This is a genomic window from Streptomyces sp. ITFR-21 (assembly GCF_031844685.1).
Classification (GTDB): domain Bacteria; phylum Actinomycetota; class Actinomycetes; order Streptomycetales; family Streptomycetaceae; genus Actinacidiphila.
On record NZ_CP134605.1, the window covers coordinates 1,948,498 to 2,006,168 of the forward strand.

Genomic DNA, 57,671 nt, shown 5'->3' on the forward strand with positions numbered 1-57,671 from the left:
TACCGGGCTTCCAGGAGAGATTATGGTCGCCATTCCCGAGTCCGCGCACGCGCTGCTCAGCTCCGACGCGCTCGCCCACGTCGTCACCCTCAACCCCGACGGCAGCCCCCAGGCCACCTGCGTATGGGTCGGACTGGACGAGGGTGACATCGTCTTCGGCTCGCTCAGCCCCTGGCAGAAGATCAAGAACCTGCGCCGCGACCCACGGGTCGCACTGACCATCGAATCGGCCGGCATCGACCCCAGCGGGCTGCGCGAGTACCTGACGGTCACCGGGGAGGCCACCGTCACCGAGGGCGACGGCATCAAGCTGGTCCGCCTCCTCGCGCAGACGTACATCGGCCCCGAGGCCAATTACCCGCCGGAGTCCGAGACCCGCACCGGGTACGTCGTACGGATCAAGGCCCGCAAGATCGGCGGCATCGGTCCCTGGGGGTCGGCCGCGTAGAACACCGCCCCGCAACCGTTTTCCCGACCGCCTCCCGGAAATCCACAGCGCCTTTCCCGAACCCTTTCCCGAAGCTTTCCCCGTTTGGAACCCGGTTGTCCGGAGCCTGTCACGGCTGCGCAGCACTATGCCCGCGGATGCAGCCAACGGCCTCCAACACGGTGTTGTAACGGTCGAAGGGCATCCGGCTGGGGGACGGCGATGAAGTGCACGGTCGGCGGGCGGATCCGCCAAAGAGGGCGCCGGTATCTGGCCGGGAAACTTGGCCGGAGCGGCCGGAGCCGTGGTCTGGCGGGTGGCCGGCGGGAGCGAGGACCTCAGCGGGCCGCTGATCGCCATGGGCCTGGCCGGCCTGATCTGCGCACAGGGACTGATCGAGTTCGCCCGGAGCCGCCGACCGTTCCGGCTGGTCGTGGACGCGTCCGGACTGACCTTTCACGACGTGGTCCTGAGCTGGGGTCAGGTCGACGCGGTCGTGTCGCGCCACCCCGCGGAGTACGGAAGCGACGACGGCTACGGACGCCGGCATGCCGAAGCCGCGGCTCGTCTGCCGACCCGCTCCCGGCGTGTCGTTGCCCCCGCAAGCCCGACCGCACCGTCGACGGCGGCCTCCAGTACGCGCTGGTCGACGGCGAGGACCTCGACCAGCGCGTCAGCGAACCCGCCGGGGCGCTGGCCCGCTACGCGGGTGCCCGCTTCGAGACCGCCCCGCGGTCCTTGCGGGGGCCGACTCCCGTCACGGTGTCCGGCCCCGAGTTGTGCGTCCCCCGGGGGGGCGAGCGCGTGGTCCACGCGGGGCGGGGACCGGCTATCGGCTGCTGCGCTGGCCGCTCGTAGCCCCAGCGCTCAGCCTGCCGGTCGTGTACGTCGTCACGGACGGCCGTAGGCCGGTCCCGGCGCGGTTCACGGGCCTCTGTCTGCTCGCCGCGGGCATCGCGTGGTGGCGCGCGGGCCGTGGCCTTCCGGCGCTGGCGCCGACCGTTGCGGCTGCGGATCGGGCCCGACGGCATCGCGCTGCGCGACTTCGTCGGCCCGGAGATCCGGTTCGACCGGCGGCAGATCGCGGCCGTCACCGTCGGACCCGAGCCGCACCGCACGGGCCCCCGCCGCCGGCTGACCGTCTGGCCGCTGCCGGGCAGCAGCCCCAACGCCCCGCGCACCCACCTCGTCGACGGACACGGGGCCTACGCCCCGGTCCGCCTGGACCGGCTGCCCGGCGCGGAGAGCGCGGTCCTGCCGGTGGTACGTGCCTACGCGGGAGAACGCTACAGCGAGACTCGTGACCGGCGCCGGAGCCCGAGACGGGAAGCCGACGCCGGGGCCCGAGGGCGGACCCGGAAGCTGCGGCTAGAGCGGCGTGACGTAGGCGCCGGAGATGCCGCCGTCCACCAGGAACTGGGAAGCGGTGATGAAGGAGGAGTCGTCGCTGGCCAGGAAGGCGACCGCGCCGGCGATCTCCTCGGGCTCGGCGAAGCGGCCCAACGGGATGTGCACCAGGCGGCGGGCTGCGCGCTCGGGGTCCTTGGCGAACAGTTCCTGCAGCAGCGGGGTGTTGACCGGGCCCGGACACAGGGCGTTGACCCGGATGCCCTCGCGGGCGAACTGAACGCCCAGTTCGCGGGACATCGCCAGGACGCCGCCCTTGGACGCGGTATAGGAGATCTGCGAGGTCGCCGCGCCCATCACCGCGACAAAGGACGCGGTGTTGATGATCGAGCCCTTGCCCTGCCGCAGCATGTGCGGGATGGCGTACTTGCAGCACAGGTAGACCGAGGTGAGGTTGACCTCCTGGACGCGGCGCCAGGCGTCCAGGCCGGTGGTGAGGATCGAGTCGTCCTCCGGCGGCGAGATGCCCGCGTTGTTGAAGGCGATGTCCACACTCCCGTACGCGGCCACGGCCGCCTCGTACAGCGCTTCGATCTCGGCTTCGGCGGCCACGTCGACCCGTACGAACAGCCCGCCGACCTCCTCGGCGGCGGCCCCGCCCGCCTTCTCGTCGATGTCGGCGCAGACGACCCTGGCCCCCTCTGCGGCCATCCGTCGGGCGGTTGCCAGGCCGATGCCGCTGCCGGCCCCGGTGATGACGGCGACGCGGTCGTGAAGTCGTTCGGGCATGGGGTGCTCCTCCAGCGGGGTCGGTACGAGGGCGGTGCGGCGGGACAAGGCCACGGCGGGTGATACGGGGGACGGGTGTCGGGGCTGTGCACGGACTCAGGTGGCAGGAGCGGTGTCACAGGACCCGGGCGCTACAGGCTCGGCCGGCGGTCCTGGCGGCTGCCGCCACGGGCTCGCGCGGCCGGTCCGCCGCGACGGCCCGTCAGTCGGTGGCGATGAAGACGTTCTTGACCTCGGTGAAGGCGTCCAGCGCGTCAGGGCCCAACTCGCGCCCCAGCCCCGACTGCTTGAAACCACCGAAAGGAGTGGAGTAGCGCACCGAGGAGTGCGAGTTGACCGACAGGTTGCCGCTCTCCACGGCGCGGGCGACCCGGAGCGCGCGTCCGAGGTTCTGCGTCCAGATCGAACCGGACAGCCCGTACGCGGTGTCGTTGGCGATCCGTACGGCGTCCGCCTCGTCCTCGAACGGCACCACCGTCACCACCGGGCCGAAGATCTCCTCCCGGAAGGCGGGAGCGTCCACCGCGACCGGGGCCAGCACGGTCGGTGGGAACCAGAAGCCCGGCCCGTCCGGGGCGCTGCCGCGGAAGGCCACCGGAGCGTCGTCGGGCACATAGGAGGCGACTTTCGCCCGGTGCGCGGCGGAGATCAGCGGGCCCATGTCGCTTGCCGGGTCCTGCGGATCACCGACGCGCCAGCCCAGGACGGCCGGCTCGAACAGCTCCATGAACCGGTCGAGGACCCGGCGCTCGACCAGAACCCGGCTGCGGGCGCAACAGTCCTGCCCGGCGTTGTCGAAGACGGCGGCGGGCGCGGAGGCGGCGGCCCGTTCCAGGTCGGCGTCGGCGAAGATGATGTTGGCGGACTTGCCGCCCAATTCCAGTGTGACCGGCTTCACCTGGGCCGCGCATCCGGCCATGATCTGCTTGCCGATCCGGGTGGACCCGGTGAACACCACCTTGTCGACCTGCGGGTTGTCCACGAAGCGCTGCCCGACGACCGGTCCGGCACCGGGCAGGATCTGCAGCACACCCTCCGGGATACCGGCTTGGAGGGCCAACTCGCCGAGCCGGAGCGCGGTCAGCGGGGTGAGTTCGGCGGGCTTGACGAGGACGGTGTTGCCGGCCGCCAGCGCGGGGGCGATCGCCCAGCCCGCGATGGGCATCGGGAAGTTCCACGGCACGATCACCCCCACCACGCCGAGCGGCTCCTTGAAGGTGACGTCGATGCCGCCCGCGACCGGGATCTGCCGCCCGAACAGCCGTTCCGGGGCGGCGGCGAAGTACTCCAGCACGTCCCGTACGTTGCCCGCCTCCCAGCGCGCGTTGCCGATGGTGTGCCCGGAGTTGCGCACCTCCAGTCGTGCCAGGTTCTCCAGATCGGCGTCGACCGCCGCGGCGAAGGCCCGCAGCAGCCGGGCTCGGTCCGCAGGGGCCAGCGCCCGCCACGCGGGATACGCCTTGGCCGCCCGTGCGATCGCCGCGTCCGCCTGGCCGGCGTCCAGCATCATCACCTTCTCGATGCCGGCCCCGGTCGCCGGGTCGACGACCTCGTACACGTCTGCGCTCATGGGTGTCCTCGCCGTCTGGGGATACGCGACCTGGCCCGCTTCCCCATGGTGGCGCAGACAACGATCTTCGCGCCGCTGAAATCATACGAAGGGGTGGCGGATTCCGCCGGCGGCTCAAGTCGGGGACACCCGGGCCGCGCCGGTCCGCGCCGGCGGATCGGCCGCCACCCGCAGGTCGGCGACCAGCCCGGCGTACGCGCTCCGCCGGTCGTCCGAGCGCAGGACCGAGGACGGGTGAAGGGTGGCGACGGCCCGTGCCTTCTCGTAGCCGGGCAGGTGCAGCGGCCTCCCGCGTTCCTTGGTGACGCGGAACGAGGTGCCGAACAGGGCGCGGCCCGCGGTGGCACCCAGGGCCACCACCACTTCCGGGCGTAGCAGGCGCATTTCCGCGGCGAGCCGGGGTTGGCAGGCGGTCTCCTTCCGCAGACTCGGTGCCTCGTGGATGCGTCGCTTGCCGCGTTCGACAAACCTGAAGTGCTTCACCGCGTTGATGAGGTACACCGGTTCACCGGCGAGCCCCGTTTCCTCCACCGCCTTGCGCAGCAGCCGCCCGGCCGGGCCGACGAACGGCGCCACCTGCCGGTCCCCCTGATCCTCCGGCTGCTCCCCGACCAGCACGATCCGCGCGGTGGCGGGCCCATCGCCGAAGACGGCCCGCGTGGCGGGTCCGAAGAGGGGGCATCCCCGGCAGTCGGTGACAGTTTTCCGGTGTGCGGGCAGTCCGCCGCGCGGGGGCAGGTACGGCGTGGCGTCGTAGCCGGTGTCGAGGCCGGCCCCGGCGGCCTCGGCCTCGTCAGCATCGGACCCCGGAGTGGTGGTCATGCGCTGTCCCCACGGCAAGCTCGTATCACCGGTCGGATACCCGGGCCGGGCACGCCGCACCGGACGGATCCGCCGGACGCCGGGCGGTCGGACCCTGACAACCACCTCGGACCTGCGGCCGGGCTGACGCGCGGATACCTTCGATGACCAGTCGTCGCAGAACGGATACGCGCGTGCCGGGCGGCCGCCCGGACGCCCCGGCCCGACTGTCGGGCGGCGCGGCCGGTTCCGCCGCGCGGGACCGGGCGGCGCGGCCGAGGCGAGGAAACGGGGCTGCGGCGGACGGCTCATACAAGCCGCCGAAGTGTTCTCAGTGCTGGGTGCGGCCGGAGCCGTGTTGCCGGCCGGACGTGGGCGGTAGCCAGCGGCGCTCAGCGGAGCTGCGCTGCTCGCCGCCTCGGCATGCGCGCGTTGCGGAGTATTCGAGGCGGGACTGGCCTCGGTGCGGGATCCGAAATACACGGTGGTGCCGCAGCGCGAAAGGCTGGAGGCGGCGGGTCCGTAATGTGGGCAGTGATGGATTGCTGGTCCCACGGAGATATCCCGGTGGGCCTGGATGAAATCATCCCGGATCCGCCAAGCGCGCCATACCGCCGAATGGGTGGCAATTTTGACGGACCCCGGACAACGCAACCGTTCGCGGCTTTTGTCCCGCTACCGCGCCACCCCTCGGGCCGGCGTGGAGGGTCGCCCACGAGCACCCACTGTGGTCATCAACTCCCCTCACCAGCATACGAGTTGACGCCAGGATGGGCCCTGCCGGCAGCCAACCCCGGCTCTCGGCCCGAGACCTTCCCGGCCACGAACTTCACCGTCAAGACACCCGCGCCGTCCCGGTGCGGCGCTCGCACGGCACACGCCGCCGACCCCACCGGTACCATCGGCATCGGTTCGGCCGCGCTCGCGGTAGCCGCCCCCTTCGCCGCAGCTGACGCGGCGCCGCCAAGTGCTCCTCCCTGGCGGCGACTTCCCCGGAAGCGTCGCCGTCCACGACGACCTGGCGCATATCGTCCAGACACTCGGCGGCGGTTCGATCCGGGCAACCGGCTCCAGGTCATCATGTCGGGACCGAGCCCGGTCGCCTCCTTTCTCCCTCCCCGAGCAGGTTTGTATACACACACGGACCCGCGCGGTAGGCGTGGTGGACGTGCTCCGGGTGGGCCGCGATGGGCCGTCGGCCACGTCCCGATCGACGACGGTGCCGGGTGCGGCCGGCGGTGAAGGGCGATGCCCACGCTGAAGGGACCGGGAAAGCAAGCCCAGGAGTCCCTTTGGTGCCTCTTCTTTCACAGCTGTTTCACCCTTCCACTCCCCTCCGCCTCCTCCGACCTCTCCGCAGGCCGAAGGGAGCGAAACGTTTCCCTGAAGTCTTCGAGTTGAAAGGAGCGCTGTGAGAAGGTATGCGCTTGAGCCACCCCCCGGATGGCTGGTTATTCGGATCAACCGGCCGCCCGTATCGTGACCGCCGCCAAGGGCCGTGCGGCGTTCATGTGTGGCCGATCTCGGCGAGCGAGCGATACGAGGATCGTTGCGTATGGATTCCACACTGCCCGGGGCCGCACCGGCATCGAAATCGGCGGCATCTCCGGCACCCGCGGCGTCCACCGCGCGGCGCCGCAGACGGCTGACCACCCGAATAAAGGACGGTCTGCGCGATCTCAGCGTCCAACTCTCCCTATTGACCCATCAGGTGGGCGCCCACCTCGACCTCCGGGACGCCGATCTGGAGTGTCTGGACCTGATCAGCCGTTACGGGCCGATCGGGCCGACCGCACTGGCCAGACGCGCGGGACTGCATCCCGCCACCCTCACCGGCGTACTCGACCGTCTCGAACGAGGCGGCTGGGTCGTCCGCACCCCCAACCCCAGCGACCGCCGGGCCATCCTGGTCCAAGCGGTCAAGGGCAAGGAAGCCGAAGTCGACTACCTCTACTCCGGTCTGAGCCACGCCATGGACGACATCTGCTCCGACTACGAGGACGCCGACCTGGTCATGATCACCGACTTCCTGCTGCGCACCGCCAAGGCCGCCCGCGTCGTGACCGACGACCTCGCCGACAGCTGATCTTCTCCCCCACCCGCCGGACACCTCGAACCCTCCGGACCGCCTGTGCGTCGTACCCGCGGTCCGGAGGCGGCGTACGGCGGCTCCCGGCGTGGCGGCTCGGCCGCCTTCCTCGCACCCTCCTCCCCCGTCTCCCACTCGTTCTCCCCCGACGGGACCCGAGCGGCCAGCCTGTTGCATGTTTCTGTTCATTTGGAGCCATCTGCAAGCAGGAACAGTCATCTACACTGGCGAAGTCACCACCGCGGCGCCCGGATGCCGTGCCCTGGCCGACCCCGTCGTGAGGAGTACCGATGCCCGCGTCGTCCCTGACCACCGCCGAGATCGCCACCCAGCCGGAATGCTGGCAGCGGGCGGCCGAGACCGCCGGCGCCGAGGGCGGAAAACTGCCCCGGCCCGGTGAACGCGTCGCAGTGATCGGCTGCGGCACCTCCTGGTTCATGGCCCAGTCCTACGCGGCGTTGCGCGAGCGGAGCGGGCAGGGGGAGACGGACGCCTTCGCCGCCTCCGAGTTCCCCTTCGGACGCCGCTACGACCGGGTGGTGGCCATCACCCGCTCCGGCACCACCACCGAAGTGATTCGGGCCTGTGAACAGCTTCGTGGCTCGACACCGGTCACCGCGGTCACCGCCGATCCGAACACCCCCGTCATGGCCGCGGCCGACGAGGTCGTCGTCCTTGGCTTCGCCGACGAACAGTCCGTCGTCCAGACCCGGTTCGCCACGACCGTGCTGATCCTGCTGCGCGCGCATCTGGGCGAGGATCCGACCTCGGCGATCACCGACGCCCGCACGGCGGTCAAGGACGAACTCCCCGCCGGACTCACCGACGCCGATCAGTTCACCTTTCTCGGCACCGGTTGGACCTACGGTCTCGCCCAGGAGGCAGCCCTCAAGATGCGGGAAGCGGCGGGTGCCTGGACCGAGTCCTACCCGGCTATGGAGTACCGCCACGGCCCGGTCAGCATCACCGGCCCCGGTCGCGCCGTCTGGTCCTTCGGCCCGCTCCCGGACGGTCTGGCCGACGACGTCGCCGGCGCCGGCGGCCGCCTTGAAGCCCGCCCTGCCATCGACCCGCTCGCCGACCTCATCCGTGCCCAACGCCTCGCGGTGGCCATCGCCGAAGCCAAGGGCGACGACCCGGACCGGCCCCGCAACCTGACCCGCTCCGTCATCCTCTCCTGAACTTTCTGCGCACCCCTCCGACGCCCCGCCCGCACGACCCGAGGGACCCGCCCCATGCCCGCCGCCACCGTAGCCGAACTGCTCCGCTCCGCCCGCGCCTCGGGCCGCGGCCTGGCCGCCTTCAACGTCATCACGCTGGAGCACGCCGAGGCGATCACCGCCGCCGCCGAGCAGACCGGCCTCCCGGTCGTCCTGCAGATCAGCGAGAACGCGGTGCAGTTCCACGGTGGCCGCCCCGAACCCGCCATCGCCGCGACCGCCGTGATCGCCCGTGCAGCCGCTGTCCCCGTCGCCCTCCACCTCGACCACATCGAGGACGAGGCCCTGCTGCGCGCGGGCGTCGCGGCCGGCGTGACCTCGGTGATGTTCGACGCCTCCCGACTGCCCTACGAGGAGAACGTCCGGGCCACCGCCCGTATCACCACGTGGGCCCACAGCCGCGGCGTCTGGGTCGAGGCCGAACTCGGTGAGGTCGGCGGCAAGAACGGTGCCCACGCCCCGGGCGCCCGCACCGACCCGGCCGAGGCCGTCTCCTTCGTCGCAGACACGGGCGTGGACGCGCTCGCCGTCGCGGTCGGCAGTTCCCACGCGATGACCGAGCGCACAGCCGGCCTCGACCTCGCCCTGATCGCCCGGCTGAGTACCGCCGTCAATGTGCCGCTGGTCCTGCACGGTTCCTCCGGCGTGCCCGACGCCGAAATCGCCCGTGCCGTCGCTGCCGGCATAACCAAGGTCAACATCGGCACCGCGCTCAATGCCGCCTTCACCAGCGCCGTTCGTGACCGCCTCGCCACCGATGCCGCGGTGGTGGACCCCCGGCGCTACCTGCGCCCGGCCCGCGACGCGATGACCGCCACGGCCGCGCACTTCCTCCGCGTTGTCGCCGGCTGAACCAGCCCGCTGTCCGAGGCACGGGGGCCCTTCCGGGTTAGCGCGGGTTCCGCCCCTCGGCGAACCGCTCCTGTCCCTCCGCGAGCGACACGATCGGCTCGGGGTAGTCATATCGCGCCCGATCCCGTTCATGCAGCTTCCACGGCTCGTGGACCGACCGGCCCGCCAGCCCGCCGAGCTCCGGCACCCACCTGCGCACGTACTTTCCCTCCGGATCGAACCGAATTCCCTGCCGCACCGGGTTGAGCACCCGGTTGGGCCGGGTGTCGGTGCCGGTGCCCGCGACCCACTGCCAGTTCAGTTGGTTGTTCACCAGGTCCCCGTCCACCAGCAGGTCGAGGAAGTGGCGGGCGCCGATGCGCCAGTCGATGTACAGCGTCTTGGCCAGAAAGCTCGCCGCCAGCAGCCGGGCCCTGTTGTGCATCCACCCCTCGTGTCGCAGCTGCCGCATCGCCGCGTCCACCACGGGGTAGCCCGTACGGCCCTCCTTCCACGCGGCGACCTCCTCAGGGGCGGTGCGCCATCGGTCGTTCCTCTTCCGGTAGTCGTGCCATGCCGCGTCCGGTCGGGCGGCGAGCACTTGGTGGTGGAAGTCGCGCCAGGCCAGTTGCCGGACGAAGTCCTCCGTCCCGGAACCCTTCCCCGGGGCTTTCTCCGGCCAACTGCCGGGATGCTCGCCGGATCCCCTGGCCCGGCGGACGAGTTCGGTCGCCGAAAGGCATCCGAAGTGCAGATAGGGCGACAGGTGGGAGGTGGCGTCGCCCGCCAGATCGTCGTGCCGCTCCCCGTACGCGTCGAGCCCGTCACGCCGCCACCCGCCCGACAACGCGCGGCCTGCCCTCTCTCCGCCCCGCGGCCGCCCCGGCGACAGCTCGCCGTCCCCGGGGCCGGTCAGGTCGGACGCCGTCGGCAGCGGGTGCCCGTCCACTGCCTCGGGCACCGCCACCCGCCGCGGCGCCGCTCGCAGCGGCCGGAGTGGTTCCGCCTGCCAACGCCGCCAGTAGGGCGTGAACACTGCGAAGTGGTCACGGTCCGCCGGGGTGATCACGCCGGGCGGCACCGCCGTGATCACCGCGTCGTGTGCGACCAGTCCGCAGCGCAGCCCAACCAGTTCCGTGCGGAGCCGCTCCTCACGTCCGGTCGCGTAGCCGCTCACCCCGCCGGCGATGTGCACCTCGCTGGCGCCGGTCTCGCGTACCACCCGGCAGACCTGCTCGACCGTATCGCCGTACCGCACGACGAGCCGTCCGCCACGCGACCGCAGTCCCTCGTCCAAGTCGGCCAGGCACTCGGCGAGGAAAGCCGCCCTGTTCGGCGCGGCGAACCCGGCACGGGCGATACCCGGGTCCACGACGAAGAACGGCACCGTCCGGTCGGCCGTCGCAGCTTCGGCCAGTACCGGATTGTCGTACAACCGGAGGTCCGCCGTGAACAGGGCGACGGACACGGACTCACTCATGAGTGGTGGGGGTCATGAGCGTTGCTGGGGTCGTCATGTGTTCGAAGTCTGCCGCAGAACAACCAATCCGAAACGGCAGAACACCCCGAAAGCCACGAAAGAGTGATCGAACAACAGATCACGGTCAAAGTTACCCGCTTGCCACTTTGTCACCGTTACGCGGGTTCCACGTCACAGAAGATCAACAAGCCCATGCGGCCGTCCTCATCAGTCGTTGACGAGGCGAAGGTACTGATCGACATCCCCACCGCATGGAGGTGCATCATGACCGACCGGACCTTGTGGTCGTACGCGGACATTGCCGCGCACATCCGCGTACAGGTCGACACCGTGCGTTCGTACCGCAAGCACGGGCACCTGCCCGAGCCCGATGTCGTGGAGGGCGGAAAGCCGTTCTGGTACGCCGACACCATCAGGGCGTGGAGCGCCCGGCGGCCCGGGAACCGGGGCCGCCGGGATCCCGGCTGACCTTCGGGCCTCAGCTACCGGTGGGCAGGCTCGGGGTCCCGCCGCTCCTCGGAGCGCGGGGCCCCCGCGCCGTCCCGAGCGGGATCGCCGCCCTCAAAAATGCCGAACCGGTTGTGGAACCTGCGCAGCGGCGGCGGCGCCCACCAGCTGAACCGCCCGGTCAGGCGCATCACCGCGGGAACCAGCAGGGTCCGTACCACCATCGCGTCCATGAGGACGGCCAGCGCGATCCCGAGACCGAGCATCTTGGTATTGGCCACCCGCGAGGTGCCGATCGCCACCATCACCACCGCGAGGATCACCGCAGCCGCCGTGATCAGTCCTCCGGTCCGCTTCAGTCCGAAGACAATGGACGCCTGATGGTCGCCGGTCCGGTCGTACTCCTCTTTGATCCGGGACAGCAGGAACACGCCGTAGTCCATGGACAGTCCGAAGGCCACGCAGAACATCAGCACCGGCAGAGTCGTCTCGATGGTGCCGGTCGCAGTGAAGTCCAGCAGTCCGGAGAGGTGACCGTCCTGGAAGACCCATACCACCGCCCCGAACATCGCCGTCAGGCTGAGGGCGTTGAGCAGCACCGCCTGAAGCGGGATGACCACGCTCCCCGTGAGCAGGAAGACGAGCAGCAGCGTGACCAGCGCGATGATCCCGGCCGCCCACGGCAGCTTCTGGGCTATGGCGTCCTTGCTGTCCACCAGGATTGCCGCCTGCCCGGTGACCGAGGCGTGGAAGCCGGCGGGCACTGCCCGTATCTCCTTCACCAGGTTCTGGGTGGCGGTGTCCACCGCCTCGCCCCTGGGGAGGACCGTCACATAGGCCGTGTCCGAACCGGTGGTGGTGAACGGCCCGTCGACCCGTACCACGCCGGGCAACGCTGCCACCCGGTGGTCGTAATCGGTCAGCCGGCCCACGTCGGCGCCTTCGGCGAGCACGGTGATCGCCCCGTCCGGACTGCCGGGGAACTCCTGTCGGATGTGCTGCTGGACCACGTGGGACTCGGCGGCAGCCGGCAGCTGCCGGTCGTCCGCGCTGCCGAACCTGACCTGGAGGAACGGCAGTCCGAGCAGCAGCAGCCCGGCGACCGCGCCGATCGCGAACAGCGGGGCCCGGCGCATCACCAGCCGCGCCAGCCGTGCGTACCCGGCCCCGGGATCTCCGGACGGCTTCAGCCGCAGGGCCTTCCGCAGGTCCAGCGCGTTGACCCGGTTGCCGAGCAGCACCAGCGAGGCGGGCAGCACGATCAGCGCGGCCGCCGCGGCCAGCAGCACCACGGCGATGCCCGCGTAGGCGAACGAGCGGAGGAAGTACTGCGGGAAGACCAGCATCGCGGAGAGCGAGGCGGCGACCGTCAGCGCGGAGAACAGCACCGTCCGACCGGCAGTACGCAGCGTTCTGCCCGCCGCGGACTGCGGCGTGGCTCCGGCGGCCAGCTCCTCGCGGAATCTGCGCACGATGAAGAGCGCGTAGTCGATCGCCAGTCCCAGACCGAGGGCCGTGGTGAGGTTCTCCGCGAAGACCGAGACATCGGTGAACTCGGTGACAGCGCGCAGAACCGCGCTGGTGCCAAGGATCGCCATGATGCCGATCACCAGCGGAAGCAGTGCCGCTACGGCGCTGCCGAAGACCATGACGAGCAGCAGGAGGGTGACAGGCAGGGCGATCACCTCGGCGCGCACCAAGTCGTCCTTGATGGTGGTCTGCAACTCGTCTCGCACCGCGGCGGATCCGCCGATCGTCACCTTCACAGGTCCGTGATCGCCGCGGTAGGCGGGCGCTATCCGCTTGACCTCATCGGCCACCGCGTCGTCGTCACCCCGGAGCCGGGCGGTGATCAACGCGGAACCGCCGTCCCTGGCACGCAGAGCCGGTGCGTGCGTACTCCAGTAGGAGGTCACTCCGCTCACCGCGCGGTCGGCGGCGAGCTCTCGGGTCAGTTCGCCCGCCTGGGCGACCACCGCCGGGCTGTCCACACCGGCGCCGCGGGCGTCGACGAGCAGCACCAGGTTGGGCTGTGAGGCGGGGAAGTGCTGAGCCAGGGCGTCAGTGGCGTAGGAGGACTGGGATTCCGGAGCCTCCCAGCCGCCGCTGGCGAGTCGGTCGGCCACTCCGCTGCCCGCGGCCACCGCGAGTGCGGTGAGGAGCAGCGCCAGCAGCAGTGTCAGTCGCGGTCTCGCGGTGACGACCCGCGTCCAGCCGTGGACCGCACCCTCGCGGTTGACTTCGGACATGACAGAGGTGTCCCCTCCCCCGTAGAACAGCATGACGGCATGACCCGCATACGCGGCATACAATCGAAACACGAACGATCGCTCGCATTTCCTAGAATGCGAGCGACCCCTCGTGTTTGTCAATCCTCCCTGGGAGTCGACGTGTCCGAGGCGGACGAAAGACCGCGCCGCCGTCAGGCCCGCGGTGAGCGGCGGGTCGCACAGTTGCTGCACGCCGCGGCCAGCGTGTTCTGCGCGGTGGGCTACACCGCGTCCAGTACGAACGCCATCGCCCGCGAGGCGGGCGTGTCACCGGGCACGCTGTACCAGTTCTTCCCGAACAAAGAAGCCATCGCCGTCGAGCTGAGCGCGCAGTTGATCAAGGAGATGGAGGCCGCCCATGGCCGGGTCTTCACTTCCGAGATCGCCCGGTTGCCGCTGGACCGGCTGATCGACGAGGTGACGGACCCCTTCATCGAGTTCAACACGGCCAATCCCGCGCTCCTGGCGTTGATCAAGGGCCCGGACGCGCCCGGCAGGGTCACCGACGACCACGGCGTGCTGCACGACTCACTGCTGGAAGGGGTCACGGAACTTCTGGCGGTCCGCAAGCCGTCCCTGTCCCGTATGGAGCGTGCGCTCATCGCGGAGGTGTCGTTCGCGATGTTCAAGACCGGCCTCAACCTCGTCATGCAGCACGAGGACGGGGAGAAGGACGTCTACGTACGGGAGCTGAAGACCATGCTCCACCGCTATCTCGCACCCTACGTGGGCATCGGGGCCGTACCGGCGCCATGAGGATCGGGCTCAGACCGCCCTTGAGCGCCCCAACAGGACGAAGCGACGGCCAGGACCCGGGGCGCCGTCCACACGCCGCTTGCCCGGGCTACTTCCCGCGCCCGGCGAAACCGCGGGAGCAAGGACATCTGTCTTTGCTCCCTTTCCCTTCCGGGGACGCGGATGGCGGCCCGATCTTCGGGCCGCCATCGGGCGGCACACTCGCCACCGTCGCTCCGTTGGACGCGGGAGGAGTGGGCATCGGCACCGCCACCGTGCCGCTCTCCCCGGCGAGGGAGGCCGCCACCACCGCGGAGGGCCGGACGAAGCCTCCTGGTCCTCGGAGCAGCCGCCGTTCGCGGGCCCGGGAGGTCCACTGGGCCACCGTGCCCGCAGCCCCCACCAGCACCGATACGCCGACGCCGAGAGAGAGTGCGTAGAAGTCGTTGGAGGCCGCGCGCCCGCTGAAGTAGCCGGCGCCGACCGAGTACGAGGCCCAGACGGCCTCCGCGACGCCCGCACCGACCGCGTATCGGCGGGCCGGGTACCGGACGATACCGGCCGCGAGCCCGCCGATCACCCGTCCACTGGGCAGGAAGCGGATGCCGATGACGAAGGGCACCCCATGTCGCTGTATGCGCACCGCCGCCCACCTGAGCAGGGCGGCCTGGCGCGGCCGGCGCTTCATCCGGCGCAGCACCCGGCCGCTCACCGCGTGGCCCGCGCGGTGGATGAGCAGATCACCCATAACGGCGCTGCCGGCCACCACAAGCAGGACGAGCGCCAGATTGAGCCTGCCCTCGGCCGCCATCACCCCACCGGTGACGAGCAGCACCGCGTTGGGCACGAGCGGCGGGGCCGTCGTCACGGCCAGCAGCGCGTACGCCCAGTAGACGTGTCCACCCCGCAGGTACTCGGCGAGTCCGGAGGTGAAGTCCAGTGACGACACGTTCAGTGCAACGTCCATCCTCCCGCCCCTCTTCCCCTCCGCCTTCCCGTACTTCCACGCTGTCAGCGATCGATGGGGGCGGCAAGCCGGTTTTCCGGAGATCAGGGAACTCCCCGGGACTTCTCAGGGCAGGGGTCCGGCCGTGATACGGCTCCACGGCGACCCTGCTCAGCGGCCGAGCAGCTCCCCGCCGTTGCACTGCAGGATCTCGCCGGTGATGAAGCCCGCCTCCGGCGAGGCGAGGAAGAGCACGGCCGCCGCCACGTCTGCGGGCCGTCCGACCCGGCCGACCAGAGTGCGCCCGGCCCGGCGGGTCACCTCTGCCGCGTTGAGCCGCGAGCCGAAGAACTCGGTGCCGGCGACCGTGCCGGGCGCCACGATGTTGCAGGTCACGCCCTGCGGCCCCAGCTGGGCGGCCAGCGAGTGGTTCCAGGCGTGCAGGGCCGCCTTGGATGCCCCGTACGAGCCGCCGCCGCGCAGAGCAGCCACCGAGGTCACCGTCACCACCCGGCCGCCGTCGGTGGTGAACCGGTCACGCAGCGACTCGGTCAACAGGACCGCGGTCAGCACATTGCGCTCGAAATCGCCGCGCCAGCGGGCCAGCACACCATGTGGACCGGCGCCGACCGCCAGCTCTCGGCTGCCCGCGTTGTTCACCAGGACGTCCACCCGGTCCGGAAGCTTCGGCAGTACGGCCTCCACGTCGTCGGGGTCGGCGAGATCGCAGACGACGGGAGTGATGTCCAGGCCACGCGCGGTGCGCAGCTCCTCGGCGGTGGCACGGAGCACCTCACGTCGACGTCCGACGATCGTGACGCGGTGGCCGCCCTCGGCGAACCGCGTGGAGATGGCCAGCCCGATGCCCGTACCCCCGCCGGTGACCACGACATTGCGGACCGCTGTCCCGTTCTCTGCCATGTACTCCGCCCCTCGAGAAGAACAGCACGGTACGGGATCCGCCGCCGCCCACCGCGACCGGGGTAGCCTGCAGAAACACCGTTCGAACGCGGAGACGGTGGAGAGACGTAGATCACACGACTTGGAACGTAACCATTAAGATGGTTCGTGGGTCTTAGGTCCTGAGCACCGCACTCCCGGCGGAGTCGGTGTGGGGGATGCGGTACGGACCGTCTTGGGGGACGGTCCGAGTTGCGTTGCCGGGGCGACGCCTGGGGAGCTTTGAGCGGCCCTCCCGGGCCCTGCGTCCCGGCCGCCGCTGCGCCTCCGCCGAAAACGCCCGGTCCGGACCCGTGGGGGGATCCGCTCCGGGACACGGGAGCGCCCCGTGCCGGACCCGTGGGGGGATTCGACGCGGGGCGCTCCTTACCTCTGCAAGAACACTGGGCGTACCCCGTTCAGCGGGCCTCGACCGGCACGTAGTCGCGGGTCACGACACCGGTGTAGATCTGCCGGGGGCGGCCGATGCGGGAACCCGGTTCCTTGATCATCTCGTGCCACTGGGCGATCCAGCCGGGCAGCCGGCCGATCGCGAAAAGGACGGTGAACATGCTGGTCGGGAAGCCCATCGCCCGGTAGATCAGGCCGGTGTAAAAGTCCACGTTCGGATAGAGCTTGCGCGACACGAAGTAGTCGTCGCTGAGCGCGTGCTCCTCCAGCTTGAGGGCGATGTCGAGCAACTCGTCGGACTTGCCGAGCGCCGACAGGACGTCGTGCGCCGCCGCCTTGATGATCTTCGCCCGAGGGTCGAAGTTCTTGTAGACGCGGTGCCCGAAGCCCATGAGCTTCACGCCGTCTTCCTTGTTCTTCACCTTGGCGATGAAGGAGTCGACGTCGCCGCCTTCGGCCTGGATGCGCTCCAGCATCTCCAGCACCGACTGGTTGGCACCGCCGTGCAGCGGGCCCCACAGCGCGCTGATGCCCGCCGAGATCGACGCGAACTGGTTCGCCTGCGAGGACCCGACCAGTCGGACCGTCGACGTCGAGCAGTTCTGCTCGTGGTCCGCGTGCAGGATGAACAGCTTGTCCAGCGCGCTGACCACCACCGGGTCCAGTTCGTACTCCTCGGCCGGCACCGAGAAGGTCATCCGCAGGAAGTTCTCGACGTAGCCCAGGTCGTTGCGCGGGTAGACCACGGGCTGGCCGACGGACTTCTTGTACGCGTACGCCGCGATCGTCGGCAGCTTGGCGAGCAGCCGGATCGTCGACAGGTGGCGCTGCTTCGGGTCGAACGGGTTGTGGCTGTCCTGGTAGAACGTGGACAGCGCGCTGACCACGGACGACAGCATCGCCATGGGGTGCGCGTCGCGCGGGAACCCGTCGTAGAACCGTTTGACGTCCTCGTGCAGCAGGGTGTGCTGGGTGATCTCACCCTTGAATTCGGACAGCTGGTCGACGGTCGGCAGCTCACCGTTGATCAGCAGGTAGGCGGTCTCCAGGAAGCTCCCGCGCTCGGCAACCTGCTCGATCGGGTAACCCCGGTAGCGCAGGATGCCTTCCTCCCCGTCCAGGAAGGTGATCGCGGACTTGTAGGCCGCGGTGTTGCCGTAACCGCTGTCCAGGGTGACCAGACCGGTGTCGGCACGCAGCTTGCCGATGTCGAATCCCTTGTCGCCGACGGTGCTGTCCACAACCGGGTAGCTGAATTCGCTGTCCCCGTACCGCAGAACTACAGAGTTGTCGCTCACGTCATTCCCTCACCGACCGTGTTGCCTCTTCTTCGAGGTGCCCTGACTACATCCACTGTCCCCCATTTGACACCGTCGTGTGCACTCGGGGTCGGCCATCAGGCCAAAAAGTGGCACGGAGTGCCTAGGTTGAGCCCCGGGACAGGCGATGGTCGAGTGCCGTGAAGCGACGTCCGGCCGACACGGTGCGCACCGCCTGGCCGATCGCACGCCGCGACCCGACCAGCACCACCAGCTTCTTCGCCCTGGTCACGGCCGTGTAGAGCAGATTCCGCTGGAGCATCATCCAGGCACCGGTGGTGACGGGGATAACTACGGCCGGATACTCACTGCCCTGCGAGCGGTGGATGGTGACCGCGTACGCGTGGGCCAGCTCGTCCAGCTCGTCAAAGTCGTAATCGATCTCCTCGTCCTCGTCGGTGCGCACGGTCAGCTTCTGCTCGTCCGTGTCCAAAGCGGTGACCACCCCGACCGTGCCGTTGAAGACACCGTTGGCGCCTTTGTCATAGTTGTTTCTGATCTGCGTCACCTTGTCACCCACCCGGAAGGTACGGCCGCCGAACCTCCGCTCCGGCAGGTCCGGGCGGGCCGGGGTGACGGCTTGCTGGAGCAGTCCGTTCAGAACGCCGGCCCCGGCCGGGCCACGGTGCATCGGGGCGAGCACCTGCACGTCCCGGCGCGGGTCGAGGCCGAACTTGGCCGGGATCCGTCGGGCCACCACGTCCACGGTGAGCCGTCCGGCCTCCTCGGAGTCCTCCTCGGGGAAGAGGAAGAAGTCGGGCAGGCCCTTGGTGACCGGCTGCTCGCCCGCGTTGATCCGGTGCGCGTTGGTCACCACGCCGGACTGCTGCGCCTGGCGGAAGATCCGGGTCAGCTGCACCGAGGGCACAGGGCTGGCGGGCGCCAGAAGATCCCGCAGCACCTCGCCCGCGCCGACGCTCGGCAGCTGGTCCACGTCCCCGACGAACAGCAGGTGGGCGCCGGGGGGCACGGCCTTCGCCAGTTTGTTCGCCAGCAGCAGGTCCAGCATCGACGCCTCGTCGACCACCACCAGGTCGGCCTCCAGCGGCCGGTCCCGGTCGTACGCGGCGTCACCGCCCGGCTTAAGCTCCAGCAGACGATGCACGGTGGACGCCTGCGCGCCGGTCAGCTCCGCCAGTCGCTTGGCGGCACGGCCGGTGGGCGCGGCCAGGACCACCTTGGCCTTCTTGGCCAGAGCGAGGGCCACCACCGAACGTACGGTGAAGGACTTGCCACAACCGGGGCCACCGGTGAGAACCGCGACCTTCTGTGTCAGGGCCAGCCGTACCGCCTGCTGCTGTTCCGGAGCGAGGTCGGTGCCGGTTGTCGCGGCGAGCCAGGCCAGTGCCTTGTCCCAGTCCACGTCGTGGAACGCCGGCAGCCGGTCCTCCGGCCCGCGCAGCAGCCGGAGCAGCTGGGCGGCGAGCGATATCTCGGCGCGGTGGAAGGGCACCAGGTAGACCGCTTTGACCGGCTCCTGGTCGCCGTCGGCGGCCGGTACGTCCTCACGGACCACCCCTTCAGCGTCCGCCAGTTCGCCGAGGCAGTCGATCACCAGGCCGATGTCCACTTGGAGCAGCTTCACCGAGTCGGCGATGAGCCGTTCCTGCGGCAGGAAGCAGTTGCCCTGGTCGGTGGCCTGGGAAAGGGCGTACTGGAGGCCGGCCTTGACCCGCTCCGGACTGTCGTGCGGTATCCCGACCGCCTGCGCGATCCGGTCCGCGGTGAGGAAGCCGATGCCCCAGACGTCGGCCGCCAGCCGGTAGGGCTGGTTCTTCACCACCGAGATGGAGGCGTCCCCGTAGGACTTGTAGATCCGCACGGCGATGGATGTGGAGACGCCCACGCCCTGCAGGAAGACCATCACCTCCTTGATAGCTTTCTGTTCCTCCCACGCGGTGGCGATCAGCTTGGTGCGCTTGGGACCGAGCCCGGGCACCTCGATGAGGCGCTTGGGCTCTGACTCGATGACCTCCAGGGTGCCGGTGCCGAAGTGTTCGACGATGCGCTCGGCGATCCTCGGCCCGATGCCCTTGATCAGCCCCGATCCCAGGTAGCGGCGGATGCCCTGGATCGTGGCCGGCAGGACCGTCGTGTAGTTCTCCACCGTGAACTGCTTGCCGTACTGCGGGTGCGAGCCCCAACGGCCGTGCATCCGCAGGGATTCGCCAGGCTGGGCGCCGAGCAGCGCGCCGACCACGGTGAGCAGGTCCGCGGAGCCGCGACCGGTGTCCACCCGCGCGACTGTGTAACCGTTGTCCTCGTTGGCGTAGGTGATGCGCTCCAGGACGCCTTCCAGAACGGAAAGGTGCGTCGTCGTCTCCGCCATGTCCAGCCTCCTCTTGGGCTCGTTGGTGATCTGCTCAGAAGGTACCGCTCGGCACGGACAGCTCGTCGGCCCACCGCCCGGCCCTGTGGACAACCTGGCCCGCGCACGACTCGCCCCAGCGGCCCGCCCGGCGCGGGACACGAAAAAGGGTCCGGCACCGGGCCGGACCCCTTCCGTGTTCCCCCCTCTTACCCCCGAAGCCCCCCTCGGGCGTTTTCTTACCCTCTTGGCTCCCTGAACCCCTCCTGGGAACCGTGATGCCATGTATGACGGCCCACCCCCCGGAAGGGTTGTAGTACGGTCCTCGAGTTTCTCAAGATCTTTTCACCGGACGTGCCGGCGGTACCTCTCGGCGATCTCGGCTAGCACCTCGGCGCCGTCCCGGGCCCACAGCGCGGAGCTGAAGATCTCCACCTCGACGGCGCCCCGGTAGCCGGCCGCGTCGACCTGCTCGCGGAATCTGCGCAGGTCGACACAGCCGTCACCGAGCTGTCCGCGCCCGAGCAGTACCCCCTCGGGCAGCGGGGTCACCCAGTCGGCGACCTGGAAGCACGCGATCCTGCCGCCGACGCCCGCCCGTGCGATCTGGGTCGGCGCCCGGTCGTCCCACCAGAGGTGGTAGGTGTCCACGACGACACCCACCTGGTCCGCGGGAAAGCGTTCCGCGATGTCCAGTGCCTGGCCGAGGGTGGAGATCACGCAGCGGTCCGAGGCGTACATCGGATGCAGCGGCTCGATGGCCAGCCGCACCCCGCGCTCGGAGGCGTACGGTGCCAGGACGGCGATCGCCTCGGCGACGCGTTCGCGGGCGGCGCCGATGTCACGGTCGCCTCCGGGCAGGCCGCCGGAGACCAGTACGAGGGTGCCGGTCCCCAGCGCCGCCGCCTCGTCGATCGCCGCGCGGTTGTCGTCCAGGGCAGCCGCCCGGCTCTTGGGGTCCGACATGGTGAAGAAGCCGCCCCGGCACAGCGACGTGACGTCCAGCCCGCTGTCCCGCATCAGGGCCGCCGCGCGTTCGACGCCGTACTCCTGTACGGGTGCACGCCACAGTCCGACCCGGGTGACGCCCATGGCAACACATCCCGCCGCCAGTTCGGGCAGCGACCACTGCTTGAGGGTCTCCTGGTTGAGGCTCAGCCGTTCCAAGCCGCCCGGTCTCTCCGGGTACGTCGCCTCTTCGCTCATGCATCCACCCCGTGCACGGCGAGCAGGCGGCGCATCCGGTCCTCGGCGAGCGCCGGATCGGGGAAGAGTCCGATGCCGTCGGCGAGTTCGTACGCCTTTGCCAGGTGCGACAGTGAGCGGGCCGACTGCAGCCCTCCCACCATGGTGAAGTGCGACTGGTGCCCGGCCAGCCAGGCCAGCAGGACGACGCCGGTCTTGTAAAAGCGGGTCGGCGTACGGAACAGGTGCCGGGCCAGCTCCACGGTGGGATCGAGCACGCGCCGAAAGGCGACCGGGTCGCCGGTGTCGAGGGCGCTGACCGCCGACGCCGCCAGCTGCGCCAGCGGGTCAAAGATCCCGAGCAGAGCGTGGCTGAATCCCTCCTCGTCGCCTCCGATCAGTTCCGGGTAGTTGAAGTCGTCGCCCGTGTAGCAGCGCACGCCCTCCGGGAGGCGACGGCGCAGGGCGATCTCCCGCTCCGCGTCGAGCAGGGAGATCTTGACACCGTCGACCTTGTCCGGGTGGGCGGCGATCACCTCCAGGAAGGTCTCGGTCGCCGCGTCGAGATCGTCCGAGCCCCAATAGCCCTCCAGTGCGGGATCAAACATGGGACCGAGCCAGTGCAGGATCACTCGATCGGTGGACTGCCGCAGCAGGTGTTCGTACACCTCCAGGTAGTCGTCCGGCCCCTCGGCCACCGCGGACAGAGCGCGGGAGGCCATCAGGACGGCCTGCGAACCCACGGCCTCCACGACCGCCAGTTGCTCTTCGTAGGCGGCGACGACCTCGGTGAGGGTGGCCGGGCCGGTCAGCTGGTCGGTGCTGACGCCGCACGCGATACGCCCGCCGACGGACCGCGCTTCGGCTGAGGACCTGCGGATCAGTTCGGCGGCCACGGCCCAGTCCAGCCCCATGCCGCGCTGCGCGGTGTCCATCGCCTCCGCCACTCCGAGGCCGTGAGCCCACAAATGGCGCCGGAAGGCCAGGGTGGCGTCCCAGTCGACGGCCGCCGGCCCCTCGGCCGAGGTACGCAGCGGGTCCGCGACGACATGTGCGGCGGAGAACACCACGCGGCTGCGCAGCGGCAAGTCCGCGGCGTGGGAGACGGGGTGCGAACGCGGCTCGAAGGGACGCGGGACACCAAACTCGGAGGGCAGCAGAATGCTCACAGGGACAGCTCCGGAATCGCGACACGGCGGCCCTGATCGGAGGACGCCAGGCCGAGTTCGGCGAGCTGCATCCCTCGGGCGCCCGCCAGCAGGTCCCACCGCCACGGCTCGTCCAGCACAACATGCCGCAGGAACAGCTCCCACTGCGCCCTGAAGCCGTTGCTGAACTCGGCGTTGTCGGGGACCGTCTGCCACTGGTCGCGGAAGGACTCGGTGACGGGCAGATCCGGGTTCCACACCGGCTTGGGCGTGACGGACCGGTGCTGCACCCTGCAGTCGCGCAGTCCGGCGACGGCGGAGCCGTGCGTGCCGTCGACCTGGAACTCCAGTAGCTCCTGCCGGTCGACGCGCACCGCCCAGGACGAGTTGATCTGCGCGATCACCCCGCCTTCCAGCTCGAAGACACCGTAGACGGCGTCGTCGGCCGTGGCGTCGTACGGCTTGCCCTGCTCGTCCCAGCGTTGCGGAATGTGCGTGGTGGCCAGGGCCTGTACGGTGCACACCCGGCCGAACAGCTCGTGCAGTACATACTCCCAGTGGGGGAACATGTCAAGGACGATGCCACCGCCGTCCTCCGCCCGGTAGTTCCACGACGGACGCTGCGCGCTCTGCCAGCCGCCTTCGTGGACCCAGTAGCCGAACTCGCCCCGGACCGAGAGGACCCGGCCGAAGAAGCCGCCCTCGACCAGTCGCCTGAGCTTGAGCAGGCCGGGGAGGAACAGCTTGTCCTGCACCACTCCGTGCTTGATCCCCGCCGCCTCGGCGAGCCGGGCGAGTTCGAGGGAGCCGTGCAGTGTGGTGCCGGTGGGCTTCTCACAGTAAACGTGCTTGCCGGCCGCGATGGCCTCCTTCACCGCGGCTTCACGGGCGGCGGTCACCTGGGCGTCGAAGTAGATCTCCACCGAGGGATCGGCGAGTACCGAGTCCAGATCGGTGGTCCAGTGCTCGATGCCGTGCTGCTCGGCGATTGCCCCGAGTGCGTGCGCGCGCCGGCCGACCAGCACGGGCTCCGGGACCAGGACGTCGCCGTCCCCCAGATCGAGCCCACCCTGGTCACGCAGGCTCAGGATCGAGCGGACCAGGTGCTGGCGGTAGCCCATACGTCCGGTGACGCCGTTCATGGCGATCCGCATCGTCCTGCGTGTCATGGCTGCTCTCCTCGGAGCCGAAGGCCGGTCTCTCAGAAAAGATCGATAGCAAGCGCTTTCTAGAGCGTCACGCTAGCCTCAAGGACCTGGCAGGGGCAAGACCGACCCTGCACAGGCACAGGTAGGCGCTGTGTGCTCACGTGGCCCGTCCACCCCCTGTCGGGGCTGTCCAGGACCGCCGCTGCCGCCCGCAGTCCCGGAATGAGAGCATGAGCCGCGCCGAACAGCGGTCTTTCTCCTAAAGGACGACTGCCGTCGGCAGCCACAGCGCCCACCCCACGAGGAGGACCGGACCGAGATGGCAGTGACTCTGGCCGATGTCGCGGCGCGAGCCGGAGTGTCGTCGGCGACCGTCTCCCGAGTCCTCAACGGCAACTACCCGGTGGCCGGCAGTACCAGGGAACGCGTCCAGCGGGCGGTCGAGGAACTGGACTATGTCGTCAACGGCCAGGCGCGTGCCCTCGCGGCGGCCACTTCGGACCTCGTCGGAGTGCTTGTGAACGATGTCGCCGACCCCTTCTTCGGCCTCATCGCCAGCGCGCTCCAAGGTGAGATCGGTGCAGGCGGCGCTCAGCCGGGCGGCGGCAAACTCGCGGTGGTCTGCAACACGAACGGTTCACCCGCGGCCGAGCTGACCTATCTCACCCTGCTCGAACGACAGCGGGCAGCGGGAGTGGTGCTCACCGGCGGCGCCGTGGAGAGCGAGGCCCACACGGCGGCGGTCACCGCACGGCTCACCCGGCTGGCCGCCTCCGGCACGCGAATCGTGCTGTGCGGCCGGCCTCCGCTGGAACCGGCCGACAACTCACTCGGCCTGATGACGATCGCGTTCGACAACCGGGGCGGTGCGCGACGGCTGACCGAGCATCTGCTGTCCCTGGGCCACCGGCGGATCGGGTACGTCGCCGGTCCGGCCGAACGCAGCACGACCCGTCATCGTCTGGAAGGCCACCGCGACGCGATGGCCGCCCGCGAGCTGGGACCGGACACCCCCGAGGGAGAGAACGCCGCCCGGTTGACCGTGCACGGCGGCTACGACCGGGCGTCGGGATACGACGCGACACTGGAACTGCTGCGCAGGGATCAGGCGGTGACGGCGATCGTGGCCGCCAACGACACCGTGGCGCTGGGCGTGTGTGCGGCGCTGCGGGACAGCGGCCTCGGTATTCCGGGTGACGTGTCGGTGGCGGGCTTCGACGATCTGCCGTTCAGCGTGGACGCGTCACCCGCGCTGACCACGGTCCGCATCCCGTTGCAGGAGGCGGGAGCGCGGGCGGGCAGGCTGGTGATGGGGCGCCAGGCTCCACCGCCCGGTGGGGTCGTGACGGTCACCACCGAGCTGATGGTCCGCGGGTCGACGGCGCCACCCGCACCAGAGCGTCGCTGAAGTTATCCACAGGCTGGAAATTGGTTCTTCCGCCCGGGTGTCGAACCGCCCTACCTTTGACTCAGGAAAGGGAAACAAGGAAGGAATCATGACCTTCGGGAAGACTCGCGCGTTCAACCACTATCACACGGGCCCCACCGGGCGCGCCGAAGTGGGGAAAGGACAGGTCGGCCACCGCACGCAGCTCGGAAAAGTCGGAAAATACGAGGGGGAGATCATGTCCATTTCGCTGGACAAGGTGGAACGGACCGCGCCCGGTCTGATCAGCCTCTACAAGCAGGCCGCAGTAAGTCTGGACAAGCACCGGCTGTCCGGAGAAAGAGCCACCGTCTACCTGGTGCTCGACCGATCGGGAAGCATGAGGAAATTCTACCGCGACGGTACCGTCCAGCACCTGGCCGAGCAGACGCTGGGGCTGGCCGCGCACTTCGACGACGACGGCACCGTGCCGCTTGTCTTCTTCTCCGCCGGGGTGGACGGGGTGGCCGAGGTGTCACTCACGGACTACAGCGGCCGAGTCGGCGAGCTCAACGAGGCATACGGCCATATGGGCCGCACCAACTACGCGGCGGCCATGGAAGCTGTCATCGACCACTACCGGCGTTTCGGTTCGAGCGCGCCTGCTTTCGTGGTGTTCCAGACCGACGGAGGGCCGAGCAGCAAAAGGGCGGCCGTCGATGTCCTGTGCAGGGCGTCGCGGCTGCCGGTGTTCTGGCAGCTCATCGGATTCGGCGAGGATGACTTCCGCTTTCTGCGCTGGCTGGACGAACGCCCGGTACCCGCCGAACGGGTGGTGGACAACGCGGGATTCTTCGCGGCGGGCAGCAACCCACGGGCGATACCCGACAGCCCACTCTACGACTTGTTGACGGCGGAGTTCCCCGAATGGCTGGCGGCTGCCAGGGCTCAGAAAATCGTCGCCTGCTGATCCCGGTTGACCCGATGACCACTCGGTGCCTAGTGTCCGGCGAGTGAGATTCGCCTTTTCCACACTCGGGGTCCCCACGCTGCCCGTCGATGAGGTGGTCCGGCTCGCGTCGGAGTACGGCTACCACGGCGTCGAACTGCGCGCGAGCGATGAAGGTCCGGTACACACGGGCCTGACGGCCGGCGAACGCTCCCGGGTGGCTCGGCAGTTCGCAAAGGCGGGGGTGGAGATCCTCACGGTGGCCGCCTACGCCAAGGTGGCCGCCCCGGGAGACGACGATCCGGTGCTGGACGAGATCGGCGCGGCGATGAAGCTTGCCGCCGACCTGGGTGCCCCGTTCGTACGCGTCTTCCCCGGGGGCGGGGATCTGACGGCAGCGGAGGCGGACGGGGTCGCGGCGCGGCGGCTGGCGGCAGCGGCGCCTGTCGCCGGGGACCTCGGAGTACGGGTGCTGCTGGAGACGCACGACTCACACCGCGGCGGCGCCGATGTCGCAAGGGTGCTGGGCCTGGTGGGGCACCATGCGGCCGGGGCGATCTGGGACGTGATGCACACCTGGCTGGCCGAGGAGCAGCCGTCGGCGACCTACCCGGTGCTCGCCCCCTACCTGGGCTACGTACAGGTGAAGGACATCGCTTCCGCCACCGATACGACACCCTTGCCGCTGGGGGCGGGGGTACTCCCGCTGGCGGAGACCATTGAGGTGCTCAGCCGGGCCGAATGGGAGGGCTGGTTGTGCTGGGAGTACGAGAAGCGCTGGTATGACGAGGCGGCTGAGCTGCCGGGCCTGCTGGAGGCCGGTCGGGAGCATCTGGCGCGGCTGCTGGTCGAGTCGGCCTGAACGCGGCGGCAGGTCGTCGCGTCGAGGCGGGCGGTGTGGACACCTGTCTGCCGGTGGAGCTGTTGACCGGCGGGGCCTGCTCGGCCGCGAGGACGGCCGACACGAAGCGGGCCCGGAAGCGGGTTGCCGCCCGAGCGGGGGTCGGGCGCTGATGATCGGCACATGCGTTCAGCGAACCCGGACAGCCGGGCGGAACCAGCCGGAGAGCACGGCCGTCCCATCGGCATGATGAGAGTGGACTTGCGGAAAGTTCTCCTGGCCGTGCTGCTGGCCGCGTCGCTGACCGCACTCGCCGTCGGGTGCGGGGAGCAGTCGCGGGCTGGAGACGTCCCGGACGATCGGCCGGCAGCCAGTACGTCGCCTTCGTCGAGCCCTTCCGGCGGTACGACGATCGCAAGCCGGGTCGTGTACTTCTCGTCGTCGGCGCCGTCGACTTTCGGAGCCCATGCGGTGGTGCACAACCTGGATGAGCTCAGCCGGTACGCCCAGCAGGCGACGGCGGGACACCTCGAGACGGCAGCGGAGATCACAGCCGCCGGGAAGGGTACGGACTTCTCACAGAACGTGCTGGTGGGATGGACGGCGACGACGGGGTGCAGCGCGGCGACCGCGGCGGCGCTGGAGGCATCGGGCGATCGGCTGTCGCTGCGGGTGAGCCAGCCGGAGCCGCCGCCGGAGTGCCTGCGGGCGTTCTGGGTGACGGTGGTGTTCGAGGTGCCCAAGGAGCGGATGCCGCAGCAGCCCGTTTTCGGTTGACGGGAGGCCGGGGGACTGGACAGCTCGAAGAGGCGGTAGACGGCGGGTGACCGTTCGACCGTTGGCATTGGCTGGTGGAGACTTGCCGGCTGACCGTTCGGGTCGGGAATATTCCCGCAGCGTGCGTGCCCTCTCCTGCGTCCGGAAGGGGTTCGTCGTGCACCGCCACCCAGCCCGTCGTACCGTCCTTGCCACCGCCGCGGCCACCTCAGCCGTGTTCGCGAGCGGTATCCCTTCGACTGCCGCACGGAGCGGGGTCCGCCCACGGCCGCCGACCGCCGGCGGCTGCAGGCTGTCATCAGGCGGATGAGCCGGGAGGAGGAGGTCTGCCGGCCGTTCGTGGTGCGGGTGTACGGGAGATCGGCGACCGATCCCGATCCCGCCGACGTGGCCGCCGACCAGCCCGAGATCGAGGTCTCCAGCGCGATGACCTGTTCGCCGACTACCACGTCGGCGGCATCGTCTACTTCGCCTGGGCGCACAACACCCCGTATCCCCGTCAGATCACCGATCCACCCAACGGCATCCAGCGGGCGAGGCTGCGGCACGGCACTCCGATCCCACTGCTGATCTCCATCGACCAGGAGCAGGGCGACCGTCGCGCGGATCGGTGCACCGGCGACGCTCTTTGCCGGCGGGATGGCGCTGGGCGCGGACGGCAACACCCGGGACGCCGTACGGCGTCCCGGGTCGTCGGCACCGGACGCGCCGCGAAGGGTGCCAACCAGAACTACTCCCCCGTCTGCGGCGTCAACGTCATTTCGGCCGACCCGGTCATCGGCGTACGGTCGTTCGGCGCCGGTCCGGAGGCCGTCGCCGCTCTTGCAGCAGCTCAGGTGGTGGGCTGCCGGATGTCGCCTTCCGGGTGGTTTTGGACTCGGTGAAGTCGGGTGAGCTGACTGAGGCACGGATCGACGTCTCGCTGACCCGGGTCCTCGGGCTGAAACTCCGCGGGGCCCTGTTCCGCGATCCGTTCGTCGCCCGTGCAGGGGTGCAGCAAGCGGTAGGCGCCCGTTCGCACCTCGCGACAGCCGACCTGATCAGCGAGCGCGGCTTCACTCTGCTCACCAACAGCGGGTGCTGCCCCTCCCCTGCCGAGCGCACCGGCAGGTACGGCGGTCGGTGCCGATCCGGTCGCGCCGACGGGCACCGGCAGCCCACCGACCGCCGTCCTGGAGCGGGCGCGCACCGAACTCGGCTGCCCGACGCGGGCGCTGTCCTCCGGTAGCGAGTCGAGCCAAGCCGGGCCGGGATCGACCGGGCGGTGGCCGCGGCCCGGGGCAAGGGCGCGGTGGTGGTCACCACCTGTGAGTCAACGGCGGGGCGCCTGAGCGGATCGCCCTGGTCGAGGCATCGACTGCCACCCGGACTCCTGTGGTCCGGCCGGCGATCCGCGATCCGTACTACGTCGCCTGGCTGCCGACAGTGGCGGCGGCGCCGGCTGCTTGAGGCTGGACCGATGTGTCGCTGCGCGCCGCCGCCCGGTCATCGCGGGCAAGTCGTCCCGGGCTGGCCGGCGGCCCGTTGCGGTCCCCCGCGCGGACGCCCCGGCCGCCGTGCTGTTTCCGACCGGCCACGGCCTGCGCTGCTGACCTCCGGCGGCCGGTCCGGTCAGGCTGCGGCCCGCAACTCGCCGGTGAAAGTCCGCCATAGCTCGGCGTAGCGGCCGTCGCGGGCCAGCAGTGCCTCGTGCGTGCCGTCCTCGATCACCCGTCCGTGGTCGAGGACCACCACACGGTCCGCGCGGGCGGCGGTGCTGAGCCGGTGGGCGACCACCAGGGTCGTACGCCGTATGGTGAGCCGGTCGGCGGCCTGGTTGACCAGCCCTTCGCTTGCCAGGTCGAGGGCGGCCGTGGCCTCGTCCAGCAGCAGGACGGCCGGATCGACCAGCTCGGCCCTTGCCAGGGCGATCAGCTGCCGTTGCCCGGCGGACAGGTTGCGGCCCCGCTCGGCGACTTCGTGCAGATAGCCGCCCTCCAGGGTGGCGATCATCGCGTCGGCGCCCACCGCGCGGGCCGCGGCCTCCACCTCGGCGTCGGTGGCGTCCATCCGCCCGTAGGCGATGGCGTCGCGTACGGTGCCCGCGAAGAGGAAGGGCTCCTGCGGGACGACTCCGAGTTGTCCGCGGTAGGCGGTGAGGTCGAGGTCGCGGATGTCGGCGCCGTCCACCAGGACCGCGCCGCCTGTCGGGTCGTAGAACCGCGCCACCATCTTGACCAGGGTGGACTTGCCCGCGCCGGTCTCGCCGACGAAGGCCACGGTCTGGCCGGCGGGGATCCGCAGAGAGACGCCGGCCAGTGCCTCGGCGCCTTCCGCGTCGGCGCCTCCGTAGCGGAAGTGCACATCGCGGAAGGCGATCTCGCCGCGCAGCCGGGCTACCGACCGCGGTTCGGCGGCGGCTGGCACGGTGGTGCGCTCACGCAGCAACTCACCGATCCGGCTCAGTGAGACGGTTGCCTGCTGGTAGCCGTCGAAGACCTGGGAGAGCTGCTGCACCGGTGAGAAGAAGAGGTCGATGTAAAGCAGGTACGCGACCAGGGCGCCCGCGGTCAAAGTGCCGTCGGTGACCCGGTGCGCGCCGACGGCCAGCACCAGCGCCGCCGCGACGCTGGACAGGAACTGGACGAAGGGGAAGTAGACGGACAGCAGGAACTGACCGTGGACCCTGGCCTTGCGGTACTCGTCGCTGCGCCGCAGGAAGCGGGCCGACCCGCGCCGTTCGCCGTGGAACGCCTGTACGACACGGAGACCGGCGACGTGTTCCTGCAAATCGGCGTTGATGACGGAGACGCGTTCACGGGCCAGTTCGTACGCCTTCTTGGACTTGCGGCGGAAGATCCAGGTGCAGACCACCAGTAGCGGCAGGGTGGCGAAGACCATCAGCGCCAGCTCCACGTCGAGGGCGAGCAACGCGACGAGGATGCCGAGAAAGGTGAGCACGCTGACGAGTGCGGTGACGAGGCCGGTCTGCAGGAACGTGGACAACGCGTCGACGTCCGTGGTCATCCGGGTCATGATCCGGCCGGTCAGCTCGCGTTCGTAGAAGTCGAGCCCGAGGCGGTGCAGGTGGGCGAAGATCTTCACCCGCAGGGTGTACAGGACACGTTCGCCGGTGCGGCCGGTCAGCAGCGTCGAGCCCCACTCGGCGAACCACTGGGTGATCACCAGCGCCAGGCCGAGCAGCGATGCGCCCCATACCGCACCCAGCTCCGCCTGCCGAACGCCGGCGTCGATGCCGTGCCGGATCAGGATCGGCAGCACCAGTCCGGCGACCGCGTCGACCGCGACCAGCAGCAGGCTCAGCAGCAGCGGGGTGCGGAATCCGCTCAGCAGGCCGCGCAGGCCGAAGGCGGGGTCGGCGGCCCTGGCCTGTTCCTCGTCGACGTCGGGAGTGTCGAGCGCGGGCGGCAGCGAGGCCACATCGGCGAGCAGTTCGGGGGTGGCGGGCATACCGGACACGGCGCCCGCTATAACCCCGCGAGCCGCGGGACGCACGACAGGTGACGGCGCGATGCCCGGCGTACCGGAACCGTCCGCGTCGACCCCGCGCCGGTCGGCCGGCCACAGCTCGGGGGTGATCCCGGGGACGTCCGCTTCCTCCGGATCGGCTGCGGCGGCCAGGGCCACCGGGTCCGCTTCCGCGATGTCCGCGCCGAGGGCGTCGGGGTCGGTGAGCAGCGCGCGGTAGAGGGCGCTGCGGCCCTCCAGTTCCTCATGGGTGCCCACGTCGGCGAGCCGTCCGGCGTCCAGGACGGCGATCCGGTCGGCGAGTGCGAGCGTGGACCGGCGATGGGCGATCAGCAGGGTCGTACGGCCGCGCGTCACCTCACGCAGCGCGTCGAAGATCTCGGCTTCCACCCGGGCGTCGATCGCGGAGGTGGCGTCGTCGAGCAGCAGCAGTCGCGGGTCGGTGAGAATCGCGCGGGCCAGAGCGACCCGCTGCCGCTGGCCGCCGGAAAGAGTGAGTCCCTTCTCGCCGACCACGGTGTCGTACCCGTCCGGCAGCGCGCTGATGAATTCGTGGGCCTGAGCGGCCCGGGTGGCGGCGACGACCTCCTCGTCGGAGGCTTCGGGGTGGCCGTAGGCGATGTTGGCGCGGACGGTGTCGGAGAACAGGAAACTCTCCTCGGGCACCAGACCGATCACCGATCGCAGCGACGCGAAGGTCAGCTCCCGGACGTCGGTGCCGCCGATCCGCACCGAGCCGCCGGTCACGTCGTAGAAGCGGGGCAGCAGCAGGGAGACGGTGGACTTGCCGGAGCCCGAGGAACCGACGACGGCGATGGTTTCGCCCGGCGCGACGTGCAGGTCGAAGCCGTCGAGGACGGGCCGTTCCTCGGTGTACCCGAAGGTCACCTGGTCGAAGTCGATGGTGGTGGGCACGTCGGCCGGAAGCGTGCCCGTGCCCTCTTCGAGAGTAGGTTCGGTGTCGATGAGTTCGAAAACGCGTTCGACACCAGCTCGGGCCTGCTGACCGACCGTCAGCATCGTGGTGAGCATCCGGACCGGACCGGTGAGCTGCGCGAGGTACGTGGAGAAGGCGACGAAGGTGCCCAGGGTGATCTGGCCCCGGGTGGCCATCCAGCCACCGAGCGCCAGCATGCCGATCTGGCCGAGGGAGGGCACTGCCTGGAGTGCCGGGGTGTAGCGGGCGCTGAGCCGGACGGTACGCAGCCGACCGGCGAACAGCCGGCGGCTGACCGTCTCCAGTTTGCCCATTTCCTGCTGCTCCTGTCCGAAGCCCTTGACCACGCGGACGCCGGTGACGGATCCGTCGACGATGCCCGCGACGGCGGCGGCCTGCCCTTGGGCGTACCAGGTGGCGGGGAACAGGCGGCGCCGGGACCGGTTGGCGATGAACCACAGGGCCGGGGCGACGGCCAGCGCGACCAGGGTGAGCAGCGGGGAGAGGGCCAGCATCACGACGAGTGAGAGCAGGAAGAGCAGCAGGTTGCCGATAGTCACCGGCAGCATGAAGAGCAGGCCCTGGACGAGTTGGAGGTCGCTGGTAGCCCGGCCGACGACTTGGCCGGTGCTCAGCTCGTCCTGCCGGCGGCCGTCGAGCCGCATGATGGAGCGGAACATGTCGTTGCGCAGGTCGTGCTGGACGTCGAGCGCGAGCCGGCCACCGTAGTAGCGGCGAACGTATGCCAGCACGTAGACCACGAGCGCGGCGGCGATCAGGGCCAGCGACCAGGGCAGCAGCGGCTTGTCCTGCTTGACGATCACGTCGTCGATGATCAGCTTGGGAACCAGCGGAACCAGGGCGGTGACGGCCATGCCGGCCAGTGAGGCGCCGAACGCGAGCAGCACTCCGCGTTTGTACTGCCAGCCGTACGCCGTCAGCCGCCGGAGCCAGCCCTGCCGCGGATCGTCCTTCGCCCTCATCGCGCGGTCCTCCCCACCGGTCATCGGGCGGCCGTGGTCGGCCGCCCGTGTCACCGCTCATCCGTTTCCGCCCGAGGCTGCAACGCGCCAGGCTGCGCGTTTCATCCTCCCGCAACAATTGAAACGATGGAGGTCGTACAGGAGTGCGACCGTGGGTGTAGCTCGTTCGGGTGATTCAGCGAGGGGCGGCGATCTGCCGGGACATGATCGTCGTGAGTTCGTAGGCGGTGTGGGAGGCGGCGACCGAGGTGATCTCGGCGTGGTCGTATGCAGGGGCCACTTCGACGACGTCCGCCGAGACGAGTCGGCAGTCGGACAGGCCGCGCAGGATTTCCAGCAGCTCGCGGGAGGTCAGACCGCCGGCCTCGGGGGTTCCGGTCCCGGGCGCGTGGGCGGGGTCGAGCACGTCGATGTCGACGGACACGTACAGCGGCCGCCCGCCGATCCGCTCGCGGAGCTGCTGGGCGACCTCGTCCACGCCGCGGCGCATCACGTCCGCGGAGGTGACGATGCCGAATCCCATCCGCTCGTCGTCGTCGAGGTCCTTCTTGCCGTAGAGCGGCCCGCGGATGCCGACGTGGCTGAGTGCGGAGGTGTCGAGGATGCCCTCCTCGAAGGCCCGGCGGAAGGGCGTGCCGTGCGTGTAGGCGGCACCGAAGTAGGTGTCCCAGGTGTCCAGGTGGGCGTCGAAGTGCAGCAGGGCCACCGGGCCGTGCCGACGGGCGACCGCGCGCAGGAGCGGGAGGGCGATGGTGTGGTCCCCGCCGAGGGTCATCAGGCGGGCGCCGGTGCCGAGCAGGTCGTCGGCGGCGGCTTCGATGGTCTCGACGGCTTCGTCGATGTCGAAGGGGTTGGCGGCGATGTCCCCGGCGTCCGCGACCTGGGCGAGGGCGAAGGGGGAGGCGTCCTGGGCCGGGTTGTAGGGGCGCAGCAGCCGGGACGCCTCGCGGACGGCGTTGCCGCCGAAGCGCGCGCCGGGCCGGTAGGACACCCCCGCGTCGAAGGGCACACCGACCACCGCGACGTCCGCGACACCGACCTCGTCCAGCCGCGGCAGCCGGGCGAAGGTGGCGGGGCCCGCGTAGCGCGGGACGCGGGAGGAGTCGACGGGGCCGCGCGGCGGGCTGCTCATGGTGGCTGCCTTCCTGGTGGGGTGGGTCCGCGGGCGACCTTACGTGGCCGCCGGGCGCTCCCGGAATGTACGTTCACTCCAATTCGGGACGGCGAACACGCCTCGGCGTCGAGCCGTGACCACCCGTGCCGGCGAAGCCCCGGCCCACTTGTCCACAGGGCGTCGTACAGCCACGCCCTCGACGCGGGACAATGTCCGCATGCCCATGGATCCCGCGCCCGTCGCACCCAGCCGTCAGGACCTCGCCGACCACCTCGTCCGCACCCGGATAGCCGGGGACGTGGCGACCAGCCGCGAGAATAATCTGGACCACTACCGCGCGCTCGCCGAGGGCAACCGGTACTACTGGTTGGGGTTGGACCTCGGCGACCGTTGGACCGATCCGGCCGCGGTACTGGAACTGATGGCCGAGCGCTGCGGCGTCGTGGACGACCCGGAACACCGGCACGGACAGGACACCATAGACGCCGAGCTGACGATCGACGCCCTGGACCGGATGGCCGCGGTGCTGCACAAAGCGGCACGGAACGGCTCCCGGGTCCTGGTGGCCACCGGTCATCCGGCAGGGCTCTTCGCCGTGCACCACGAGTTGGCGGCGTCACTGCGGGACGCGGGATGCTCGCTGGTGGCGCCGGCCGAGAATCTGTACGCGGACGGCGGTGAGATACGTCACGTCGCGGGCGTGTTCATGCTGCACCGGGGCGGCGGCCTGGTGCACACGCATTCCCCCGACCCGATGACGGAGATCCTGGACGCCCTGGAACGGGACGGGGAGCCGCTGCCGGATCTGGTGATAGCCGACCACGGCTGGGCGGGTTGCGCGGGCGCGCGCGGCCTGGAGACGGTGGGCTTCGCGGACTGCAACGACCCGGCACTGTTCGTCGGCGAGGCCGAGGGCAGCCTCCTGGTGAGTGTGCCGCTGGACGACAATGTGGCGCCGCACTACTACGCGCCGATGACCGCGTATCTGCTGGACGCGGCGGGACTGACGGCGAGCACGGACACCGAGGACGCCTGATACCGCGGAAGCACCCCACCTGCCGGGTCAACCGCGCGGTACACGGACCAGGCCCTCCTGGATCACGGAGACCGCGAGCCTTCCGTCCTGGGTGTAGATGCGGGCGGTGCCGAGGCCGCGCCCACCCGAGGCGGACGGGCTCTGCTGGTCGTAGAGCAGCCACTCGTCGGCGCGAAAGGGCCGGTGGAACCACATGGCGTGGTCCAGGCTGGCGCCCACCACGTCACCGACCGCCCAGCCGCCGCGGCCGTGGGCGAGCAGGACGGAGTCGAGCAGGGTCATGTCCGACACATAGGTGGCCAGGCAGACGTGCAGCAGCGGGTCCTCGGCAAGCTTGCCCCGGGTGCGGAACCACACCTGCGAGCGGGGCTCGCGGGCGACCCCGGCGGTGAGGAACGGCGGGTACTCCACATACCGGAGGTCGACGGCCGCACGGGCTTCGAGCAGCCGGTCCACGACGGTGGGGTCGGGAAACTTGTCGGCGTGCGCAGGGAGCAGTTCCTCGGCCGTCGGCAGCGTCTCGGGGTCGGGCGCGTACGGCATGGGCTCCTGGTGCTCCAGACCCTCCTCGTAGGTCTGGAAGGACGCCGAGAGGTGGAAGATCGGTTGGCCGTGCTGGATGGCCACGACCCGCCGGGTGGTGAAGGAGCGGCCGTCGCGGATGCGGTCCACCTGGTAGACGATCGGCGCGCCGGGGTCACCGGGTCTCAGGAAGTACGCGTGCAGGGAATGGGCGCCACGGTCCTCGGGTGCGGTGCGGCCTGCGGCGACCAGGGCCTGCGCGGCGACCTGGCCGCCGAAGACCCGGGGTACGACGGCGAGCCGGCTGACGCCGCGGAAGATGTCCTGCTCGATCCGCTCCAGGTCGAGCAGATCGAGTAGGGACTCCAGCGGCGGCAGGCCCTCGGCGGCGGGCCGGTCGGAGGGGCTCACAGGCCCATCGACTTGGCGATGATCGACTTCATGACCTCGCTGGTGCCGCCGTATATCCGGTTGACGCGGTTGTCGGCGTAGAGGCGGGCGATCGGGTACTCGTTCATGTAGCCGTAGCCGCCGTGCAACTGGAGGCAGCGGTCGATGACGCGGCCGGCGACCTCGGTGCAGAAGAGCTTGGCGGAGGCGGCGTCGGCGGCGGACAGTTCGCGCTTGTCGTGGGCTTCCAGGGCACGGTCGACCACCGCTTCGGCGGCGTCCACCTCCGCCTTGCAGGCGGCAAGTTCGAACTTGGTGTTCTGGAAGGCCGCGACGGTCTGGCCGAAGACGGTGCGCTCCTGGACGTACTTCTGCGCGAAGCGGATCGCGGCGGCGGCCTGCGCGTAGGCGCCGATCGCGATGCCGAGGCGTTCCTGGGGAAGATTTTGGCCAAGGTAGGAGAAACCCTTGCCCTCCTCGCCGAGCAGGTCCTCGACCGGCACCCGCACGTCGGAGAAGGACAGCTCGGCGGTGTCGGAGGTCTTCAGACCGATCTTGTCGAGCTTGCGGCCGACGGCGTAGCCCTCGGACGTGGTGTCGACGACGAACAGCGAGATGCCGGCCCGGCGGTCCTCGGGGCTGGGCGGGGCGGTGCGGGCGCAGACGATGACGCGGTCGGCGTGGACACCGCCGGTGATGAAGGTCTTGGAGCCGTTGAGCAGGTAGTGGCCGCCGTCGGCGGAGAGCTTGGCGGTGGTCTTCATACCGGCCAGGTCGGAGCCGGTACCGGGCTCGGTCATGGCGATGGCGAACATGACCTCGCCGCCGGCGAAGCCGGGCAGCCAGCGCTTCTTCTGCTCCTCGGTGGCGTACGCCAACACATAGGGCAGGCACAGGCTGACATGGACGCTGCTGCCACCGAAGCTGACGCCGGCGCGGGCGCACTCCTCGCTGATGACGGCCTGGAACTTGAAGCTCCGCTCGCCGGCGCCGCCGTACTCCTCGGGGACCTCGATACCGAAGACGCCCAGTTCGCCGAGCTTGTAGTAGAAGTCACGGGGCACCTGGCCCGCCGCCAGCCATTCGTCGTAGACCGGCACGACCTCGGCCTCGATGAAGGCCCGTATCGTCTCGCGGAACGCTTCGTGGTCCTCGTTGTACACCGTACGGCGCATGGGCGCGCCTCCCATCGGCCAGCGGACTCGACCGGTCCCGGCGGGGCGGCCGATCATCGGACAAGGATAATAAGCAAGCGCTCAGAAAGTTACCGGCCGGTCCTTACCGCTGTCCAGGGCGGTCCCGTCCGGCGCGGGGTCGTTGCCGCCGTCGAGGGCTTCCAGAGCACTCAGCGCCAGGCGGTGCAGCAGCGCGGCCATGGCGGAACGGTCCGGGAGTCCAAACTGGCCGCCGAGGTGCGGGGTGGAGTTGAGCAGGCCGAACACGGCGTGTACGGCCGCACGCACCTCGAGCCGGGTGGCGCCGGGGTGGACCCGGTGCACGACACCGACCCATTCCTCCACGTACTGCCGCTGGAGCTGGCGGACGAGCTTGCGGTCGGAGTCGCGCAGCCGGTCGAGCTCGCGATCGTGCAGGGTGATCAGCGGGCGGTCGTCGATGGCGAAGTCGATGTGACCGCGGATCAGCGCGTCCAGCGCCTGCCCCGGGTCGTCGGTCTCGGCCACCCGCATCCGGCCGGCGGTCAGCAGCCGGTCGCTGATGCCGACCAGCAGCTCGGCGAGCATGGCGTCCTTCCCCGCGAAATGGCGATACAGGCCGGGCCCGCTGATGCCCACCGCCGCGCCTATCTCGTCCACGCCGACCCCGTGGAAACCGCGCTCGGCGAAGAGCCGCGCGGCCTCCCGGAGGATCTGCTCGCGCCGGTTTTCCACAACCTTCGTCGGGTTCATGGATTCAGTCTAGACAGTCGCGTTAGCGAGCGTTAACGTAGACCCATCACGTTAACGCTCGCTAACATTTCGGGGGGCCGAACCATGACAGCACCCGCCCTGTCCAGCGCCGCCGATCCGGCGTCGGAGGCGTACCGGGCCAACACCGACGCACACACGGCGCTCAGCGCCACACTCCGCGGCAAACTGGCCGCCGCGCGTCTTGGCGGAGGCGAGAAGGCGCGTGCGCGGCACACCGCACGCGGCAAGCTCCTGCCACGCGACCGGGTGGACGGGCTGCTCGACCCGGGTTCGCCCTTTCTGGAGCTGGCTCCGCTGGCCGCGGAGGGAATGTACGACGGGCAGGCGCCGGCCGCGGGGGTGATCGCCGGCATCGGGCGGGTGTCGGGGCGTGAGGTCGTCGTGGTCGCCAACGACGCGACCGTCAAAGGCGGCACCTATTACCCCATGACGGTGAAGAAGCACCTGCGCGCGCAGGAGGTGGCCCTCGACAACCGGCTGCCGTGCGTCTACCTGGTGGATTCCGGTGGCGCGTTCCTGCCTCGCCAGGACGAGGTCTTCCCCGACCGCGACCACTTCGGCCGGATCTTCTACAACCAGGCCACCATGTCCGCCCGGGGAATCCCGCAGATCGCCGCGGTGATGGGCTCCTGCACGGCGGGCGGCGCCTACGTGCCGGCGATGAGCGACGAGGCGGTGATCGTACGCAACCAGGGCACGATCTTCCTGGGCGGTCCTCCGCTGGTGAAGGCAGCCACCGGTGAGGTGGTGACCGCCGAGGAGCTGGGCGGCGGAGATGTGCACGCGCGCACCTCGGGTGTCACCGACCATCTGGCGGAGGACGACACGCACGCGCTGAGCATCGTCCGCGACATCGTGGCCACGCTCCCGGCCCGGGGCGCGCCGCCGTGGACGGTACGGTCGGCGGAGCCGCCCGCCGTGGACCCCGCGGGTCTGTACGGGGCGGTGCCGGTGGACCCGCGGACGCCTTACGACGTGCGGGAGGTGGTGGCACGGCTGGTGGACGGCAGCCGGTTCGCGGAGTTCAAGGCGGAGTACGGGACCACGCTGGTCACCGGGTTCGCCCATGTACAGGGTCATCCGGTGGGCATCGTGGCGAACAACGGCATCCTGTTCGCAGAATCCGCCCTCAAGGGAGCACACTTCATCGAGCTGTGCGACCAGCGCGGCATTCCGCTGCTCTTCCTGCAGAACGTCTCCGGGTTCATGGTGGGCCGCCAGTACGAGGCGGGCGGCATCGCCAAGCACGGCGCGAAGATGGTGACCGCGGTCGCCTGCGCCCGGGTGCCGAAGCTGACCGTGGTGATCGGCGGCTCCTACGGCGCGGGGAACTACTCGATGTGCGGCCGGGCCTACAGTCCCCGGTTCCTGTGGATGTGGCCCAACGCCAAGATCTCGGTGATGGGCGGGGAGCAGGCCGCGTCGGTGCTGGCCACCGTGAAACGGGACCAGTTGGCGGCGGCCGGGACGAAGTGGAGCGAGCAGGCGGAGGAGGAGTTCAAGGCCCCGGTCCGCGAGCAGTACGAGACGCAGGGCAACGCCTACTACGCCACGGCCCGGCTCTGGGACGACGGGGTGATCGACCCGATGGAGACCCGCACCGTGCTGGGCCTGGCCCTGACCGCCTGTGCCAACGCCCCGCTGCCCACCACTGATCCGACCGCGCCAGGCTACGGCGTCTTCCGGATGTGAGCGCCATGACGAACTCCGCAACACCCGCCATGAACAACCCGCCCACGGCAAGTAAGACGCCCGCTTCCGGCCACTCCGCAGGCCGGGCGGACACACCGGGCACGGCGGGCGCGGCTTCCGCCACGACCCCCCGGGACATGTTCGACACGGTGCTGGTCGCCAACCGGGGCGAGATCGCTGTGCGTGTGATGCGCACCCTGCGTGAGCTGGGGGTACGGTCGGTGGCTGTGTTCACCGACGCGGACGCCGACGCCCGCCATGTGCGGGAGGCCGACACGGCGGTACGGGTGAGCAGCTATCTGTCGGCCGCGGAGCAGGTGCGGGCCGCGGGGGTCGCAGGCGCCCAGGCCGTGCACCCCGGCTACGGCTTCCTCGCCGAGAACGCGGGTTTCGCCCGGACCTGCGCGGAGGCCGGGCTGGTCTTCGTCGGACCGCCGGCCGGGGCGATCGAGCTGATGGGCGACAAGATCCGGGCCAAGGAGCGGGTGCGGACCGCCGGGGTTCCGGTGGTGCCGGGCAGCAGCGGCAGCGGACTGACCGACGCCGAACTGGTGGAGGCGGCGCGGGAGACCGGTCTGCCGGTGCTGCTCAAGCCGTCGGCGGGCGGCGGCGGCAAAGGCATGCGGCTGGTGCGGGACGCCGCGCTGCTGGCCGAGGAGATCGCGGCGGCCCGCCGGGAGGCGCGCGGCTCGTTCGGGGACGACACTCTGCTGGTCGAGCGGTGGATCGACCGGCCGCGGCACATCGAGATCCAGATCCTCGCCGACGGCCACGGCGCAGTGGTGCACCTCGGGGAGCGCGAGTGCTCGCTGCAGCGGCGGCATCAGAAGGTGATCGAGGAGGCGCCGTCGGTCCTGCTGGATCCGGCGACCAGGGCGGCGATGGGCGAGGCCGCGGTGCAGGCCGCGCGGTCCTGCGGCTACACCGGTGCGGGGACGGTGGAGTTCATCGTGCCCAGCGACGATCCGGGCGCCTACTTCTTCATGGAGATGAACACCCGGCTCCAGGTGGAGCACCCGGTGACCGAACTGGTGACCGGCCTGGACCTGGTGGCCTGGCAGCTGCGGGTGGCCTGCGGGGGGCAGCTGGACTTCTGCCAGCAGGACATCGCTCTGACCGGACACGCGATCGAGGCGCGGATCTGCGCGGAGACGGCCCGCCCCGACGGGGATCGGGTGGACTTCCTGCCGTCGGCCGGGACGGTGCTGGGGCTTTGGGAGCCGACGGGGCCCGGAGTGCGGGTGGACTCGGGGCTGGCGCCGGGTACCGAGGTGGGTACCGGTTATGACCCGATGCTGGCCAAGGTGATCGGTTACGGCCCGGACCGGGCGACGGCGCTGCGGCGACTGCGGGCGGCGCTGGCTGACACGGTGGTGCTGGGACTGGACACCAACACCGGGTTCCTGCGGCGGCTGCTGGCCCATCCCTCGGTGGTGACGGGCGAGTTGGACACCGGGCTGATCGACCGGGACGCGGCGGCGCTGGTGCCGGACCGTGTGCCGGACGAGGTGTACGAGACCGCGGCACTGTTGCGGCAGCGCGCGCTGGCCCCGGAGCCCAACGGGGGCGGCTGGACCGACCCCTTCTCGGTGCCCAGCGGTTGGCGGCTCGGCGGTGAGCCCGCCTGGACGGCACACCATCTGCGGGTGCCGGGCGGAGAGCCGGTGACGGTACGGGTCAGGGACGGCCTGGTACGAGTGGGCGACGGCCCGGCGGTGGAGGCACGGCTCGTGGTGGACGGGGAGCGGGCGCTGCTGCACCGGGAGGGCACGGTGACTGCCTTCCGGTACGTGGGCGAGTGGCTGGGCCGGGACGGGGACGGCTGGCGGGTGCAGCCGTACGACCCGGTGGCCGCGGCGTTGCGGGGCGCCGCGGGCGGTGCCGGGGGCGGAGCGCTGACCGCTCCGATGCCCGGCACGGTGACGGTGGTGAAGGTAGCCAAGGGTGACGAGGTGGTGGCCGGCCAGAGCCTGCTGGTGGTGGAGGCCATGAAGATGGAACACGTGATCACCGCCCCGCACGACGGGACGGTTGCCGAGGTCGACGTCACCGTGGGAACGACGGTGGCGATGGACCAGGTACTGGCCGTGGTGACCCCGGCCGGGGACGCGGCCCGCGAGGACAGCGAGGAGGCGTCATGACGGATACCCCGGACATCTCGCACTTCAGGGCCGCCCGGTCCCGCGGTGCCGCCGAAACCGCCGTCCCGGCCGGTACCCGCACCCGCACCCGCACCCACACCGGCACCGGCACCGGCACCGGCACCGGCACCGGCACCGATGCGGCCACGGGTACCGGCGCGGACGCAAGCGCCGACGCCCTGCCGGCCGGGCTTCCGATGGCCGTGCCGCTGGAGGGTCTGCCGTCCGAGGTCCGCATCCACGAGGTCGGCGCGCGGGACGGCCTGCAGAACGAGAAGACGACGGTGCCGACGGAGGTGAAGGCCGAGTTCATCCACCGGCTGGTGGAAGCGGGGCTGAACACGATCGAGGCGACCAGCTTCGTTCACCCGAAGTGGGTGCCCCAACTGGCCGACGCCGGCGAGCTGATGCCGCTGCTGGCGGATCTGGCCGGGCGGGAGTCCGCGCCGCGGCTGCCGGTGCTGGTGCCGAACGAGCGCGGTCTGGAGCGGGCGCTGGAGCTGGGAGTGCGGGAGATCGCGGTGTTCGGCAGCGCCACCGAGTCGTTCGCCAGGGCCAACCTCAACCGGACGGTGGACGAGTCGCTGGCGATGTTCGAGCCGGTGGTGGCCAGGGCCAGGGCGGCGGGTGTCCGGGTGCGGGGCTATCTGTCGATGTGCTTCGGCGATCCCTGGGAGGGCCCGGTGCCGGTCCGCCAGGTCGCCGGCGTGGCCCGCCGGCTGTACGAGATGGGCTGCACCGAGTTGAGCCTCGGCGACACCATCGGGGTGGCCACGCCCGGCCATGTCACCGCTCTGCTGGACGAACTGACCGGCGGCGTGCCCGACAGCGGTGCCGACACCGGTCCCGGGTCCGGTTCCAAGTCCGGGCCCAGGTCCGCCCCCGCCCCCGCCCCCGGCACCGGCACCGGCACCGGCACCGGCACCGGCACCGGCCCAGCGTCGGCGGGTTCGGCGGCGGGGCCGGGGGGTGCCGTCCCGGTCGGTCACCTGGCCGTCCACTTCCACGACACCTACGGCCAGGCCCTGTCCAACACGCTCGCCGCGCTCCGACGGGGCGTCACCGTGGTGGACGCCTCGGCGGGGGGACTCGGCGGCTGCCCGTACGCCAAGAGCGCCACCGGCAACCTCGCCACCGAGGACCTCGTATGGATGCTGAACGGACTCGGCGTCCGCACCGGGGTCGACCTCGGCCGCCTCAGCGCCACAAGCGTCTGGATGGCCGAGCATCTGGGACGGCCGAGCCCGTCCCGTACCGTCCGCGCCCTGACCCACCAGGAGCAGTAGCCATGTCTGTCGATCACCGGTTGTCCGATGAGCACGAGCAACTGCGCGCCACTGTCGCGGAGTTCGCCCGGGATGTGATCGCCCCGAAGATCGGGGAGTTCTACGCGCAGGAGGAGTTCCCATACGAGATCGTGCGGGAGATGGGGCGGATGGGCCTGTTCGGGCTGCCGTTCCCGGAGGAGTACGGCGGGATGGGCGGGGACTACTTCGCGCTGGGGCTGGCGCTGGAGGAGCTGGCCCGGGTGGACTCCTCGGTGGCGATCACCCTGGAGGCGGGGGTGTCACTGGGGGCGATGCCGATCTTCCGGTTCGGGACCGAGGAGCAGAAGCGGACCTGGCTGCCGAAGCTGTGCTCGGGTGAGATGCTGGGCGGGTTCGGGCTGACCGAGCCGGAGTTCGGTTCGGACGCGGGCGGCACCCGGACCACCGCGCGACTGGACGAGTCGACCGGTGAGTGGGTGATCAACGGCACCAAGAGCTTCATCACCAACTCCGGTACGGACATCACCGGCCTGGTGACGGTGACCGCGGTGACCGGCCGGGCGGAGGACGGCAGGCCGCGGATCTCGTCGATCATCGTGCCGTCGGGGACACCGGGGTTCACCGTGTCGAAGAAGTACAGCAAGGTCGGGTGGAACGCCTCGGACACCCGTGAGCTGTCCTTCGCCGACTGCCGGGTGCCGGCCGCGAACCTGCTGGGTGCGGAGGGCCGGGGGTACGCCCAGTTCCTGCGGATCCTGGACGAGGGGCGGATCGCGATCTCGGCGCTGGCCACCGGGCTGGCGCAGGGCTGCGTGGACGAGTCGTTGTCCTACGCGCGGACCCGGCAGGCGTTCGGCCGCCCGATCGGGGCCAACCAGTCGATCCAGTTCAAGATCGCGGACATGGAGATGCGGGCGCACACCGCACGGCTGGCGTGGCGGGACGCGGCGTCGCGGCTGGTGCACGGGGAGCCGTTCAAGAAGGAGGCGGCGCTGGCCAAGCTGTACTCCTCGGAGATCGCGGTGACCAACGCCCGGGAGGCCACCCAGATCCATGGCGGGTACGGGTTCATGAACGAGTACCCGGTGGCCCGGATGTGGCGGGACTCCAAGATCCTGGAGATCGGCGAGGGCACCAGCGAGGTCCAGCGGATGCTGATCGCCAGGGAGCTGGGGCTCACGGGCTGAGGCAGCGGGCTTCGAGCGCCCGACCCCGCTTGCCCGCCCGCCCGCCAGCTCGGACGCGGGACGCGGGGCGGCCGGCGCCGGGCCCGACCCAACAGCCGGCGCCGGGCGCGACCGGACAACCGGGGCCGGGGCTCAGGAGGGCCAGCTCACCTGCGGGGAACGGTAGTAGCCGATGCCGAGGGCGTCCCAGCGCGGGGCCTGGGCGGCCAGGCGGACGCGGTAGGTGCCCCAGTCGTGCGTGGCTGCCGGGGACCAGCCGAGTTCGGCGATTCCCGGCAGCCGCGGGAAGGCCATGTCGTCCAGGTCGGCTGTGGTGGCCAGGGTCTCCGTCCACAGCGCCGCCTCCACGCCGTCGACCGCTGACGCCGGGACGCCCTGGACGAAGGTGGCCGGGTCCCAGTCGTAGGCGGTCCGCACCTCCACGTAGCCCGCCCACGCTTTGCCCAGCGCGGTGGAGGAGGTGTACTTCATGTCGAGATACGCCCGGTTCGCCGGGGACATGATCACCCGGGTGCCTGCTCGGGCCGCCGCGGCGACCTCGGTCTCGTTGCCGGCCGTGCCCCAGTACTGGGCGATGGTGCCGGGCGCCGGGCTCGCGCCCACGATCTGATGCCAGCCGATCACGGTCTTGCCGTAGCCGGCGACCAGTCGTTGCACGCGGTCCACGTACGTCGCGTAGTCCGTCTGGCTGGTGGACTGCGCCTCGTCGCCGCCGATGTGCAGATACGGGCCGGGGGTCAGCGCGGCGATCTGGCCGATCACGTCGTCCAGAAAGGCGTACGTGGTCTCCAGGGGGGCGCACAGCGAGCTGAAGCCGACCGCTGTGCCGGTGTAGAGCGGCGGGGCGCTGCCGCCGCAGTTGAGTTCCGGGTACGAGGCCAGGGCCGCGTTCGTGTGGCCGGGGCCGTCGATCTCGGGCACGACGGTGAGGAAGCGGGCGGTCGCATGGCGGACGATCTCGCGGTAGTCGTCCTGCGAGTAGGAGCCGCCCCGGCCGCCGCCGACCTGGGTACTGCCGCCGTATGCGGTCAGCCGCGGCCAGGAGTCGATCGCGATCCGCCAGCCCTGGTCGTCGGTGAGGTGCAGGTGCAGTGTGTTGACCTTGTACAGGGCCAGCTCGTCGATGAACCGCTCGACCTGGGCGACGGTGAAGAAGTGCCGGGCCACATCCAGCATCGCCCCCCGGTAGGCGTAGCGGGGCACGTCCCGGATGTCGGTGTCCGGCACCGTCCAGGCGGTGTCCCGGACCGGTGAGCGGCTCTCCACCGAGGCCGGCAGCAGTTGCCGCAGCGTCTGCGCCCCGTGGAACAGCCCGGCCGCCGTCCGGGCGCTGATCACCACGGCGCTGTCCGTCGTCCGCAGCCGGTAGCCCTCGTCGCCGAGGCCCTGGTCGGTGTCGCCGAGCGCCAGGACGACGCCGGCCGGGTCGCCCGCCGCGGCGCCGCCCTCGGCCACGCCGCGGGCGGCGCCGCCGGTGACGACCGGCAGCGCGTAGCCGGTGGCGGGGCGGAGCAGACCGGCGACGTAGTCCGCGACGTCGCGGGCGGCGCCGGCGGAGGCCGCGTCCAGTTCCACACGCGCGGAGGAGGTGATCCGGAACGCGCCGCCGCCCGGCCGCACGGAGGCCGGCACCGGCACCACCCGGGAGGTGACGGCGGCCACCGCGGGATCGGCCGCCGGCGCCTCCGAAGAGGCGGCCCGTGCCCCCGCCGCCGGCGCGGGCGCCGCCACGGCCAGCATCACCACGCACAGCACACGCAGCGGCAGCGGCCCGCGCGCCGCCCGCCCATCGAGTCGGTTCACGTCCCGATCCCTACCCGCGACCTCCGCCCCGGTCAAGGCGTCCTGCGCCGCACGCCACCCGCCCGCCCCACCTCGCTCACCCATTCGGCCCCCCTTAGGGCGCATGGGTGCCCGAAAGCGGGCAGGATTCTTGCAAAGAGCAGCTCGACCGCAGCAGGATCAGCAGATGCCCGAACGCCGGACGGCCCACGAGGACCTCATCGACCACTTGGTGCGCACCACGCCGCTGCAGCGCGGCGAGGCCGTCCGGGTGGTGCTGGACGTCCTGGCGTACTTCGACGAGACGACCGAAGAGTTCGTCCGCCGCAGGCACCGCGAGCTCCAGGCCAAGGGCCTGGTGAACGCGGAGATCTTCGAGCGGATCGGCGAGGAGCTGCCGCACCGGGCGGTCACACCGGCGGCGCTCACCCAGCGCCAGCTCCGGCGGATCGTCTACGGCTGAGCGAGCCGGGCGGCCGGAGCGAACCGAGCGAGCGGACCGGCGGGCGGCACCGCCGGCCGGGAACGGACCGGCCGCGCGGCACGGACCGCAGGGAACCCCGTACGGCGACGTACGGCCAGGACGACGGAGAGGGACGACACATGTGCGGAATCGTCGGCTACATCGGCAGGCGCGACGTGGCGCCGCTGCTGCTGGAGGGCCTCCAGCGGCTGGAGTACCGGGGCTACGACTCGGCCGGCATCGTCATCGCCGGCAAGTCGGGCGACCTGCGGACCGTGAAGGCCAAGGGCCGGGTCCGCGAGCTGGAGGCCCGGATCCCCAAGCGGTTCGCCGGCACCACCGGCATCGCCCACACCCGGTGGGCCACCCACGGCGCCCCGAGCGACGAGAACGCCCACCCGCACCTGGACGCCGAGGAGAAGGTCGCGGTGGTCCACAACGGGATCATCGACAACGCCTCCGAGCTGCGGGTCCGGCTGATGGCCGAGGGCACCGTCTTCAGCTCGGAGACCGACACCGAGGTGCTCGCCCACCTGATCGCCCGCTCCCCCGCCGAGACGCTGGAGCAGAAGGTCAGCGAGGCGCTGCGCGCCATCGAGGGCACCTTCGGCATCGCGGTGCTGCACAAGGACTTCCCGGACCGGATCGTGGCCGCCCGCAACGGCTCCCCGGTGGTGCTGGGCATCGGCGAGAAGGAGATGTTCGTCGCCTCGGACGTCGCCGCGCTGGTCGCCCACACCCGCCAGGTCGTCACCCTGGGGGACGGCGAGATGGCCACCCTCAAGGCCGACGACTTCCGCACGTACACCACCGAGGGCTCCCGTACCACCGCCACGCCGACCACCGTGGAGTGGGAGGCCGAGTCGTACGACATGGGCGGTCATGAGACGTACATGCACAAGGAGATCACCGAGCAGGCCGAGGCAGTGGACCGGGTGCTGCGCGGCCGGATCGACGACAAGTTCGCCACCGTGCACCTGGGCGGGCTGAACCTGGAGCCGGGCGAGGCCCGCCGGGTGCGGCGGATCAAGATCCTCGGCTGCGGCACCAGCTACCACGCCGGCCAGATCGGCGCCGGGCTGATCGAGGAGCTGGCCCGTATCCCGGCCGACGCCGAGCCCGCGTCGGAGTTCCGCTACCGCAACCCCGTGGTGGACCCGGACACGCTGTACGTGGCGGTGTCGCAGTCCGGTGAGACGTACGACGTGCTGGCCGCGGTGCAGGAGCTCAAGCGCAAGGGCGCGCGGGTGCTGGGCGTGGTCAACGTGGTGGGGTCGGCGATCGCCCGCGAGGCGGACGGCGGCACGTATGTGCACGCCGGGCCCGAGGTGTGCGTGGTGTCCACCAAGTGCTTCACCAACACGGTGGTGGCCTTCGCGCTGCTGGCCCTGCACCTGGGCCGGATCCGCGACCTGTCGGTGGCCGACGGCAAGCGGATCATCGCCGGCCTGCGCCGGCTGCCGGGCCAGATCGACGAGATCCTGCGGTCGGAACCGGAGATCAAGGTGCTGGCCAAGCAGTACGCGGACGCCAGGTCGATGCTGTTCATCGGGCGGGTACGCGGCTACCCGGTGGCCCGCGAGGCGTCGTTGAAGCTCAAGGAGGTCAGCTACATCCACGCCGAGGCGTACCCGGCCTCCGAGCTCAAGCACGGGCCGCTGGCGCTGATCGACCCGTCCATGCCGACGGTGGCGATCGTGCCGGACGACGAGCTGCTGGAGAAGAACCGGGCGGCGCTGGAGGAGATCAAGGCGCGCAGCGGCCGTATCCTCGCCGTCGCCCACCAGGAGCAGGAGAAGGCCGATGACACGATCGTCGTACCGAAGAACGAGGACGAGCTGGACCCGATCCTGATGGGCATCCCGCTCCAGCTCTTCGCCTACCACACGGCGCTGGCGCTCGGCCGGGACATCGACAAGCCGCGCAACCTGGCGAAGTCGGTCACCGTGGAGTAGATACCGGCCGTACGGAACGGTCCCGGCGGAGTAGCCGCCGGCAGACACCGGGACCACCGGGGCCCCGCCGATCGGCGGGGCCCTCCTACGCCGCGGGTGCCGCGGGTGCCGCGGGAAAGTCCTACGGGATGACCACGACCGGCCTTTGCGCCCGGCGGGCCAGCCGGCCGGCCACCGAGCCGAAGATCCGGCCGACCAGGCCGTGCGTACCGCCGACCACGATCGCGTCGGCCTCGTACTCCCGGCCGACTTCCTCCAGTTCGTGGCAGATGTCGCCGCCGCGCTCCACCAGCACCCAGGAGATCTCGGCGAGATGGTCCGCGCAGGCCAGCTCCAGGCCGAGCAGCTCGGTGCGGTGGTCGGGCACGTCCACGAAGACCGGTGGCTCGCAGCCGGCCCACACGGTGGCCGGCAGCCTGTTGGCCACATGCACGATGATCAGCGCCGATCCGGTCCTGCGGGCCATGCCGACCGCGTAGGAGAGGGCGCGCTCACTGGACACCGAACCGTCGAACCCCACCACGACACCGTGCCGGAAGGCCGGGTCGCAGGCGTGCCGCGCGGCCAGGGCCGGCTCGGGCAGCGCCGTCGCATCGGCCAGCGGCCTGCCGTCGGCGGGTTCGGGAAACTCATGACCGGCCATGATGCGGATTCTCGTCGGCGAGGGCGGCGCTGACGCGCCGAGCGGCGGACAGGACAGGTCGAGCGGGGCGGGCCGCAGCAGCAGCCGGTTTCGGCCGGTTCGACACTTCCCGTCCCCCTCCCTCCAGAGTACGGCCGCGAAGTCCGCCTGCACAGCCTTGGCGGCGCGTTCACAGGCTCTCCGTACCCGGAGTTCCCAGGAGGATGCCGGAGCCGGGCCCCGAGCGCAACGCCATCCCGCCAACCCGCAGCACGGTTCGGCGCACCGGCGCACCCGGGGGCGCACCGCCCGCCGCCCGTACGGCCTCGTCAGACCGGGGTTGAGGGGCCGGCCGGCGCGCGGCCCGACGCCTTTTACGCACACCGGTCCGCCGAAGGGCGATTTTCGGCCAACTTCTCAGTGCGGCGTGCCCATTGGACTTTCCCCCGGCTAACACCTCTGCCACCTGCGGTTCTACGATGCGCGATGACTCGGAAGGTGGCTTCAGGGACCCGAGTGACGAGAGGCGTACTTCCCAGCGGGCGCTCGGGATGAAACGCTTCGTGATCGAACGCTTTACGCCACGTTATCTTGTCGACTTAGCGTCAGATGGTGAACTTGTCACTAGCGCCCCACCTGACACAGTAGATTTGATCTTGAGGTGACCGCGCGGGGACAAGCGGGGGAGAACGTGCAGGACCGAGGGGACGACGCGTCGATTCGAGGGGGGCTTGAGCTCCATGAGCCAGGAGTCCAGTTCCGGTACGGCGGCGGACAGCCCGTCGCAAGCACCATCGGCATCGCCTCGCGCCATTCGCAAACTTTCCGCGCGACGTCGACCGGAAGTCGTCGCGGTGCTGCTCTTCAGCGGTGGACCGATCTTCGAGAGCTCCATACCGCTCTCGGTGTTCGGCATCGACCGGCAGGACGCGGGTGTGCCGCGCTATCGGCTGCTGGTGTGCGCCGGTGAGGAAGGTCCGCTGCGCACCACCGGCGGCCTCGAACTCACCGCGCCCTACGGCCTGGAGGCGCTGACCCGGGCCGGCACCGTCGTGGTGCCGACCTGGCGCTCCATATCCCAGGCGCCCCCGCCCGAGGCGCTGGACGCGATCCGCCGCGCCCACGAGGAGGGCGCCCGGATCGTCGGGCTGTGCACAGGCGCCTTCGTACTGGCCGCGGCCGGGCTGCTCGACGGACGGCCGGCCACCACGCACTGGATGTACGCCCCCACCCTCGCCAAGCGCTATCCGTCGGTCCACGTGGACCCGCGGGAGCTGTTCGTGGACGACGGGGACGTGCTGACCTCGGCGGGTACGGCCGCGGGTATCGACCTGTGCCTGCACGTGGTCCGTACCGACCACGGCAACGAGGCGGCGGCGGCGCTGGCCCGGCGGCTGGTGGTTCCGCCCAGGCGGTCGGACTGGCAGACCGGCCAGCGGCACCTGGACAGGTCTTTACCCGAGGAGATCGGGGCCGACCCGCTGGCCGAGGTCGTCTCCTGGGCGCTGGAGCACCTGCACGAGCAGTTCGACGTGGAGGCGCTGGCCGCGCGCGCGTACATGAGCCGGCGGACCTTCGACCGGCGGTTCCGGTCGCTGACCGGCAGCGCCCCGCTGCAGTGGCTGATCACCCAGCGGGTGCTCCAGGCGCAGCGGCTGCTGGAGACCTCCGACTACTCGGTGGACGAGGTCGCGGGCCGCTGCGGCTTCCGCTCGCCGGTCGCCCTGCGCGGGCACTTCCGGCGGCAGCTCGGCTCCTCGCCGGCGTCCTACCGGGCCGCCTACCGGGCCCGGCGGCCGCAGGACGAGCCGGACCGGCCGGCGCCGTCCCCGGAACTGCCGGCGCTGCGCCGTGGGCCGGTGTCGCAGATCCTGGCCGCGCCCGGCAAGGCCGACCCGGACGCGTACAGCGCCCGTATCCCGGAGCAGTCGGGCAGGCCCGAGGTGTCGGACGCCTCGGGACGCAACCGGCTGCGGACCGCCCGTGGCCTCGGCGCCGCACTGCCGGGACCCCGCGACCGCCCCGTAGGGTGAGCCGTATGAACGACCGGATGGTGTGGATCGACTGTGAGATGACGGGGCTGTCACTGGCGCACGACGCGCTGGTCGAAGTGGCGGCCCTCGTCACCGACTCGGAGCTGAACGTGCTGGGCGAGGGGGTGGACATCGTCATCCGCCCTCCCGCCGAGGCGTTGGAGTCGATGCCGGACATCGTCCGGCAGATGCACACCGCCTCCGGGCTGCTCGACGAGCTGGACGGCGGGGTGACGCTCGCCGAGGCGGAGAAGCTGGTGATGGCCTACGTGCGCAAGCACGTCAGGGAGCCGCGGAAGGCCCCGCTGTGCGGGAACTCGGTCTCCACCGACCGCGGCTTCCTGGCGCGTGACATGCCCACGCTGGAGCAGCACCTGCACTACCGGATCGTGGACGTCTCCTCGATCAAGGAGCTGTCCCGGCGCTGGTATCCGCGGGCCTACTTCAACAGCCCGGAGAAGAAGGGCAACCACCGGGCCCTGGCGGACATCCGCGAGTCCATCGCCGAGCTGCGCTACTACCGCGAGGTGGTCTTCGTACCGGCCCCGGGTCCCGACACGGACACGGTCCGGGCGATCGCCGCCAAGCACGTCCTGCCCGCGGAGAAGCACGCGCACTGATCGCCGGGGCCGGCCGCGCGGAAGGGCGGGCGCGACCACCCCTCCCGACCCTGTACACTTTTTCAGGCGGCGTCACCCCGGTAGGGAACAGCCGCTCATGGTGGGTGTAGCTCAGCTGGTAGAGCACCTGGTTGTGGTCCAGGATGCCGCGGGTTCGAGTCCCGTCACTCACCCTCTGTGGAGGAGGCCGCCTCCCGCGTATGCGGGAGACGGCCTCCTCTGTCTCCGGCGGTCCTCACCGTTGTCCGCGGCTTGCCCTGTCTCCGGCGGTCCTCACCGTTGTCCGCGGCTTGCCCTGTCTCCGGCGGTCCTCACCGTTGTCCGCGGCTTGCCCTGTTTGCGGCGGTCTCCTCCGTTGCCGGCTTGCCCTGTCTGCTGCGGGGGGTCGGGGCGGCCCGACGACCCGCCCGGGTGCCGGGTGGGCACGGCCCGGAACAGATCGTTTCGCGCCGACCTGGAGGCAGACGCGGGCGCCGGCCACCGCCCGCCGGCTGAACGACGCCCCTGGGAGGGGCCGGAAGGCCACCAGCGGATCCACCGCGGGAACACCATTCCGTCACTGATCCGGTAGGCCTTGGGGTCTGCCGACGGCTGGTGTGCGCTCCACAAACCACCGCCTTGACCACCAAAACAGGCAGAGCCGTACGCCCCGGCGATAGTTGAAATTGACACGGGTGGTGACATCGGAGTCGGCGGTGATTGTCTTGTTTCCGCCGAATGACTTGACAGTGAGGTGCCGTGCGAGGGGGGCTCGTGCCAGGCCGGTGGGCCGGCCTGGAGGCCGGTAAACGGGTGGGCCGGCCGGCGGGCCGGCGCGCGGGCGCCGCGGCCGGTCCACGGGAGGACAACCCCGAGGGCGGGCCGCCGCGTCGGGCGCGGCCCGGAGCAACAGTCGTACCCGTCGCGTACGCGGGCTACGCGTGGGGTCTGTCATGTGGATCTCCGGAGTGGGGGACGTTGGGTGGGGGGTGCCCGTGAGTGGGTGACGTACGGCGTCGGGACACCCACAGGCCGGTGCCGTCGGGCGTCAGGGCGCCCATGAGTGGGCGCCGTCCAGCGTTATGGCACCGCCCTTTCCCTTTTTTGCCGCCTTCTCGCCTCCGGGCGCTTCGGTCCGGTGTCGACGGTCGACCGTGCTCACTCGCTCGTACCTCGCTCACTGCGCGCGCTCTCCCTTTCGACACCGGCGCGCCCTTCGGCTCACCGGCTACCCGGCCGAACGTCGGGCGTCAGGTGGGCCCAGCGGCCGAACGCACCACGCACAGCGGACCCGGTGGCCGAACACACGGCGTCAGGTGGGCGCGGGGATGGACCTTCGGGGGTGTCGGTGCCCCAAGGGGTGCCGTCAGGGGTGGGGGTGCCCCAAGGGGGTGCCGTGGGGTGGGGGCCGTACGGCGTCGGGACGCGGCGTGGCTGGTGGTCTGGTGCAACGGGCCGCGTCGGCGGGCGTGTTCGGGCCGGGCGCGGCCAGGCGTACGGAGCTCTCGACGGTCTGGCCCTTGTACGCGACAAGGGCGCCCCCTACCGTCCGGGCGGAGCGGATCTTCTTCCCGCCCGTCCCCCCGTTCACACGGGTTTTTCGGCCCGCGTTCAACGACCCGCGCTGAACAGGCACTTGCCCGTTCGAGACTCGAAATCGGCGGGGCACCAACAGACCACTATTGAACAACTTATTGACGGCGATGTACGGGGCTTGTAAACATCACCTCGCTAGAGAGCGCTCTCAGGTGGGCGCTCCGGCCTCCATCACGGACCCCCACCCGGTTGAGGAGAACACATGTCAGGCAGCACAGCCTCATTGGTGCGCCGACGGCCAGGACGGAACGACAGATCCCGGCCGTATCTGATCCTCGCGCTGCTGGTCGCCCTCGTGGCGGGCCTCGCGCTCGTCGTGACCTCACAGTCCCCGGCCCGCGCGGCCGACACCCTGCTGTCCCAGAACAAGCCCACCACCGCGTCCTCCACCGAGAACGCGGGCACGCCCGCCTCGGCGGCGGTGGACGGCGACACCGGCACCCGCTGGTCCAGCGCCGCCGCCGACCCGCAGTGGCTCCAGGTCGACCTCGGCGCGGCCCAGAGCATCTCCCAGGTGACCCTCAACTGGGAGACGGCGTACGGCAAGTCCTTCAAGATCCAGACCTCCGCCGACGGCACCGCGTGGACGGACGTCTACTCCACGACGGCCGGCACCGGCGGCGTACAGAACCTCACCGTAAACGGTTCCGGGCGTTACGTCCGGTTCTACGGCACGGTCCGGGGCACGCAGTACGGCTACTCCCTGTGGGAGTTCCAGGTGTACGGCGGCGGCCCGACCCAGCCGGCCGTGTGCAGCGGCGACAACGCGGCGCTGAACAGGCCCGCCACGGCGTCCTCCTCCGAGAACGCGGGCACCGCCGCCTCGGCCGCGGTGGACGGCAACACCGGCACCCGCTGGTCGAGCGCGTTCAGTGACCCGCAGTGGCTCCAGGTGGACCTCGGCGCGACCCAGCAGATCTGCGGGGTCGGCCTGAACTGGGAGGCCGCGTACGCCTCGGCGTACCAGATCCAGACCTCCGACGACGGCACCAACTGGACCTCGGTCTACTCCACCACCACGGGCACCGGCGGCGTGCAGAACCTGAACGTCACCGGCACCGGCCGCTACATCCGGGTCTACGGCACCACGCGTGCCACGGGCTACGGCTACTCGCTGTGGGAGTTCCAGGTCTACCTGCTGTCCGGTTCCACCACCCCGCCGCCGACCTCCCCGACGACCCCGCCGCCGAGTGACGCGTTCTGGGGCACGACCAGCGACATCCCGGCCGCGCACAACGTGCTGGAACTGAAGATCCTCAACCGGACCAACGGCCAGTACCCCGACAGCCAGGTCTACTGGAGCTTCAACGGCCAGGTGCACTCGATCGCGGAGCAGCCGTACTTCGACATGCCGGCGAACTCCTCGGGCCGGATGTACTTCTACCTCGGCTCCCCGACCAGCCAGTACTACGACTTCATCGAGTTCACCATCGGCGCGACCGTCTTCAACGGGAACACCACCCGCGTCGACGCGTGGGGCCTGCCGCTGGCGATCCGGCTGCACTCGCACGACGGCCAGGACATCCAGCTCGGTGACAGCCAGGACCTGTTCAACCAGAGCCGGGACGCCACGTTCGCCCAGTTCCAGGCGGCCGTGCCGCAACAGTTCAAGGTGCTGGCCCAGACCCAGGCTCCGTACCGGATCATCGCCCCCGGCAGCGACCCGAGCTTCCAGGTCGGCGGCGTGAACGCCGACTACTTCACGGCGTACGCCAACTCGGTCGGCGTCAACGAGCCCACCTCGAACGTCTTCGGCTGCGCCGGTTCGCTCGGCGCCGACGCGAGCCTGTGCGCGGCGCTCAACCGCCACACCGCCACCCTCCCGACGGCCCAGCAGCAGGACCCGACCAAGTTCTACTCGGCCGACCCGGCCAACTGGTACGCCAAGTTCTGGCACGACCACGCGATCAACCACCTCGCCTACGGCTTCCCGTACGACGACGTGGCCGGCCAGGCCGCGTACGCCACCGTACAGAACCCGCAGTGGATGGAGATCGCCGTCGGCTGGTGACGCCGGTGCCACCGTGACGGGGTCGTTCCGCCCGGGATGATCCCGTCACCCTCCGAACCGTCTCCCGATCCCCCCACAAAGAACCGCCGGGGGCGGGACGCGGACACCCCCCATGTGTCCGCGTTCCGCCCCCGGCGGCGTCTCGTGCCGGCGGCGCGCGTCTCGCGCCGGGCGCGCGGCCCGTCAACGCGACCCGTCAACGGGGCCCGCCGGATCGTCTACGGGGTGAGCAGGAGGCAGCTGCTGGTGGCGGTGGCCAGCAGGCGGCCTCCGGCGGTCTCCAGGCGGGCCTCGGCCAGGGCGGTGCGGCGGCCGAGGTGGACGACGCGGCCGGTGCAGCGGACCGTGCCGGAGCCGACGCGGAGGGCGTTGAGGAACTTCACGCCGAGATCGAGGGAGGTGTAGCCGGTGCCGGCCGGCAGGCGGGTCTGCACGGCGCAGCCGGCCGCGGAGTCCAGCAGGGTGGCGTAGACGCCGCCGTGCACGGACCCGATGGGGTTGTAGTGGAACTCGGCGGGTTCCAGGACGAAGACGGCCTCGCCTTCGGCGACGGACTCCAGCCGCATGCCGAGGGTGTGCAGGATCGGCGGTGCCGGTACGTCGCCGGCCAGCATCGCGCGCAGGAACTCCAGCCCGCTGCGGCCGGTCATGCCTGCCGCGGTGACCAGCGGGTCCTCCCACTCGACCACCCGCCGCCGCCCGGTTTCCCCGTCTGCCACGCCGCCCGCCTCTCCCTGGGTTCGTTCCGGGCCGAGCCTATGCCGGTCCGTGCGCACGGCTCGGACCGGGCACCCGCGGGGGCCCGGCGGCGGTGCTCGCGGGTCGGGCCGGGCGCTTGCGGGGGGGGTGGCGCCGGGATCGCGCGATCCGGCGGCCCCGGCCGGCACGTGCGGCGCTCTGTGGGCGGAAGGACCGCGGCGGGCGCGGCGGGCGGGCCGCCCGACGGCACCGACCGGCGGATCCTGGCCGCCCTCGCCGACGACGCCCGGCCGCCCGCCGCCGCGCTCGCGGCACTCACCGGCCGTCTCCAGTCGACCGTCCGCCGCCGTCTGGCCCGACTGGCCGCCAGGCAGCGGCTCATCACCCAGATCGTGATCGACCCGCACCGCCTCGGCCTGGCCGTACGCCAACGTCAGGCCGCGCGTGCCCCCGGACCGCCTGGCCACGGCCGGCCGCGCGCTCACCGAACACCCGGCCGTCCACGGCGCCTTCGCCACCTCGGGCCCGGCCAACCGCCACGCGGCCGTACGGGTACGGGCCCTGGCCGCCCTCTACGCCTTCCTCGCGGGGACCTGCCGGGGCTCGGCATCACCCACGCCGAGACGGCCATCGTCTCCCAGGCCGTCCAGCGTCCGGGCCCCGGGCGTTGAGCGGCCCGCGCCCTGGTCGGCGACCACGGGACCGCCGAGCGTTCCCTGGCCGGCGAGACCGCCCCCGGCCTCGACGTCCTGGGGCCGCCGGCGCCGGCCTCGGGATCGGCACGGACTCCGCCGCGGCCGGGAAGCGGTCCGCCGTCCCAGGCGGAAGGCGCTCCCGCCGCCGCAGCCGGGAAGCAGTGCCCCGCTGCCTCGGGCAGGAAAGACGGCCGCTCCCTCAGGCCGGCGGCAGGCCGGGTCCGCGGGGCGGGCGACGGCGCCAGCCGGCGCCGACACGCCCTATACCGAGTCCCGTTGAATCAGCTCCGTCGCCAGCACCACGTGTCTGCGGACCGAGGCCCGTTCGGCGATCTCCTCCATCAGGACGCGCGCCATCGTACGGCCCATCTCCTCGGTGGGCTGGCGCACGGAGGACAGCGCGGGGTCCATGTGGCGGGCGATGGCGGAGTCCTCGAAGCCGACCATGGCCACGTCGTCCGGCACCCGGCGGCCGAGTTCGCGCAGTACGGCGCGCGCGCCGGCGGCCATCACGTCGGAGGCGGCGAAGACCCCGTCGATCCCGGGCTGCCGGGCGAGCAGCTCCCGCATCGCGCGCCGGCCGCCCTCCTCGGTGAAGTCGCCGCCCGCCACCAGGGATTGGGGGAGGTCGAGTCCGGCCTGGCCGACCGCCTGGTAGTAGCCGTCGAGCCGGCAGCGGGCCACGTACATGTCCAGCGGGCCGGTGATCGTGGCGACCTGGCGCCGCCCGCGGGCGACGAGGTGGGCGACGGCGGCCCGGGCGCCGCCGACGTTGTCGGCGTCGACGTAGGAGACGGATTCCAGGTCGCTGCGGCGGCCGTTGAGGACGGCCGGCATCTCCAGCTGCTCCAGCAGGTCGGGCAGCGGGTCGTCCTCGTGCACGGAGACGAGCAGGACGCCGTCCACCCGGTGGGCGGCCAGGTACTGGCCGAACCGGGACCGCTCCTTGGGCGTGCGGATCAAGGTGAGCAGCAACTGCATCTCGGTGTCGGCGAGTTCGGCGCCGATGCCGCGGATGATGTCGGAGAAGTAGGGCTCGGCGAACAGCCGTGTCTCGGGCTCCGGGATGACGAGGGCGATCGCGTCGGTGCGGTTGCCGGCCAGCGCGCGGGCCGCCCGGTTGGGTACGTACCCCAGCTCGGCGATGGCGGCCTCGACGGCGGCCTTCGCGCGGTCGCTGACCCGCGGCGAGCCGTTGATCACGCGC

43 protein-coding genes and 1 tRNA gene (1 of these 44 running past the window's edge) are annotated in these 57,671 nt (G+C 70.9%); 23 read left to right on the plus strand and 21 right to left on the minus strand.

The features are described from left to right. Positions 1 to 22 precede the first annotated feature (22 nt). Positions 23 to 448, plus strand: a complete 426-nt coding sequence (locus tag RLT57_RS08685) for a PPOX class F420-dependent oxidoreductase (protein ID WP_311296790.1) — start codon at positions 23 to 25, stop codon at positions 446 to 448. A gap of 1,347 nt (positions 449 to 1,795) precedes the next feature. Here the strand turns inward: RLT57_RS08685 and RLT57_RS08690 are convergent. The 3 genes from RLT57_RS08690 to RLT57_RS08700 all read right to left on the minus strand — a co-directional run bounded on the left by RLT57_RS08690 (position 1,796) and on the right by RLT57_RS08700 (position 4,955). Continuing rightward, a complete protein-coding gene (locus tag RLT57_RS08690; RefSeq protein WP_311296791.1) occupies positions 1,796 to 2,563 on the minus strand; it encodes a 3-oxoacyl-ACP reductase in 768 nt (255 codons plus the stop codon). Between the two features lie 202 nt (positions 2,564 to 2,765). Beyond that, on the minus strand, positions 2,766 to 4,133 hold the full coding sequence (locus RLT57_RS08695; RefSeq protein WP_311296792.1) for an aldehyde dehydrogenase family protein: 1,368 nt from the start codon (positions 4,131 to 4,133) through the stop codon (positions 2,766 to 2,768). 114 nt (positions 4,134 to 4,247) lie between these two features. Next, positions 4,248 to 4,955 carry a UdgX family uracil-DNA binding protein gene (locus tag RLT57_RS08700; RefSeq protein ID WP_311296793.1) on the minus strand — a complete coding sequence of 236 codons (708 nt, stop codon included), beginning with the start codon at positions 4,953 to 4,955 and terminating at the stop codon, positions 4,248 to 4,250. Between the two features lie 1,678 nt (positions 4,956 to 6,633). Here RLT57_RS08700 and RLT57_RS08705 point away from each other — a divergent pair. The 3 genes from RLT57_RS08705 to RLT57_RS08715 all read left to right on the plus strand — a co-directional run bounded on the left by RLT57_RS08705 (position 6,634) and on the right by RLT57_RS08715 (position 9,095). Continuing rightward, positions 6,634 to 7,020 (plus strand): MarR family transcriptional regulator, encoded by a 387-nt coding sequence (locus RLT57_RS08705; protein ID WP_311296794.1) that lies wholly within the window; start codon positions 6,634 to 6,636, stop codon positions 7,018 to 7,020. Between the two features lie 293 nt (positions 7,021 to 7,313). Continuing rightward, positions 7,314 to 8,204, plus strand: a complete 891-nt coding sequence (locus RLT57_RS08710; protein WP_311296795.1) for an SIS domain-containing protein — start codon at positions 7,314 to 7,316, stop codon at positions 8,202 to 8,204. 54 nt (positions 8,205 to 8,258) lie between these two features. Further along, positions 8,259 to 9,095 (plus strand): class II fructose-bisphosphate aldolase, encoded by an 837-nt coding sequence (locus tag RLT57_RS08715; protein ID WP_311296796.1) that lies wholly within the window; start codon positions 8,259 to 8,261, stop codon positions 9,093 to 9,095. 37 nt (positions 9,096 to 9,132) lie between these two features. Here RLT57_RS08715 and RLT57_RS08720 read toward each other — a convergent pair whose 3' ends face one another. Beyond that, positions 9,133 to 10,554, minus strand: a complete 1,422-nt coding sequence (locus RLT57_RS08720; protein ID WP_311296797.1) for a cryptochrome/photolyase family protein — start codon at positions 10,552 to 10,554, stop codon at positions 9,133 to 9,135. Positions 10,555 to 10,818: 264 nt separating this feature from the next. Between RLT57_RS08720 and RLT57_RS08725 the strand changes: the two genes are divergently transcribed. After that, positions 10,819 to 11,022, plus strand: a complete 204-nt coding sequence (locus tag RLT57_RS08725) for a MarR family transcriptional regulator (RefSeq protein ID WP_205364410.1) — start codon at positions 10,819 to 10,821, stop codon at positions 11,020 to 11,022. Between the two features lie 14 nt (positions 11,023 to 11,036). On the opposite strand, the gene RLT57_RS08730 is transcribed toward RLT57_RS08725, so the two are convergent. Further along, a complete protein-coding gene (locus tag RLT57_RS08730) occupies positions 11,037 to 13,250 on the minus strand; it encodes an MMPL family transporter (RefSeq protein ID WP_311296798.1) in 2,214 nt (737 codons plus the stop codon). 141 nt (positions 13,251 to 13,391) lie between these two features. Between RLT57_RS08730 and RLT57_RS08735 the strand changes: the two genes are divergently transcribed. Beyond that, the gene (locus RLT57_RS08735; RefSeq protein WP_311296799.1) at positions 13,392 to 14,027 is read left to right on the plus strand and encodes a TetR/AcrR family transcriptional regulator; all 636 of its coding nucleotides are present in this window, start codon (positions 13,392 to 13,394) and stop codon (positions 14,025 to 14,027) included. Positions 14,028 to 14,115: 88 nt separating this feature from the next. On the opposite strand, the gene RLT57_RS08740 is transcribed toward RLT57_RS08735, so the two are convergent. The 7 genes from RLT57_RS08740 to RLT57_RS08770 all read right to left on the minus strand — a co-directional run bounded on the left by RLT57_RS08740 (position 14,116) and on the right by RLT57_RS08770 (position 23,431). After that, positions 14,116 to 14,973 (minus strand): DedA family protein, encoded by an 858-nt coding sequence (locus RLT57_RS08740; RefSeq protein ID WP_311296800.1) that lies wholly within the window; start codon positions 14,971 to 14,973, stop codon positions 14,116 to 14,118. Positions 14,974 to 15,123: 150 nt separating this feature from the next. Beyond that, the gene (locus tag RLT57_RS08745) at positions 15,124 to 15,873 is read right to left on the minus strand and encodes an SDR family NAD(P)-dependent oxidoreductase (protein ID WP_311296801.1); all 750 of its coding nucleotides are present in this window, start codon (positions 15,871 to 15,873) and stop codon (positions 15,124 to 15,126) included. Between the two features lie 437 nt (positions 15,874 to 16,310). Continuing rightward, positions 16,311 to 17,600 carry a citrate synthase gene (locus RLT57_RS08750; protein ID WP_311296802.1) on the minus strand — a complete coding sequence of 430 codons (1,290 nt, stop codon included), beginning with the start codon at positions 17,598 to 17,600 and terminating at the stop codon, positions 16,311 to 16,313. Positions 17,601 to 17,724: 124 nt separating this feature from the next. Beyond that, entirely contained in the window at positions 17,725 to 19,950 is a 2,226-nt protein-coding gene (recD2, locus tag RLT57_RS08755; protein ID WP_311296803.1) for an SF1B family DNA helicase RecD2, read from the minus strand. Between the two features lie 324 nt (positions 19,951 to 20,274). Further along, complete coding sequence (locus RLT57_RS08760) at positions 20,275 to 21,135, minus strand: sugar phosphate isomerase/epimerase family protein (RefSeq protein WP_311296805.1); 861 nt, start codon at positions 21,133 to 21,135, stop codon at positions 20,275 to 20,277. Next, positions 21,132 to 22,283 carry a dihydrodipicolinate synthase family protein gene (locus tag RLT57_RS08765; protein WP_311296806.1) on the minus strand — a complete coding sequence of 384 codons (1,152 nt, stop codon included), beginning with the start codon at positions 22,281 to 22,283 and terminating at the stop codon, positions 21,132 to 21,134. Before RLT57_RS08765 ends, RLT57_RS08760 begins: the two co-directional genes overlap by 4 nt. Beyond that, positions 22,280 to 23,431, minus strand: coding sequence for a Gfo/Idh/MocA family protein (locus tag RLT57_RS08770; protein WP_311296807.1), 1,152 nt, complete (start codon positions 23,429 to 23,431; stop codon positions 22,280 to 22,282). Before RLT57_RS08770 ends, RLT57_RS08765 begins: the two co-directional genes overlap by 4 nt. Before the next feature lie 298 nt (positions 23,432 to 23,729). On the opposite strand from RLT57_RS08770, the gene RLT57_RS08775 reads away from it, so the two are divergent. The 5 genes from RLT57_RS08775 to RLT57_RS33290 all read left to right on the plus strand — a co-directional run bounded on the left by RLT57_RS08775 (position 23,730) and on the right by RLT57_RS33290 (position 28,227). Then, on the plus strand, positions 23,730 to 24,818 hold the full coding sequence (locus tag RLT57_RS08775; protein ID WP_311296808.1) for a LacI family DNA-binding transcriptional regulator: 1,089 nt from the start codon (positions 23,730 to 23,732) through the stop codon (positions 24,816 to 24,818). Between the two features lie 217 nt (positions 24,819 to 25,035). After that, on the plus strand, positions 25,036 to 25,746 hold the full coding sequence (locus tag RLT57_RS08780; protein ID WP_311300635.1) for a VWA domain-containing protein: 711 nt from the start codon (positions 25,036 to 25,038) through the stop codon (positions 25,744 to 25,746). Positions 25,747 to 25,789: 43 nt separating this feature from the next. After that, complete coding sequence (locus RLT57_RS08785; RefSeq protein ID WP_311296809.1) at positions 25,790 to 26,587, plus strand: sugar phosphate isomerase/epimerase family protein; 798 nt, start codon at positions 25,790 to 25,792, stop codon at positions 26,585 to 26,587. 240 nt (positions 26,588 to 26,827) lie between these two features. Next, complete coding sequence (locus RLT57_RS08790; protein WP_311296810.1) at positions 26,828 to 27,343, plus strand: hypothetical protein; 516 nt, start codon at positions 26,828 to 26,830, stop codon at positions 27,341 to 27,343. 125 nt (positions 27,344 to 27,468) lie between these two features. After that, positions 27,469 to 28,227 (plus strand): glycoside hydrolase family 3 N-terminal domain-containing protein, encoded by a 759-nt coding sequence (locus RLT57_RS33290; RefSeq protein ID WP_399128302.1) that lies wholly within the window; start codon positions 27,469 to 27,471, stop codon positions 28,225 to 28,227. 727 nt (positions 28,228 to 28,954) lie between these two features. On the opposite strand, the gene RLT57_RS08795 is transcribed toward RLT57_RS33290, so the two are convergent. Both RLT57_RS08795 and speB read right to left on the minus strand, forming a co-directional pair. Further along, positions 28,955 to 32,731: an ABC transporter ATP-binding protein gene (locus RLT57_RS08795; protein ID WP_311296811.1), complete on the minus strand. Its 3,777-nt coding sequence runs from the start codon at positions 32,729 to 32,731 to the stop codon at positions 28,955 to 28,957. A gap of 175 nt (positions 32,732 to 32,906) precedes the next feature. Then, entirely contained in the window at positions 32,907 to 33,863 is a 957-nt protein-coding gene (gene speB / locus RLT57_RS08800; RefSeq protein ID WP_311296812.1) for an agmatinase, read from the minus strand. 199 nt (positions 33,864 to 34,062) lie between these two features. Between speB and RLT57_RS08805 the strand changes: the two genes are divergently transcribed. After that, positions 34,063 to 34,881 (plus strand): phosphatase, encoded by an 819-nt coding sequence (locus tag RLT57_RS08805; protein ID WP_311296813.1) that lies wholly within the window; start codon positions 34,063 to 34,065, stop codon positions 34,879 to 34,881. Between the two features lie 27 nt (positions 34,882 to 34,908). Here RLT57_RS08805 and RLT57_RS08810 read toward each other — a convergent pair whose 3' ends face one another. The 3 genes from RLT57_RS08810 to RLT57_RS08820 all read right to left on the minus strand — a co-directional run bounded on the left by RLT57_RS08810 (position 34,909) and on the right by RLT57_RS08820 (position 37,700). Then, positions 34,909 to 35,814 (minus strand): acyl-CoA thioesterase, encoded by a 906-nt coding sequence (locus RLT57_RS08810; protein ID WP_311296814.1) that lies wholly within the window; start codon positions 35,812 to 35,814, stop codon positions 34,909 to 34,911. After that, positions 35,811 to 36,968, minus strand: a complete 1,158-nt coding sequence (locus tag RLT57_RS08815; protein ID WP_311296815.1) for an acyl-CoA dehydrogenase family protein — start codon at positions 36,966 to 36,968, stop codon at positions 35,811 to 35,813. Before RLT57_RS08815 ends, RLT57_RS08810 begins: the two co-directional genes overlap by 4 nt. Before the next feature lie 81 nt (positions 36,969 to 37,049). Continuing rightward, entirely contained in the window at positions 37,050 to 37,700 is a 651-nt protein-coding gene (locus RLT57_RS08820; RefSeq protein ID WP_311296817.1) for an SACE_7040 family transcriptional regulator, read from the minus strand. 84 nt (positions 37,701 to 37,784) lie between these two features. On the opposite strand from RLT57_RS08820, the gene RLT57_RS08825 reads away from it, so the two are divergent. The 4 genes from RLT57_RS08825 (at position 37,785) to RLT57_RS08840 (ending at position 44,009) form a co-directional block, all read left to right on the plus strand. Next, complete coding sequence (locus RLT57_RS08825; protein WP_311296818.1) at positions 37,785 to 39,413, plus strand: carboxyl transferase domain-containing protein; 1,629 nt, start codon at positions 37,785 to 37,787, stop codon at positions 39,411 to 39,413. A 137-nt stretch (positions 39,414 to 39,550) separates the two neighbouring features. Further along, a complete protein-coding gene (locus tag RLT57_RS08830; protein ID WP_311296819.1) occupies positions 39,551 to 41,554 on the plus strand; it encodes a biotin carboxylase N-terminal domain-containing protein in 2,004 nt (667 codons plus the stop codon). Positions 41,555 to 41,751: 197 nt separating this feature from the next. Continuing rightward, positions 41,752 to 42,840 (plus strand): hydroxymethylglutaryl-CoA lyase, encoded by a 1,089-nt coding sequence (locus tag RLT57_RS08835; protein ID WP_311300636.1) that lies wholly within the window; start codon positions 41,752 to 41,754, stop codon positions 42,838 to 42,840. Between the two features lie 2 nt (positions 42,841 to 42,842). Further along, positions 42,843 to 44,009 (plus strand): acyl-CoA dehydrogenase family protein, encoded by a 1,167-nt coding sequence (locus RLT57_RS08840; RefSeq protein WP_311296820.1) that lies wholly within the window; start codon positions 42,843 to 42,845, stop codon positions 44,007 to 44,009. A gap of 132 nt (positions 44,010 to 44,141) precedes the next feature. Here RLT57_RS08840 and RLT57_RS08845 read toward each other — a convergent pair whose 3' ends face one another. Then, on the minus strand, positions 44,142 to 45,749 hold the full coding sequence (locus RLT57_RS08845) for a beta-N-acetylhexosaminidase (RefSeq protein WP_311300637.1): 1,608 nt from the start codon (positions 45,747 to 45,749) through the stop codon (positions 44,142 to 44,144). Positions 45,750 to 45,978: 229 nt separating this feature from the next. Here RLT57_RS08845 and RLT57_RS08850 point away from each other — a divergent pair, with 229 nt between their 5' ends. Together RLT57_RS08850 and glmS are read left to right on the plus strand one after the other, a co-directional pair. Beyond that, positions 45,979 to 46,254: a hypothetical protein gene (locus tag RLT57_RS08850; RefSeq protein ID WP_311296821.1), complete on the plus strand. Its 276-nt coding sequence runs from the start codon at positions 45,979 to 45,981 to the stop codon at positions 46,252 to 46,254. A gap of 140 nt (positions 46,255 to 46,394) precedes the next feature. Further along, positions 46,395 to 48,209, plus strand: coding sequence for a glutamine--fructose-6-phosphate transaminase (isomerizing) (glmS, locus tag RLT57_RS08855; RefSeq protein ID WP_311296822.1), 1,815 nt, complete (start codon positions 46,395 to 46,397; stop codon positions 48,207 to 48,209). A 121-nt stretch (positions 48,210 to 48,330) separates the two neighbouring features. Here glmS and RLT57_RS08860 read toward each other — a convergent pair whose 3' ends face one another. Further along, on the minus strand, positions 48,331 to 48,852 hold the full coding sequence (locus RLT57_RS08860; RefSeq protein ID WP_311296823.1) for a universal stress protein: 522 nt from the start codon (positions 48,850 to 48,852) through the stop codon (positions 48,331 to 48,333). A 719-nt stretch (positions 48,853 to 49,571) separates the two neighbouring features. On the opposite strand from RLT57_RS08860, the gene RLT57_RS08865 reads away from it, so the two are divergent. The 4 genes from RLT57_RS08865 to RLT57_RS08880 all read left to right on the plus strand — a co-directional run bounded on the left by RLT57_RS08865 (position 49,572) and on the right by RLT57_RS08880 (position 55,070). Continuing rightward, positions 49,572 to 50,864 (plus strand): GlxA family transcriptional regulator, encoded by a 1,293-nt coding sequence (locus tag RLT57_RS08865; RefSeq protein WP_311296824.1) that lies wholly within the window; start codon positions 49,572 to 49,574, stop codon positions 50,862 to 50,864. 5 nt (positions 50,865 to 50,869) lie between these two features. After that, positions 50,870 to 51,484: an oligoribonuclease gene (gene orn, locus RLT57_RS08870; protein WP_311296825.1), complete on the plus strand. Its 615-nt coding sequence runs from the start codon at positions 50,870 to 50,872 to the stop codon at positions 51,482 to 51,484. Between the two features lie 100 nt (positions 51,485 to 51,584). Continuing rightward, positions 51,585 to 51,657, plus strand: a tRNA-His gene (locus tag RLT57_RS08875). Between the two features lie 1,604 nt (positions 51,658 to 53,261). Continuing rightward, a complete protein-coding gene (locus RLT57_RS08880) occupies positions 53,262 to 55,070 on the plus strand; it encodes a discoidin domain-containing protein (RefSeq protein WP_311296826.1) in 1,809 nt (602 codons plus the stop codon). A 218-nt stretch (positions 55,071 to 55,288) separates the two neighbouring features. Here the strand turns inward: RLT57_RS08880 and RLT57_RS08885 are convergent, their stop codons facing one another. Beyond that, positions 55,289 to 55,720, minus strand: a complete 432-nt coding sequence (locus RLT57_RS08885) for a PaaI family thioesterase (protein WP_311300638.1) — start codon at positions 55,718 to 55,720, stop codon at positions 55,289 to 55,291. 249 nt (positions 55,721 to 55,969) lie between these two features. Here RLT57_RS08885 and RLT57_RS08890 point away from each other — a divergent pair, with 249 nt between their 5' ends. Further along, positions 55,970 to 56,440 carry an AsnC family transcriptional regulator gene (locus tag RLT57_RS08890; RefSeq protein ID WP_311296827.1) on the plus strand — a complete coding sequence of 157 codons (471 nt, stop codon included), beginning with the start codon at positions 55,970 to 55,972 and terminating at the stop codon, positions 56,438 to 56,440. A 285-nt stretch (positions 56,441 to 56,725) separates the two neighbouring features. On the opposite strand, the gene RLT57_RS08895 is transcribed toward RLT57_RS08890, so the two are convergent. Further along, positions 56,726 to 57,671, minus strand: partial view of a LacI family DNA-binding transcriptional regulator gene (locus RLT57_RS08895; RefSeq protein ID WP_311300639.1) — the 3' portion only. The gene runs 77 nt beyond the window's last position; 946 of the gene's 1,023 nt are visible here — the last part of the coding sequence; its start codon lies off the right edge, out of view; it ends in the stop codon at positions 56,726 to 56,728.

What these genes read in the sequence shown, in the direction of transcription:
- RLT57_RS08795 (WP_311296811.1), bottom strand. Translation starts at nt 32,731, where the DNA reads ATGAGGGCGAAGGACGATCCGCGGCAGGGCTGGCTCCGGCGGCTGACG.
- RLT57_RS08805 (WP_311296813.1), top strand. Translation starts at nt 34,063, where the DNA reads ATGCCCATGGATCCCGCGCCCGTCGCACCCAGCCGTCAGGACCTCGCC.
- RLT57_RS08825 (WP_311296818.1), top strand. Translation starts at nt 37,785, where the DNA reads ATGACAGCACCCGCCCTGTCCAGCGCCGCCGATCCGGCGTCGGAGGCG.
- RLT57_RS08710 (WP_311296795.1), top strand. Translation starts at nt 7,314, where the DNA reads ATGCCCGCGTCGTCCCTGACCACCGCCGAGATCGCCACCCAGCCGGAA.
- RLT57_RS08860 (WP_311296823.1), bottom strand. Translation starts at nt 48,852, where the DNA reads ATGGCCGGTCATGAGTTTCCCGAACCCGCCGACGGCAGGCCGCTGGCC.
- RLT57_RS08715 (WP_311296796.1), top strand. Translation starts at nt 8,259, where the DNA reads ATGCCCGCCGCCACCGTAGCCGAACTGCTCCGCTCCGCCCGCGCCTCG.
- RLT57_RS08780 (WP_311300635.1), top strand. Translation starts at nt 25,036, where the DNA reads ATGTCCATTTCGCTGGACAAGGTGGAACGGACCGCGCCCGGTCTGATC.
- RLT57_RS08880 (WP_311296826.1), top strand. Translation starts at nt 53,262, where the DNA reads ATGTCAGGCAGCACAGCCTCATTGGTGCGCCGACGGCCAGGACGGAAC.
- RLT57_RS08695 (WP_311296792.1), bottom strand. Translation starts at nt 4,133, where the DNA reads ATGAGCGCAGACGTGTACGAGGTCGTCGACCCGGCGACCGGGGCCGGC.
- RLT57_RS08865 (WP_311296824.1), top strand. Translation starts at nt 49,572, where the DNA reads ATGAGCCAGGAGTCCAGTTCCGGTACGGCGGCGGACAGCCCGTCGCAA.
- recD2 (WP_311296803.1), bottom strand. Translation starts at nt 19,950, where the DNA reads ATGGCGGAGACGACGACGCACCTTTCCGTTCTGGAAGGCGTCCTGGAG.
- RLT57_RS08760 (WP_311296805.1), bottom strand. Translation starts at nt 21,135, where the DNA reads ATGAGCGAAGAGGCGACGTACCCGGAGAGACCGGGCGGCTTGGAACGG.
- RLT57_RS08775 (WP_311296808.1), top strand. Translation starts at nt 23,730, where the DNA reads ATGGCAGTGACTCTGGCCGATGTCGCGGCGCGAGCCGGAGTGTCGTCG.
- RLT57_RS08830 (WP_311296819.1), top strand. Translation starts at nt 39,551, where the DNA reads ATGTTCGACACGGTGCTGGTCGCCAACCGGGGCGAGATCGCTGTGCGT.
- orn (WP_311296825.1), top strand. Translation starts at nt 50,870, where the DNA reads ATGAACGACCGGATGGTGTGGATCGACTGTGAGATGACGGGGCTGTCA.
- RLT57_RS08850 (WP_311296821.1), top strand. Translation starts at nt 45,979, where the DNA reads ATGCCCGAACGCCGGACGGCCCACGAGGACCTCATCGACCACTTGGTG.
- RLT57_RS08700 (WP_311296793.1), bottom strand. Translation starts at nt 4,955, where the DNA reads ATGACCACCACTCCGGGGTCCGATGCTGACGAGGCCGAGGCCGCCGGG.
- RLT57_RS08740 (WP_311296800.1), bottom strand. Translation starts at nt 14,973, where the DNA reads ATGGACGTTGCACTGAACGTGTCGTCACTGGACTTCACCTCCGGACTC.
- speB (WP_311296812.1), bottom strand. Translation starts at nt 33,863, where the DNA reads ATGAGCAGCCCGCCGCGCGGCCCCGTCGACTCCTCCCGCGTCCCGCGC.
- RLT57_RS08690 (WP_311296791.1), bottom strand. Translation starts at nt 2,563, where the DNA reads ATGCCCGAACGACTTCACGACCGCGTCGCCGTCATCACCGGGGCCGGC.
- RLT57_RS08820 (WP_311296817.1), bottom strand. Translation starts at nt 37,700, where the DNA reads ATGAACCCGACGAAGGTTGTGGAAAACCGGCGCGAGCAGATCCTCCGG.
- RLT57_RS08685 (WP_311296790.1), top strand. Translation starts at nt 23, where the DNA reads ATGGTCGCCATTCCCGAGTCCGCGCACGCGCTGCTCAGCTCCGACGCG.
- RLT57_RS08720 (WP_311296797.1), bottom strand. Translation starts at nt 10,554, where the DNA reads ATGAGTGAGTCCGTGTCCGTCGCCCTGTTCACGGCGGACCTCCGGTTG.
- RLT57_RS08885 (WP_311300638.1), bottom strand. Translation starts at nt 55,720, where the DNA reads ATGACCGGCCGCAGCGGGCTGGAGTTCCTGCGCGCGATGCTGGCCGGC.
- RLT57_RS08840 (WP_311296820.1), top strand. Translation starts at nt 42,843, where the DNA reads ATGTCTGTCGATCACCGGTTGTCCGATGAGCACGAGCAACTGCGCGCC.
- RLT57_RS08730 (WP_311296798.1), bottom strand. Translation starts at nt 13,250, where the DNA reads ATGTCCGAAGTCAACCGCGAGGGTGCGGTCCACGGCTGGACGCGGGTC.
- RLT57_RS08845 (WP_311300637.1), bottom strand. Translation starts at nt 45,749, where the DNA reads ATGCTGGCCGTGGCGGCGCCCGCGCCGGCGGCGGGGGCACGGGCCGCC.
- glmS (WP_311296822.1), top strand. Translation starts at nt 46,395, where the DNA reads ATGTGCGGAATCGTCGGCTACATCGGCAGGCGCGACGTGGCGCCGCTG.
- RLT57_RS08745 (WP_311296801.1), bottom strand. Translation starts at nt 15,873, where the DNA reads ATGGCAGAGAACGGGACAGCGGTCCGCAATGTCGTGGTCACCGGCGGG.
- RLT57_RS08770 (WP_311296807.1), bottom strand. Translation starts at nt 23,431, where the DNA reads ATGACACGCAGGACGATGCGGATCGCCATGAACGGCGTCACCGGACGT.
- RLT57_RS08725 (WP_205364410.1), top strand. Translation starts at nt 10,819, where the DNA reads ATGACCGACCGGACCTTGTGGTCGTACGCGGACATTGCCGCGCACATC.
- RLT57_RS08815 (WP_311296815.1), bottom strand. Translation starts at nt 36,968, where the DNA reads ATGCGCCGTACGGTGTACAACGAGGACCACGAAGCGTTCCGCGAGACG.
- RLT57_RS08835 (WP_311300636.1), top strand. Translation starts at nt 41,752, where the DNA reads ATGGCCGTGCCGCTGGAGGGTCTGCCGTCCGAGGTCCGCATCCACGAG.